Source organism: Acinetobacter sp. YH12068_T (assembly GCF_024606005.1).
GTDB classification, from domain to species: domain Bacteria; phylum Pseudomonadota; class Gammaproteobacteria; order Pseudomonadales; family Moraxellaceae; genus Acinetobacter; species Acinetobacter amyesii.
In genome coordinates, this window is record NZ_CP094555.1 from 1,842,538 (window position 1) to 1,900,208 (window position 57,671).

At 39.7% G+C, this 57,671-nt stretch carries 52 protein-coding genes and 1 tRNA gene (2 of these 53 only partly in view); 33 read left to right on the plus strand and 20 right to left on the minus strand.

Translation table 11 applies throughout. The annotated features are described in order from the left end of the window. A protein-coding gene (gene mnmG / locus MST18_RS08910; RefSeq protein WP_180133062.1) for a tRNA uridine-5-carboxymethylaminomethyl(34) synthesis enzyme MnmG crosses the window boundary here: on the minus strand, positions 1-1,601 show its 5' portion. The gene continues 280 nt to the left of window position 1, outside the view; only the first 1,601 of its 1,881 coding nucleotides appear in the window; its start codon is at positions 1,599-1,601; its stop codon lies off the left edge, out of view. Between the two features lie 253 nt (positions 1,602-1,854). Here mnmG and MST18_RS08915 point away from each other — a divergent pair, with 253 nt between their 5' ends. The 8 genes from MST18_RS08915 to purD all read left to right on the plus strand — a co-directional run bounded on the left by MST18_RS08915 (position 1,855) and on the right by purD (position 9,873). Further along, on the plus strand, positions 1,855-2,205 hold the full coding sequence (locus tag MST18_RS08915) for a hypothetical protein (RefSeq protein ID WP_078188731.1): 351 nt from the start codon (positions 1,855-1,857) through the stop codon (positions 2,203-2,205). 147 nt (positions 2,206-2,352) lie between these two features. Continuing rightward, positions 2,353-3,231 carry a bile acid:sodium symporter family protein gene (locus tag MST18_RS08920; protein ID WP_078188732.1) on the plus strand — a complete coding sequence of 293 codons (879 nt, stop codon included), beginning with the start codon at positions 2,353-2,355 and terminating at the stop codon, positions 3,229-3,231. Positions 3,232-3,305: 74 nt separating this feature from the next. Next, positions 3,306-4,193: a bile acid:sodium symporter family protein gene (locus tag MST18_RS08925; protein WP_180133061.1), complete on the plus strand. Its 888-nt coding sequence runs from the start codon at positions 3,306-3,308 to the stop codon at positions 4,191-4,193. 126 nt (positions 4,194-4,319) lie between these two features. After that, the gene (gene prmA / locus MST18_RS08930) at positions 4,320-5,222 is read left to right on the plus strand and encodes a 50S ribosomal protein L11 methyltransferase (protein ID WP_180133060.1); all 903 of its coding nucleotides are present in this window, start codon (positions 4,320-4,322) and stop codon (positions 5,220-5,222) included. Between the two features lie 18 nt (positions 5,223-5,240). After that, complete coding sequence (locus MST18_RS08935) at positions 5,241-6,125, plus strand: DUF3426 domain-containing protein (protein WP_180054446.1); 885 nt, start codon at positions 5,241-5,243, stop codon at positions 6,123-6,125. A gap of 392 nt (positions 6,126-6,517) precedes the next feature. Next, positions 6,518-6,787 (plus strand): DNA-binding transcriptional regulator Fis, encoded by a 270-nt coding sequence (gene fis, locus MST18_RS08940; RefSeq protein WP_001086304.1) that lies wholly within the window; start codon positions 6,518-6,520, stop codon positions 6,785-6,787. Positions 6,788-6,882: 95 nt separating this feature from the next. Continuing rightward, the gene (gene purH / locus MST18_RS08945; RefSeq protein WP_180133059.1) at positions 6,883-8,457 is read left to right on the plus strand and encodes a bifunctional phosphoribosylaminoimidazolecarboxamide formyltransferase/IMP cyclohydrolase; all 1,575 of its coding nucleotides are present in this window, start codon (positions 6,883-6,885) and stop codon (positions 8,455-8,457) included. Between the two features lie 132 nt (positions 8,458-8,589). Further along, positions 8,590-9,873, plus strand: coding sequence for a phosphoribosylamine--glycine ligase (gene purD / locus MST18_RS08950; protein WP_180133058.1), 1,284 nt, complete (start codon positions 8,590-8,592; stop codon positions 9,871-9,873). A gap of 60 nt (positions 9,874-9,933) precedes the next feature. Here purD and MST18_RS08955 read toward each other — a convergent pair whose 3' ends face one another. Then, entirely contained in the window at positions 9,934-11,160 is a 1,227-nt protein-coding gene (locus MST18_RS08955) for a hypothetical protein (RefSeq protein ID WP_180133057.1), read from the minus strand. A gap of 265 nt (positions 11,161-11,425) precedes the next feature. Between MST18_RS08955 and MST18_RS08960 the strand changes: the two genes are divergently transcribed. Next, the gene (locus MST18_RS08960; protein WP_180133056.1) at positions 11,426-11,983 is read left to right on the plus strand and encodes a GNAT family N-acetyltransferase; all 558 of its coding nucleotides are present in this window, start codon (positions 11,426-11,428) and stop codon (positions 11,981-11,983) included. A 245-nt stretch (positions 11,984-12,228) separates the two neighbouring features. Here the strand turns inward: MST18_RS08960 and MST18_RS16645 are convergent, their stop codons facing one another. Then, the gene (locus MST18_RS16645; protein ID WP_373692664.1) at positions 12,229-12,384 is read right to left on the minus strand and encodes a pyrimidine/purine nucleoside phosphorylase; all 156 of its coding nucleotides are present in this window, start codon (positions 12,382-12,384) and stop codon (positions 12,229-12,231) included. A gap of 823 nt (positions 12,385-13,207) precedes the next feature. Here MST18_RS16645 and MST18_RS08970 point away from each other — a divergent pair. The 15 genes from MST18_RS08970 (at position 13,208) to MST18_RS09040 (ending at position 31,830) form a co-directional block, all read left to right on the plus strand. After that, positions 13,208-14,080, plus strand: coding sequence for a MetQ/NlpA family ABC transporter substrate-binding protein (locus tag MST18_RS08970; protein ID WP_180007758.1), 873 nt, complete (start codon positions 13,208-13,210; stop codon positions 14,078-14,080). 74 nt (positions 14,081-14,154) lie between these two features. After that, positions 14,155-15,180, plus strand: coding sequence for a methionine ABC transporter ATP-binding protein (locus tag MST18_RS08975; protein WP_180133055.1), 1,026 nt, complete (start codon positions 14,155-14,157; stop codon positions 15,178-15,180). Further along, a complete protein-coding gene (locus tag MST18_RS08980; RefSeq protein ID WP_078188742.1) occupies positions 15,177-15,872 on the plus strand; it encodes a methionine ABC transporter permease in 696 nt (231 codons plus the stop codon). Before MST18_RS08975 ends, MST18_RS08980 begins: the two co-directional genes overlap by 4 nt. A 371-nt stretch (positions 15,873-16,243) precedes the next feature. Beyond that, positions 16,244-16,702, plus strand: coding sequence for a hypothetical protein (locus MST18_RS08985; RefSeq protein WP_218952700.1), 459 nt, complete (start codon positions 16,244-16,246; stop codon positions 16,700-16,702). A gap of 177 nt (positions 16,703-16,879) precedes the next feature. Continuing rightward, positions 16,880-20,452 carry a DNA polymerase III subunit alpha gene (dnaE, locus tag MST18_RS08990; RefSeq protein WP_180133054.1) on the plus strand — a complete coding sequence of 1,191 codons (3,573 nt, stop codon included), beginning with the start codon at positions 16,880-16,882 and terminating at the stop codon, positions 20,450-20,452. A 51-nt stretch (positions 20,453-20,503) separates the two neighbouring features. Then, the gene (locus MST18_RS08995; protein ID WP_180133053.1) at positions 20,504-21,346 is read left to right on the plus strand and encodes an RNA methyltransferase; all 843 of its coding nucleotides are present in this window, start codon (positions 20,504-20,506) and stop codon (positions 21,344-21,346) included. Then, complete coding sequence (gene cysE / locus MST18_RS09000) at positions 21,339-22,148, plus strand: serine O-acetyltransferase (protein ID WP_180007755.1); 810 nt, start codon at positions 21,339-21,341, stop codon at positions 22,146-22,148. The genes MST18_RS08995 and cysE overlap by 8 nt, the downstream gene beginning before the upstream one ends. 105 nt (positions 22,149-22,253) lie before the next feature. Continuing rightward, positions 22,254-23,168 carry an ABUW_2363 family tetratricopeptide repeat lipoprotein gene (locus MST18_RS09005; protein ID WP_078193555.1) on the plus strand — a complete coding sequence of 305 codons (915 nt, stop codon included), beginning with the start codon at positions 22,254-22,256 and terminating at the stop codon, positions 23,166-23,168. A gap of 128 nt (positions 23,169-23,296) precedes the next feature. Continuing rightward, entirely contained in the window at positions 23,297-25,303 is a 2,007-nt protein-coding gene (locus MST18_RS09010) for a triacylglycerol lipase (protein ID WP_078193556.1), read from the plus strand. A gap of 714 nt (positions 25,304-26,017) precedes the next feature. After that, positions 26,018-26,158, plus strand: a complete 141-nt coding sequence (locus MST18_RS09015) for a GGDEF domain-containing protein (protein WP_257227509.1) — start codon at positions 26,018-26,020, stop codon at positions 26,156-26,158. Positions 26,159-26,378: 220 nt separating this feature from the next. After that, a complete protein-coding gene (locus MST18_RS09020; RefSeq protein WP_257250005.1) occupies positions 26,379-26,546 on the plus strand; it encodes a hypothetical protein in 168 nt (55 codons plus the stop codon). A 286-nt stretch (positions 26,547-26,832) separates the two neighbouring features. Then, a complete protein-coding gene (mutS, locus tag MST18_RS09025) occupies positions 26,833-29,463 on the plus strand; it encodes a DNA mismatch repair protein MutS (protein ID WP_180133052.1) in 2,631 nt (876 codons plus the stop codon). A 385-nt stretch (positions 29,464-29,848) separates the two neighbouring features. After that, positions 29,849-30,172 carry a ferredoxin FdxA gene (gene fdxA / locus MST18_RS09030; protein WP_004651686.1) on the plus strand — a complete coding sequence of 108 codons (324 nt, stop codon included), beginning with the start codon at positions 29,849-29,851 and terminating at the stop codon, positions 30,170-30,172. Between the two features lie 138 nt (positions 30,173-30,310). Further along, positions 30,311-31,033, plus strand: coding sequence for a D-Ala-D-Ala carboxypeptidase family metallohydrolase (locus MST18_RS09035; protein ID WP_078188751.1), 723 nt, complete (start codon positions 30,311-30,313; stop codon positions 31,031-31,033). Positions 31,034-31,164: 131 nt separating this feature from the next. Beyond that, positions 31,165-31,830 (plus strand): O-methyltransferase, encoded by a 666-nt coding sequence (locus tag MST18_RS09040; RefSeq protein WP_078193558.1) that lies wholly within the window; start codon positions 31,165-31,167, stop codon positions 31,828-31,830. 211 nt (positions 31,831-32,041) lie between these two features. Here MST18_RS09040 and MST18_RS09045 read toward each other — a convergent pair whose 3' ends face one another. The 11 genes from MST18_RS09045 to MST18_RS09095 form a co-directional block, all read right to left on the minus strand. Then, positions 32,042-32,884 (minus strand): universal stress protein, encoded by an 843-nt coding sequence (locus MST18_RS09045; RefSeq protein WP_180133051.1) that lies wholly within the window; start codon positions 32,882-32,884, stop codon positions 32,042-32,044. Between the two features lie 130 nt (positions 32,885-33,014). Next, positions 33,015-33,632, minus strand: coding sequence for a DapH/DapD/GlmU-related protein (locus tag MST18_RS09050; RefSeq protein ID WP_111883779.1), 618 nt, complete (start codon positions 33,630-33,632; stop codon positions 33,015-33,017). Beyond that, a complete protein-coding gene (locus MST18_RS09055) occupies positions 33,625-34,224 on the minus strand; it encodes a YigZ family protein (RefSeq protein ID WP_180133050.1) in 600 nt (199 codons plus the stop codon). The genes MST18_RS09050 and MST18_RS09055 overlap by 8 nt, the downstream gene beginning before the upstream one ends. Before the next feature lie 102 nt (positions 34,225-34,326). Next, a complete protein-coding gene (locus tag MST18_RS09060) occupies positions 34,327-35,517 on the minus strand; it encodes an HlyD family type I secretion periplasmic adaptor subunit (protein ID WP_078193562.1) in 1,191 nt (396 codons plus the stop codon). Between the two features lie 3 nt (positions 35,518-35,520). Next, entirely contained in the window at positions 35,521-37,647 is a 2,127-nt protein-coding gene (locus MST18_RS09065; RefSeq protein ID WP_180133049.1) for a type I secretion system permease/ATPase, read from the minus strand. Then, positions 37,644-39,167 (minus strand): TolC family protein, encoded by a 1,524-nt coding sequence (locus tag MST18_RS09070; protein WP_180133088.1) that lies wholly within the window; start codon positions 39,165-39,167, stop codon positions 37,644-37,646. The genes MST18_RS09065 and MST18_RS09070 overlap by 4 nt, the downstream gene beginning before the upstream one ends. A 166-nt stretch (positions 39,168-39,333) precedes the next feature. Next, the gene (gene lptB / locus MST18_RS09075) at positions 39,334-40,077 is read right to left on the minus strand and encodes an LPS export ABC transporter ATP-binding protein (RefSeq protein WP_078188759.1); all 744 of its coding nucleotides are present in this window, start codon (positions 40,075-40,077) and stop codon (positions 39,334-39,336) included. Beyond that, positions 40,077-40,643, minus strand: a complete 567-nt coding sequence (gene lptA / locus MST18_RS09080; protein WP_111883783.1) for a lipopolysaccharide transport periplasmic protein LptA — start codon at positions 40,641-40,643, stop codon at positions 40,077-40,079. Before lptA ends, lptB begins: the two co-directional genes overlap by 1 nt. Next, positions 40,633-41,175, minus strand: a complete 543-nt coding sequence (gene lptC / locus MST18_RS09085; RefSeq protein WP_180133048.1) for an LPS export ABC transporter periplasmic protein LptC — start codon at positions 41,173-41,175, stop codon at positions 40,633-40,635. The genes lptA and lptC overlap by 11 nt, the downstream gene beginning before the upstream one ends. 35 nt (positions 41,176-41,210) lie before the next feature. Then, positions 41,211-41,750, minus strand: a complete 540-nt coding sequence (locus tag MST18_RS09090) for an HAD family hydrolase (protein ID WP_078188762.1) — start codon at positions 41,748-41,750, stop codon at positions 41,211-41,213. Between the two features lie 4 nt (positions 41,751-41,754). Further along, complete coding sequence (locus MST18_RS09095) at positions 41,755-42,732, minus strand: SIS domain-containing protein (protein ID WP_180078473.1); 978 nt, start codon at positions 42,730-42,732, stop codon at positions 41,755-41,757. Positions 42,733-43,088: 356 nt separating this feature from the next. Here MST18_RS09095 and cysS point away from each other — a divergent pair, with 356 nt between their 5' ends. The 3 genes from cysS to MST18_RS09110 all read left to right on the plus strand — a co-directional run bounded on the left by cysS (position 43,089) and on the right by MST18_RS09110 (position 47,376). Further along, positions 43,089-44,510: a cysteine--tRNA ligase gene (gene cysS / locus MST18_RS09100; protein ID WP_180133047.1), complete on the plus strand. Its 1,422-nt coding sequence runs from the start codon at positions 43,089-43,091 to the stop codon at positions 44,508-44,510. A 62-nt stretch (positions 44,511-44,572) separates the two neighbouring features. Then, positions 44,573-44,648 (plus strand) — tRNA-Gly (locus MST18_RS09105). Positions 44,649-45,276: 628 nt separating this feature from the next. Beyond that, the gene (locus MST18_RS09110) at positions 45,277-47,376 is read left to right on the plus strand and encodes a TonB-dependent siderophore receptor (protein ID WP_180133046.1); all 2,100 of its coding nucleotides are present in this window, start codon (positions 45,277-45,279) and stop codon (positions 47,374-47,376) included. Positions 47,377-47,462: 86 nt separating this feature from the next. Here the strand turns inward: MST18_RS09110 and MST18_RS09115 are convergent, their stop codons facing one another. Beyond that, the gene (locus tag MST18_RS09115; RefSeq protein WP_168377639.1) at positions 47,463-47,738 is read right to left on the minus strand and encodes a hypothetical protein; all 276 of its coding nucleotides are present in this window, start codon (positions 47,736-47,738) and stop codon (positions 47,463-47,465) included. 417 nt (positions 47,739-48,155) lie between these two features. On the opposite strand from MST18_RS09115, the gene MST18_RS09120 reads away from it, so the two are divergent. Then, a complete protein-coding gene (locus tag MST18_RS09120; protein WP_180133045.1) occupies positions 48,156-48,863 on the plus strand; it encodes a glutamine amidotransferase in 708 nt (235 codons plus the stop codon). Between the two features lie 66 nt (positions 48,864-48,929). After that, positions 48,930-49,559: a LysE family transporter gene (locus MST18_RS09125; protein WP_180133044.1), complete on the plus strand. Its 630-nt coding sequence runs from the start codon at positions 48,930-48,932 to the stop codon at positions 49,557-49,559. 81 nt (positions 49,560-49,640) lie between these two features. Here MST18_RS09125 and MST18_RS09130 read toward each other — a convergent pair whose 3' ends face one another. Beyond that, on the minus strand, positions 49,641-50,237 hold the full coding sequence (locus MST18_RS09130; protein ID WP_078188771.1) for a YceI family protein: 597 nt from the start codon (positions 50,235-50,237) through the stop codon (positions 49,641-49,643). Between the two features lie 286 nt (positions 50,238-50,523). Between MST18_RS09130 and MST18_RS09135 the strand changes: the two genes are divergently transcribed. Continuing rightward, positions 50,524-51,039, plus strand: a complete 516-nt coding sequence (locus tag MST18_RS09135; protein WP_257227507.1) for a nuclear transport factor 2 family protein — start codon at positions 50,524-50,526, stop codon at positions 51,037-51,039. A 52-nt stretch (positions 51,040-51,091) separates the two neighbouring features. On the opposite strand, the gene MST18_RS09140 is transcribed toward MST18_RS09135, so the two are convergent. The 4 genes from MST18_RS09140 to MST18_RS09155 form a co-directional block, all read right to left on the minus strand. Then, positions 51,092-51,535 (minus strand): GNAT family N-acetyltransferase, encoded by a 444-nt coding sequence (locus tag MST18_RS09140; RefSeq protein WP_373684453.1) that lies wholly within the window; start codon positions 51,533-51,535, stop codon positions 51,092-51,094. A 187-nt stretch (positions 51,536-51,722) separates the two neighbouring features. After that, on the minus strand, positions 51,723-51,938 hold the full coding sequence (locus MST18_RS09145; protein ID WP_078188774.1) for a hypothetical protein: 216 nt from the start codon (positions 51,936-51,938) through the stop codon (positions 51,723-51,725). Between the two features lie 182 nt (positions 51,939-52,120). Further along, a complete protein-coding gene (gene tkt, locus MST18_RS09150; protein ID WP_180133042.1) occupies positions 52,121-54,109 on the minus strand; it encodes a transketolase in 1,989 nt (662 codons plus the stop codon). 461 nt (positions 54,110-54,570) lie between these two features. Next, positions 54,571-54,996, minus strand: coding sequence for a pilin (locus MST18_RS09155; RefSeq protein WP_180133041.1), 426 nt, complete (start codon positions 54,994-54,996; stop codon positions 54,571-54,573). Positions 54,997-55,441: 445 nt separating this feature from the next. Between MST18_RS09155 and metK the strand changes: the two genes are divergently transcribed. The 3 genes from metK to MST18_RS09170 form a co-directional block, all read left to right on the plus strand. Next, entirely contained in the window at positions 55,442-56,608 is a 1,167-nt protein-coding gene (metK, locus tag MST18_RS09160; protein WP_078188779.1) for a methionine adenosyltransferase, read from the plus strand. A gap of 169 nt (positions 56,609-56,777) precedes the next feature. After that, positions 56,778-57,218, plus strand: a complete 441-nt coding sequence (locus MST18_RS09165) for an SMI1/KNR4 family protein (RefSeq protein WP_180133040.1) — start codon at positions 56,778-56,780, stop codon at positions 57,216-57,218. Positions 57,219-57,369: 151 nt separating this feature from the next. Next, positions 57,370-57,671, plus strand: partial view of a hypothetical protein gene (locus tag MST18_RS09170; RefSeq protein WP_078193577.1) — the 5' portion only. 43 nt of this gene lie beyond the right edge of the window; only the first 302 of its 345 coding nucleotides appear in the window; the start codon lies at positions 57,370-57,372; the stop codon falls past the right edge of the window.

A 57,671-nucleotide genomic window follows, 5' to 3' on the forward strand; every position in this document is an offset into this window, starting at 1 on the left:
AATGCTGAAACTTCAGAACCCGTCAATTCAGCAATTTGCGCAAAGTTGATATTTGGACGTTTTAACAAATCAATTGCATTGGTTTCTTTAGACAGGTCATCACCAGTCATTTCAACGAATTTTTTGCCTAGTGGATTGTTTGGCGCTGCCCAAAGGTGTTGTAAACGTCCTTTTTCAGTTTCAACTGCTTCCATTTTTTGGCAGTACGAATCCCAACGCGCATCATCCACCAGACCCATTTCACGGCCAATCGCAGTTAAACGCTGATCCGCATTGTCTTCACGCAACATCAAACGGTATTCCGCACGCGAAGTAAACATACGGTACGGTTCTTTAGTACCCAAAGTAATCAAGTCATCAACCAATACACCCATGTACGCTTCATCACGTTTTGGTGTCCATTGCTCTTGATCCCATGCACGACGTGCTGCGTTTAAGCCTGCAAGCAAACCTTGCGCACCCGCTTCTTCATAACCCGTTGTACCGTTAATTTGACCTGCAAAATACAGGTTATTAATCGATTTGGTTTCTAAAGAGAATTTCAATGATTGTGGGTTGAAATAATCATACTCAATCGCATAACCCGGACGCAAAATGTGCGCATTTTCCATACCACGAATCGAGCGAACCAATTCAAACTGAACATCGAATGGTAAAGAAGTTGAAATACCATTTGGATAAAGCTCATGTGTATCCAAACCTTCAGGTTCCAAGAACACTTGATGCGAATCTTTATCGGCAAATTTATGAATTTTATCTTCAATCGATGGGCAGTAACGTGGACCCACACCTTCAATCACACCAGTATACATTGGTGAACGGTCTAAGCCGCCACGAATGATATCGTGAGTTTTCTCGTTGGTATGTGTGATATAGCAATTGATTTGCTCAGGATGCATCGACGCATCACCCATGAATGACATAGTCGGAGATGGGAAATCACCCGGCTGTGGCGTCATCACAGAGAAATCAACTGATCGTGCATCGATACGTGGTGGTGTACCAGTTTTTAAACGACCTACAGGTAAGTTCAATTCACGAAGGCGCGCAGCCAATGAAATTGAAGGAGGATCGCCCGCACGACCACCTGAAGCATTATTTAGACCTACGTGGATCACACCACCCAAGAATGTACCTGTAGTCAATACAACAGTTTTCGCATCAAAGCGAATACCCATTTGGGTGACTACACCTTTAACGGTATCGCCTTCAACAATAAGGTCATCAGCTGCTTGTTGGAAAATATCCAAGTTCGCTTGATTTTCTAAGGTTTCACGAATCGCAGCTTTATAACGAATACGGTCAGCCTGTGCGCGAGTCGCACGAACAGCCGCACCTTTACGTGAGTTTAAAATACGGAATTGAATACCACCTTTGTCAGCAGCCAATGCCATTGCACCGCCAAGCGCATCAATTTCGCGTACTAAATGTGATTTACCAATACCACCGATGGCTGGATTACAGCTCATCTGCCCTAAAGTCTCAATATTATGAGTTAAGAGTAAAGTCTGTCGACCCATACGTGCCGCAGCAAGAGCTGCCTCAGTACCCGCGTGACCGCCGCCGATAACAATGACATCGTAAACTTTAGGATAATGCATAGTGGTAAAGGAGATTAAAAAAGGATGACGGAAGATTATAGCAAAAATTCACCGATAAGTTGACTGATTAACTCGATTTTATTGTTATTGACTACTGTTTTATGCCTATATATTTCTTTATGAACATACATACTTTGCATATTCCATATAAAAATATACATTTCTCAAGCAAATGTTACTCGAAGATTGTTGTTTTATTCTGATGATTTTTTATTCTGTTATAGATCCCATGAGAATCATAAGGACTATAAGCATGAATAAGAATATTTTGCTATCCACGGTTTTATGCGGTTTATGTTTATCACCACTTGCTGCCTCAGCCAATGATAAAGTTGAGAAAGTGTATGATGCACAGCGATATCAACAAGTCTGTAAAGGTAAAAGCCAAGGCGCTCAAGTATCATTTGCCTATCGCGGTATTATCTGGAATGGTACCTGCGAACCACAATTTTTTAGCTCTTCCAAAAATGCAAATCTTCATGGTGAAGAAGCCGAATTATTAAGCACATGTAGTGCAGATGCAAAAGCCACTACTGCAACGATTAATGGACAAGAAATAAAAGGAAAATGTGCTTTAGGGTTCACTCCTCCTCGTCCTAAATAAACAGTTGTCGATGAAAATATCGACCAATTAACAGATCAAAAATAAAGCGGGTAAAACATCAGTTTTTACTCGCTTTTATTTATTGCTTATTTATCAAACTGAGATAAACTCAAAAACACTATAAGGATAAAAATATCAGGAAATTCCATGGATTCGGGATTATTTGCATTTTTTCTACCCATTGCTTTAGCCATTATGATGATGGGTTTGGGACTTGAACTTTCAGTCAAAGACTTTTTACGCGTTGGACGCTATCCAAAAGTTATTTTCATCGCTTTATTTACTCAGCTTATTCTACTGACCAGCATTGCGTTTTTCCTGTGTAAGTTGCTTGAGTTACCCCCTTTACTCGCGGTCGGGCTCATGTTGCTTGCGGCTTCACCTGGCGGCCCCACTGCTAACCTTTTTAGCTACCTATATAAAGGTGATGTTGCATTAAATATTAGCTTAACGGCCATTAACTCAGTTGTTTCGTGCTTTACACTGCCTTTTATTGTCAACCTTTCTATTTTGCATTTTGTTGGTGAAAGTACCAGTATTGGCATGCCTATCGATAAGATCACCCATGTATTTTTGATTATTTTGATACCGGTATGTTTCGGTATGTTTATTCGCAACTCCTTTCCGACCATTGCGTATCACATCAACAAACCGATGCGAATGTTGTCTATTTTCTTATTAATTCTTATCTTTACACTCGCAGTTTTGCGTGAACAGTCCAACATCATTACGTATTTTGCCAGCGTCGGCATTGCGACCTGTTTACTCTGTTTCAGTGGCTTATTTTTGGGTTACTTAATTCCATTCCTCGCGGGTGTGCCGGAAAAGCAGGCACGTGCGTGTACCTTTGAGATTGGCATTCATAACACCAGTATCGCCCTAACCATCGCACTGAGTGTGCTTGAAAACACCACAGTGGCGATACCTGCCGGTGTTTATTCTATTTTTATGTATTTATTGGCGACCTTATTTGGTTTTATTTTGACGCGCCGTGGCAGCCACCTAATTCAACAAGTGAAAACCTAAACTATTTTTCAAACGCAATCACCATAAGGACTTTGGTAAAAAACCATTAAATATGCTCAAGGAGAATAAATACGATGGATTCTGGAATTATTACGGTTCTTTTGCCATTAGCACTGGCCTTTATTATGATCGGGCTTGGGCTAGAACTTACCCCCAAAGATTTCGCACGTGTCACCAAGCACCCTAAAGCCGTGTTGATCGCATTATTTTGCCAACTCGTGTTGCTTGTCGGTATCGCCTTTCTACTATGTAAACTGTTAGCATTACCACCACTGCTTGCTGTCGGCTTGATGCTACTCGCAGCCTCACCTGGTGGTAGCACAGCTAACTTATTTAGCTATCTATTTAAAGGTGACTTGGCTTTAAATATTACCCTGACCGCCATCAACTCAGTCATTGCAGCATTAACCCTTCCATTGATCGTGAATTTTTCGATCATGCACTTCATGCAAGAAGGGCAACAAATCAGTCTGCAGTTTGGAAAAATCCTCCAAGTTTTCGGCATTATTATTATCCCTGTATGTATAGGCATGCTGCTTCGTCACTATGCACCTAAACTGACTGAGAAACTGCATAAACCACTCCGTGTCTTTGCTGTGGTCTTTCTCATCTTAATTATTATCGGTGCTATTTACTCTGAACGACAAAATATTGCGGCTTATCTAACCCAAGTTGGCTTAGCTACGGTTCTATTCTGTATTTTCAGCTTATGCATTGGTTATTTTGTTCCGAGACTATTCGGCATCAATAGTGCTCAGGCACGTGCATGTGCATTTGAAATCGGGATTCATAACAGCACATTGGCCATGACCATCGCCTTAACAGTGATGGCCAGCTCTGCAGTTGCAATGCCTGCGGCAGTATATTCAATCTTTATGTATATCTTTGCCGCTGTATTTGGCTTCCTGATTACACGTTTTGCACCGCTCTCGACAACTACAACAGAAACAATTAAAAGTTAAGGCGCTGAAAACTTAAAAGGATGCCACGTGCATCCTTTTATTTTTTGTCAATTTTGATAATGGCTAGCTGCAAGTTGCCGAGTTCCGTTACAATAGCTTTTTATAAAACTCATTTAGGTTATGTCCGTGAAGTGGTTACAAATTCATATTACTGTTGAAAAAGCTCAAGTTGATTACACTGAAACACTGCTCAGCTCTTTAGGTGCAGTCAGTGTCACGCTAGATGATGCAGAAAATCAGGATTTACTTGAACCACTTCCAGGTGAAACACCTCTTTGGAATAAAGTGATCGTTACTGGTATCTATGCACAAGAAGATGATGAAGAAATTGATGTTGCTGCATTAGAAACATTTATTAAAGCTCAACTTCCTGAAGCACCAATGCGTAGCGAATTCATTGAAGACCAAGAATGGGAACGCACATGGATGGATGCCTATGAGCCTATTCAAATTGGTGAGAAATATTGGATCGTCCCAGAATGGATGGAAGCGCCAGAAGCAGACGCCGTAAACATCAAACTAGACCCAGGTCTGGCATTTGGTACTGGCAACCATGCATCAACATTCTTATGCCTACAATGGTTAGGTAAAGTTGATCTTAAGGATAAAATCGTCATCGACTACGGTTGTGGTTCTGGTATTTTAAGTGTTGCCGCTTTACTTTTGGGTGCAAAAAAAGTTTATGCCACTGATATTGACCCACAAGCCGTTTTAGCAACACAACAAAATGCCGAATTAAATGGTGTACTGGAAAATTTGTATGTAGGCCTACCTGAAGAGTTCAACCAAGAACTCGCTGGACAAAAAGCCGATGTGTTTGTTGCTAATATTCTTGCAGGCCCTCTAATGGCCTTGGCTGCAGAATTCTCAACTTTAATTAAATCTGAGGGCGAGTTCGCACTTGCAGGTGTAATTGAAGAGCAAGTTTCTGATGTTTCTAGTGTTTATTCTGAATTTTTTGATATATTAGACGTAGAAAAACGTGACGAAACATGGTGCCGAATTTCGGGTAAACGCCAACAGTATTAAAATTTAAAATGTGTACTTATGAGCGACAAATTAACTAACTGCCCAACTTGTTTTACAACATATAAAGTAACTGTTCCGCAGCTTACTGTCGCTCAGGGCATGGTTTGTTGCCCAAAGTGCTCTACATCTTTTAATGCACTGTCTCATTTGGTGGTAGATAAAGCGTTGTCTTTTTCTACCCCTGAGCAAGAAAATGCACCGCAAAAAAACTCCAATACTATTATTAATGTCAGCGAATTTAATAATACGCTTACACCAGTGACTGTTGAAGAAACACCAACCCACCATTTATTAAAACTATTTGATCAAAAAGTCGAAAACTCTAATATCGATCTAAAAACTTATTTAAATAACTTAAATTATTTCAGCACCGAACCGATCGGCAACCTGCCTGCTGTAAATTGGGCAGAACAGGCTGAAAAAGATAAAAAACGTACACCACTGAATTATTTTATGTGGTTCTGTATTAATGCTTTCTTATTTGGTGCACTTATATTCCAGTTTTTCTGGTTCAATCCTCAATATTTAAAAAATAGTCCAGTGATGGGTGCTGCATTTACTGCGGTCTGTGATGTATTCAATTGTTCACGTCTAGAGGAACATTACAGTTTAATTAGTACCAAAAAAGTCAAAATTCGTAGCATTGGAAATAATGAAACACGTTTTACAGGTGAAATGATCAATTTTCATGACCGTAGCCTTGCCTTACCCAATATGAAAATTTCACTAAAAGAAAATGGTGCTGAAATAGCAAACTATACGCTTTTACCTGAAGAGTATTTGGACAAAAGTCTGCATGGCATCCAACGGATCCCAAAAAGTAGTCCTTTTAAATTCCAATTTAGCCTACCAATTGCACGCAAAAGCTTCGATAATTATTCAATTGAGTTGATTCGCCCCTAATATTGGAAAAAACTATTAAAAAAGTAAAAAAAACATAAAAAAAATGCAGTTTTCTTGCTCACTTTTTCCTAGACAATGGTATGATACGCGCCACGAAAGCTTTGTGCTGCAAACTCCTCGCTAATTTTTCACAACAAATACAATCCCAACCGTGCGCTTTAATATTTATTGCGTATTGAGTAGATTTTTTGTTTGTTTTTTAGGCTGTAACAATTATTAATCTATTGTTACGCTTATTTTTCGAACAATTTTGCGAGTTGTGTCAAGCTACAAGTAATGTACAAGTTTTAGAACTCCGCATTAGGAACTAAAACGGAGTTCATTCAAGTTTATAGACCACTTTTAACAAATCACTTTACCCAAGTGATATTTGATTTTTCGGATTAATTCGCATGAATAGCAAATCTCCTATTTTTACTGCACAATCTGATGTCGCTCTTCGTATTCACGTAGATCGCGCAGTTCGCCATTACTTTGCACAATTGCAAGGCGAGCAACCATCTCAGGTATACGATATGGTGCTGGCGGAAATGGAGAAGCCTCTTCTATCTGTAGTTCTTGAATATACACGTGGTAATCAAACCCGCGCTGCTGAGATTCTCGGCTTAAACCGTGGTACTTTACGTAAAAAGTTGAAAGCTCACGGTTTAATGAGTGAATAAATGATAAAATGCTTGCGGCTTCCGCAGGCATTTTTTTTGACCTGCATTTTGCTAATTTTGTTTTAATCTGTTCCTTGAAAACTGTGACGAAGATCATGACTATTAAACGCGCTTTAATCTCTGTGTCTGACAAGACTGGAATTGTTGAATTTGCACAAGAACTTGCTGCTCTAGGGGTAGAAATTTTATCTACTGGCGGAACATACAAATTGTTGAAAGACAATAATGTTGCCGTAGTTGAAGTTTCAGAGCACACAGGTTTCCCAGAGATGATGGACGGCCGTGTAAAAACGCTACATCCGAAAATTCATGGTGGTATCTTAGCTCGTCGCGGTCTAGACGAAGCTGTGATGGCTGAACACAACATCGATGCAATCGATCTTGTAGTTGTTAACCTTTATCCGTTTGCTGCAACTGTTGCAAAACCAAACTGCTCACTTGCTGATGCGATTGAAAACATCGACATCGGTGGTCCGACTATGGTTCGTGCTGCTGCGAAAAACCATGCATCGGTTGGTATCGTGGTAAATGCTGCTGATTATGCAACTGTCGTTGCTGAGCTTAAAGCTGAAGGCGTATTATCACATGCAACTCGTTTTGACCTTGCGGTTAAAGCATTTGAACATACTGCACAGTATGACGGCATGATTGCATCTTACTTAGGCGCTCGCGTAGGTAAGGAAGAAGGTCAAGCAGATAAATTTGCGCGTACTTTCAATACTCAATTGAACAAAGTTCAAGACTTACGTTACGGTGAAAACCCGCATCAATCTGCTGCTTTCTATGTAGAAGACACAGCAACTGAAGCATCTGTTTCTACTGCGAAACAACTTCAAGGTAAAGAATTATCTTATAACAACATCGCAGACACTGACGCAGCACTTGAATGTGTAAAATCATTTGCTAAGCCTGCATGTGTCATCGTAAAACACGCAAACCCATGTGGCGTAGCAGTATCTTTAGACGGCATCCAAGCGGCTTATGACCTTGCTTATGCAACTGACCCTGAATCTGCATTCGGCGGCATCATTGCATTTAACCGCGAATTAGATGTTGCAACTGCTCAAGCAATTGTTGACCGTCAATTCGTTGAAGTGATCATTGCTCCTAGCGTTGCTGAAGGCGTGCTTGAAGTGACTGGCGCGAAGAAAAACGTACGTGTACTTGTATGCGGCGAGCTTCCTGCGATCACTGAGCGTAAAGCACAGCTTGACTACAAACGTGTAAATGGCGGTCTATTGGTCCAAGACCAAGACTTAGGCATGATCACAAAAGATGACCTTAAAGTTGTGACTAAACGCGCTCCAACTGAAGCAGAAATTGATGACTTAATCTTTGCTTGGAAAGTTGCGAAATACATTAAATCAAATGCAATTGTATACGCTAAAGGCCGTCAAACTATTGGTGTTGGCGCAGGTCAAATGAGCCGTGTGAACTCTGCACGTATTGCAGCAATTAAAGCTGAACATGCTGGTTTAGTAGTTGAAGGCGCTGTAATGGCATCTGACGCATTCTTCCCATTCCGTGATGGTATTGATAACGCTGCGAAAGCGGGTATCAAATGCATTATCCAACCAGGTGGTTCTATGCGTGATGAAGAGACAATTGCTGCTGCTGATGAAGCTGGTATTGCAATGGTCTTCACTGGCATGCGTCATTTCCGTCACTAAGTTGGCAACTTGATCATGACAATTAAGCACAGTCTTTTGCTTAATACACTAGATTTCTAATCTTGCATAAAGTCCTCTCCTGCTTTCAGGTTGAGGACTTTATGTCATTTTCGATTCATGGAGTATGAACCGATGAATATTTTAGTTTTGGGTAATGGCGGTCGTGAACATGCATTGGCATGGAAAATCGCACAAGATGACAAAGTTGCAAAAGTATTTGTAGCACCGGGCAATGCGGGTTCTGCAACTGAAAATAAATGCGAAAATGTTGCCTTAAATATTTTAGACAACGCTGCGATCATCGACTTTGCTAAAAACAATGCGGTGGATTTAATCGTGGTTGGCCCTGAAGCACCGCTTGTAAATGGTGTTGTGGATGCTTGCCGTGAAGCGGGTGTAAAAATTTGGGGCCCAACTCAATTTGCTGCACAGCTTGAAGGCTCTAAAGCATTTGCGAAGCACTTCTTAAAACGCCATAACATCCCAACTGCTTTCTATGATGTATTTACAGAAGTAGATGCTGCAAAAGCATTTGTTGAAAAAAATGGTGCGCCGATTGTAATCAAGGCTGACGGTCTTGCTGCGGGTAAAGGCGTAATTGTTGCCATGACCAATCAAGAAGCATTTGATGCGATTGATGACATGCTGGCTGGCAACAAATTTGGCGATGCCGGCTCACGTGTGGTGATCGAAGAATTCCTTGCGGGTGAAGAAGCGTCTTTCATTTGTATGATTGATGGCGACAACATTTTGCCAATGGCAACGTCTCAAGATCACAAGCGTATCTTTGAAGGCGACCAAGGTCCAAACACGGGTGGTATGGGTGCTTACTCTCCTGCGCCTGTTGTGACTGCTGACGTATTTGAAAAAACCATGAATGAAGTGATGCGTCCTACCGTTGAAGGTATGAAAAAAGACGGTCATGTTTATACAGGTTTCTTATACGCAGGCTTAATGATTGACGAACAAGGTCAACCTAAAGTGATCGAGTTCAACTGTCGTTTTGGTGACCCTGAAACTCAGCCAATCATGATGCGTTTAAAATCATCTTTGGTTGATTTAGTTGAAGCTGGTATTGCAGGTAAACTTCCTGCAGAAGCTGAATGGGATGAGCGCAAGACTGTAGGTATCGTACTTGCATCTAAAGGCTACCCAGAAACTTCTAGCAATGGTGATGTGATTTCTGGTTTAGACACAGAAATGGCTGATGCAAAAGTATTCCATGCAGGTACAAAAGCGCTTGAGAATGGTGACATTGTGACTGCTGGTGGTCGTGTACTTTGTGTGACTGCGCTAGGCAACACCATTGGCGAAGCGCAAGCGAAAGCTTTAGAGCTGTGCCAAAAAGTAACGTTTGACGGCGTTCAATACCGTAAAGATATTGGCTACCGCGCAATTGCACGTGAAAATGCTTAATCATTCATTTGATTAAGTAAAAACCCCGCTAAGTGCGGGGTTTTTAACACTTAAACTAAATTAAATTTTTTCAAATAACTCTGTAGCAATTTTTCGCGCTAAATTATCCTTATCATCCGATATTTCAGCTAAGTTTATAACATACTGAATTGCTTCACGGCCTGCTATTTCCAATGGCCCATAATCATCGTATTCTTCTCCTGTATATGCATTATAAGCTTTCAAATCATCTTGGGTAAAATCAGTTCCACACATTTGAGCCAAGTAAATATAGAGCCATGCTTCCCCACTATTTTTAAATAATTTTTGGTAAAGAAAATACTCAATAGCTTCTAAATTACCTTGATTACACAAATAGAGAACTTGGTTATAAACTGTCTCAGAATCTGCATCAAAGTTGATTTCATTAAGACTTAATGGACTGTCTTTGATATATGATTCAAACTGTTCAGCTTGTTTTATATATTCCTCATACTTTTCTTTATTTTTTTTAGTTTGATCAGAACTAATATATTTTTGTTTATCATTATCCCAATAGCTACCAAAATTTGAACCACTCCTACCATAAGGGGCTATTTGATTTGCTAAATAACGATAATAACCACCTAAAACAGCGTAAGCATCAGGATTTTTACGGTCTTTAGCATAAGATAATATTTTTTCTAAATTATCTCCTATTGATTCAAAATCTAACTCATCTGAATCAAAGTAATTATCATCAATTTCGCTGAGAACTTCAAATGTTTGAACTAGACCATTATTAAAATCAACATAACTCAAAGAGTTTCGTATGTCCCTAAAGTTTATCACTTCGATATTGAACCGTAAAAGTTCTCGATAAATAGTTTTAGCAATCGATAAATATAAAGCCTCTTCAGCATCTAATTTCAGTAAAGCCTGAAGTTTTACAATAATTTTTTTAATATTTTCTAAAAATTCACGACCTTCATAATCATCCCAATGAAGATCATCTTCATTAAAATTTGAATAATCTATTTTAGGCGGATTTTTAAGTATTTCTAGTGTTAAAGCACTCATCAATTCATGCTGATAATATTCTTCGGAATCATCATATTCAGCATCAAGTAAAAGATTCTGAGCAACTAAGGAATTATAAGTTTTATAACCTAGATCCAAAGCAATTAGTTCATAAATATGTGAACGACTAATTTTTACAGAATGTTGATCTTGAATTTTTTTAGATAATTGAAATGCGAATTCTTGAATAGACATAATTTTCCGTACTGCCAACTCTAAACTCTTTATACAAAGAATCTTTGGTGTCATAAGACTTTTAGCAACGCATGTTTAAATGCTAAGAACCAAACGAGTTGATACTTAAGAAAATTAAATTTCGGTATGACTTAAAACTAAGACATTAAATTTTTGAATCCCTTTTCTACTCATGCGTAAGTACGGTAGGCGACCTTAAACCAATACTATCCAATCTCATATTTCTTTGCAATCATATTTCTAAGGAATCAAAAATTTTAATATCACCTAAAAATAAAACCTGCTAAATTTTTCTATAATTAAAATTCAATCCTAATTTATGACAAATTTGATCCAAACCCCTCGCCTCATCCTCCGCCAATGGCAAGACTCCGATACTGATCCATTCATCCAAATGTGTGCAGACGACGACGTCATGCGCTATTTCCCTAACAAACTTGATGCGTCCGAAGCCACTGCATTTATGCAACGCCTACGCGATGCAATAGAAACACGTGGTTGGGGTTTATATGCCGTCGAGCTTAAAGCCACAGGCGAATTTATTGGCTTTATCGGCTTACACGTACACCCACCTGAGTTTGAAATAGCCGATGCACCTGAAATCGGCTGGCGACTACTACCGCAATATTGGCATCAAGGTTATGCCACCGATGGAGCAAAAGCTGTACTCAAACATGCTTTTAGAAACTTAAGACTAGATAAAGTTATTTCCTTCACTGCAAGTTTGAACACACCATCAGAACGTGTCATGCAACGCATTGGTATGCAAAAAGTCCGTGAATTTAATCATCCGCATGTACCAGCGGATCATCCATTAAACCGTCATGTACTCTATGAAATTCAGCGCAGTGATTATTTGCACATCCCCTTTTGCTAATTCAATAATTATTCACGGCAAAACCAAAGCACATTAACTCTGCCAAACAGTGACTATAGGTGATGTTAAAAACTTTAAATATAGTTACCGTAGGATTCCGTATAAGAAAGCTAAATCATTCATTGAATCATATAAAATACCCCGCTAAGTGCGGGGTTAAGCTCTAAACATATCAATTACTATGGCCTTGGAAGTAAAAATCATAAGTCACAATGCTAAAACAACTCCAACCTGTTTAAGCATGCTTAATCAAAATGGCATACATAATCAACGACATCAGTACATTTCACTTTAAAAATAGAATCTTGTGGAACAATAAAGCTTTCGCCAGAAGTATATTGAACAAACTCGACCTGCTCCCCCAATTTGCACAACACACTACCCCGATGTGATTTCAACACGTTCTTTCACATGCACCTCAAACGTCATAGGTTGTTCTGATATCAAAAATACAGCGATAGTTTTTTGGCTATCATCTTCCATTTTTTAAACATGGCTCACCGATCTACCGCCATAATGTACCGTAGGCTTTTTTTGCAATTGAGACGAAATCAAACTGATTTAACATAGCGTGCCGCACATAGCAATTTATTATGATCAATTATTAAGCAGTTTATCTTAAACGCTGTAGCGGATTCAATCTTCCTCAGATTTAGATCTAAGATTTTGAAAAACCATGAATCAGAGTTGAACTGTAAATGTATCAATAAAGATTTCAATGCAAATTAGATTGAAGCACTTCGTTATTTTCACATATGAATGTTACAAATTTTGTGTATGACAGGACTTATTTCATTTTTATCATTTTTTCAGCAATACATTTTAAAATTTGTTATATAGACCTAAACTTATACAAATGACGTACTTAAATAGTTTAATTATAAATAATATATTGTTTTTACTTATTAAATTATTTAATTAAACACATTCCATATACATTTTTGGTGCTAAGCATAACTTTTTAAATCACTATATTGAATAATAAAAAATTGATATGATGCCTAGCGAAATATAGAGATTTGCTTTATTAAATCTTTTGTTTACAGCAGCTTGCAATGGCTATCTTTTCCCATTTGGAAATAGACTCAGATCTAATTGTATAAGTCTGTGTAGCATTTTAAATTATTAAGCATCTATCAGCCTGTCTGATAAAAGACTTAAGTAAATCTCTCCATAATATGATTTGTGAATTTATTAATTTTATAAATTTACTCGGGTGAATATATGAAAAAGCTCCTAGGATTAGTTCTCGGTTTATCTGTGGGCCTTTCAGGCTGTGGTAAACAAGAAGCTCCTGCAACTGACGCCGCACAACAAAAAGACACTGCAGAAGTGCAAACTGTTACCATGGCTTCGACTGGTTCAGATGCTGATATTTGGCGCTATATTGCTACGCTTCCTGAAACCAAAGAAGCTGGCATTAAACTTGAAGTGAAAAACTTTACTGACTATGTGTCTATGAACACTGCTGTAGCGAACAAAGAAATTGATGTTAATGCATTCCAGTCATATGCCTATATGGTTGCGTTTAATGACAATAATAAAGATAAAATCGCACCGCTTTCGACTACTTATTTAGAGCCAATGGGTATCTATTCAAGCAAAGTCAAAAAACTTGAAGAGTTCAAAACTGGTGCAACAATTGCGATTCCAAATGATGGCGCAAACGAATCACGTGCATTGTTGCTACTTCAATCTGCTGGCTTAATCAAACTTAAAGCTGATTTTGACGATGTAAAAGGCACACCTGCTGACGTAACTGAAAATGCGAAGAAAATCGTAATCAAACCAATACAAATGGCGACTGCTGTTCGTGTTAAAGACGAAGTTGATGCGATTGTTTTGGGTAATACCCTTGCGATGGAAGGTGGTTTAAACGTACTGAAAGATGCGGTTTACTATGAGCCAATCGACCAAAGTACAAAAATGAACGTGAACATTCTTGCTGTTGCTGCTGACCGTCAAAATGACCCAGTTCTACAAAAAGTAGGCGCGCTTTATCACACTCCAGCAGTTAAAGCTTACATCGATGAACATTTTGGTGGTACTAAAATTGATGTAAACAAACCAACTAGCTACCTCACTGAAGCAAAATAGTAATATAATTTCTTCAAATAAACAGGCAAAGTTTACTTTGCCTGTTTTTTCATTTCTGAACCTTTTTTGACGCTATGATCCAATTTAAAAATATCTCCAAGCATTTTGAGCTTAAAGGCCAAACCGTTACAGCACTGGATCAGATTAATCTGGACATTCCAGATGGCTGTATTTTCGGTCTAATTGGCTACAGTGGTGCAGGCAAAAGTACCTTAATCCGTTTAATTAATTTGCTAGAACGTCCTAGTGAAGGGCAAATTATTATTCATGATAAAGACTTTACTGCTTTAAATTCGGCAGAGCTACGTCAAGAAAGAACCAATATTGGCATGATCTTCCAGCACTTCAATTTACTGCAAACCAAAACAGTTGCAGAAAATATTGAAATGCCGCTTAAACTTTTAGGTGTGTCTAAAGCTGAACGCCAAAAACGTTTAAAAGAGTTGCTCGAATTTATTGACCTAAAACATAAGAAAAATGCCTATCCAGATGAGCTCTCTGGTGGCCAAAAACAACGTGTCGGGATTGCCCGTGCGCTTGCCAATCATCCTAAAATTTTACTGTGTGATGAAGCAACATCTGCTCTCGATCCGCAAACCACCAAGTCGGTATTGGCGTTATTAAAGAAAATCAATCAAGAACAAGGCATTACTATTGTCATGGTCACCCATGAAATGGATGTGATTGAATCTGTTTGTGATTATGTTGCGGTAATGGAACAAGGGAAAGTCATCGAACATGGCTCAACCTTAGAGATTTTTAGTCAGCCAAAACACAATACAACCAAAAATTTTATTCAAACTGTATTGCAGCAACAGCTCCCTGTTAATATTTTAAATAATTTAGAAAATCAAAATCATAACAGTATTTATTGTTTAAAATTCCTCGGCAGTTCGGCACAAGAAACCGTCATTCAAGCGGTAATTAAACAGTTTGATATTAGCCTGAATATTTTGTTTGCCAATATGACTGAAATTAATGGTGCGGTGATTGGACAAATGTTCGTTCAGCTATTAGGTGATGCAGCATTGATTCAACAAGCGGTGGCGTTCTTAGAACAACATGGCGTTGAAGTCACTCAAGCAGGAGTTCAGCAATGAGAGATTTAATTGTTCAATGGCTGACTCAAATTACAGCACCCTTTTGGAAAAGTTCTTTGTCCATGGATCAGTTTGTCACTGCCCTACAAGAAACTTTTCACATGGTGTTCTTTGCCATGCTCTTTGGCTGTATTTGGGGTTTTATCCAGGCCGTGATTTTATATGTCTCACGTCCACAAGGCATTTTGCCTAACCGTGTCATCTACCATGGTTTGAACCCGATTGTGAATGCGCTGCGTTCATTGCCATTTATTATCCTCCTGATTGCGGTCATCCCTTTGACCAAAGTCATTGTGGGTACTTCAATTGGTACTTGGGCTGCAATTGTTCCTCTCACAATCTATGTTGGTCCTTACATTGGTCGTCTGATTGAAACTTCGTTGCTTGAAGTGAATGACGGCATCATTGAGTCTGCTCAAGCGATGGGTGCATCTCCGCTGCAAATCATTACTAAATTTGTCCTACCAGAGTCTCGTAGCTCTTTAATTTTAAACTTAACGACTGCAACCATTAGCTTAATTGGTGCAACAGCCATGGCGGGTGCAGTAGGTGCAGGCGGTATCGGTGATCTTGCCATTTCTTATGGTTATCAACGTTTTGATAGTAGCGTGGTCATCATGACCGTCATTGTATTGTTGATTTTGGTACAAATTGTTCAAAGTCTGGGGGACTGGTTATCGAAACTGCGCTAAGCCTGCATAATTCATATATTTAAGCTCTCCTCGGAGGGCTTTTTAGTTTCTTAGATTCTAAAATTTAGTTTTTAATGCCGCAATTAAACCAAAATTTTTTTTAGTTTTAAATTATTTTGACGGCAAATTAGCAACACCATAAAATTTAAAATATAACCTTCAATATTACGTTTACAAAAACTTGAATGAGTACAAAATATCAAAAGAACAGGATTTTATATTCCCCATGGAAACTACACTGACAGCAAAAATTTTCCGCTTAAATTTTTTTCATAACGGGGATATTCATCACTTCAGCAGCATCTGCATCCATTGCTGATTATGACTATGTAACTAGTATTAAGGCAAATGATGTTGACTTAGCCTTACCCTTGCCTGCATCAAAAGCAAATGCATTAATCAGCAAAAATCCAGTAAAGCTTAAATATGAATATTCAGAATGTGCCGGCAATACTGAGTTTCATGTCACATCAAAAGGTAAATTTCTAAAATTTGAAATTTATGCTGAGGACAATCCTCAAGTTAAAAATGATTCATTCTATAAAAATAAAAGCTGCTTCGCCCAACTTGGACAAACCAAAGGGGATGTTTGGATGGAATGGGATAAATCCACTCAAATACGCGATAAAATTCAAATTGGGTCAAAACATCTGATAAGCCAATATGACTATCAACAATTTGTAAAAGACTTTACCAAAAGTGCAAAATTAGCCAATCCAAATGAAGTTGCATATGTGATTTTACTCTCACCGACTCATGCAAAATGCGTGCTGAAAGAGCCTCATAACTATGATTTACCCTATATTGGCAATCTAGCCTTCAACTTTTAAAATAGCAAATTAATAGCTTTTTCAGTTAATCAAGGTATTGCTTGCTAAATGGTGCTTGTGATACAGCGTTTATTGATTAAACAGTGAATTTATAAATCTGCATAAAGCCATGCAATAAACGCAAGTTTGAACTCAGAGCATGCTAAAATCAGCAGCTGTTTTCGCAGGGACTCATCTATGCACTTTGTACATCTTGGTATTTTTACAGAATTTTCCATTACTGAATCTATTGTACGTATACCTGATCTTGTAAAAGCTGCAGCTGCAGATGAAATGCCCGCTCTGGCCATTACTGACCTTTCAAATCTACATGCTGCTGTAAAATTCTATAAAAAGTGCTTAGATAAAGGCATTAAACCCATATTTGGTTCAACCATTCGTTTGAATGATGCTGAACACAAAGCTACTCTTCTAGCGATGACCAATAAAGGTTGGCGCAGTCTAACAGAGTTGGTTTCTGAAGGTTATATTTCAGGTCAACAGCTTGATATTCCTTGCGTAAAAAAAGATTGGATTTTAAATCAACACCAAGACTTGATAGTTTTACTGGGTATGCAAAGTGATGTCGGCAAAATGCTTTGCTCTTCCAACCCGCAAAAAGCTGAACCACTGTTAGCTGAATGGGTCGAAAAATTTGGCAATCGTGTTTATCTAGCGATTACACGAACTGAGCGCTCGGGTGAAGAAGACTTTATTCACGAAGCAGTAAAACTTGCGAAGAAATTTAACATTGGTGTGGTTGCTCATAACGATGTGCATTTTATACGTAAAGAAGATTTCGAGGCACATGAAGCACGCGTTTGTATTGCCGATGGCTATGTCCTCGGTGACAATCGTCGCCCTAAAAATTACAGTCCTGAACAGTATTTTAAAACTGCCGAGGAAATGACGGAGCTGTTTGCAGACATTCCTACGGCTATAGAAAATACCTATCACATTGCGCGACGCTGTAATGTGTCATTACGTTTAGGCTTCCATGACCTTCCCGATTATCCAATTCCTGAAGGTCATACAATTGACACCTATTTTGAACATTTATCAAAAGAAGGTTTAGAAGAACGTTTAGCGCATTTATACCCTATCGAACAACGTGGTGACGACTGGGCAGAAATTCGTAAGCCTTATGATGAGCGTTTGGCTTATGAAGTCGGGATCATCCTGACCATGCAATTCCCAGGTTACTTCCTGATTGTCATGGACTTTATTCAATGGTCTAAAGGTAATGGCGTGCCTGTTGGTCCCGGCCGTGGTTCGGGTGCAGGTTCCTTGGTTGCCTATAGTTTAAAAATTACCGACCTTGATCCACTGCGTTATGACCTACTGTTCGAGCGTTTCTTAAACCCAGAACGTGTATCGATGCCCGACTTTGACGTCGATTTCTGTATTGCAGGTCGTGACCGTGTTATTGACTATGTTGCACGCACTTATGGTCGAGATGCGGTCTCTCAGATTGCAACTTTCGGTACCATGGCGGCAAAAGGTGCAATTCGTGACGTAGCCCGTGTCTTAGGTAAATCTTATGGTTTGGCTGACCGTATTTCTAAAATGATTCCGACCAAGCCTTTAGGTTTAAGTTTGGAAGAATCCATTGAGGCCGAACCACAACTCAAAGACATTGTCACCAACCCATCAAATCCTGATAACGACGATGCAGCCGAAATTTGGGAAATGGCACTCAAACTTGAAGGCATTACCCGTAATACAGGTAAACACGCCGGTGGTGTGGTAATTGCACCAACCAAGTTAACCGACTATTCCGCTGTACTGTGTGATGCAGATGGAACTAACCGTGTAGCCCAATTCGATAAAGACGATGTGGAAGCTGCAGGCCTAGTAAAATTCGACTTCTTGGGCTTACGTAACTTAACGGTAATTGAAGATGCCATTAAGCACATTAATGCCCGTCCAGATATCACTACACCTGTCGACATTTCCTTGATTCCTTTGGATGACAAACCTGCCTATGCTGTGTTCGCAGATGCAAATACCACAGCAGTCTTCCAGTTTGAATCCGTCGGCATGAAAAAAATGCTGAAAGAGGCACGTCCAAGTAAGTTCGAAGAAATTATTGCTTTCGTGTCTTTATACCGTCCAGGCCCCATGGATCTGATTCCTGACTTTATTTACCGTATGCATGGTGGCGAGTTTGAATACTTACATCCATTACTAGAAAGTGTCCTTGAACCGACATACGGCATTATGGTGTATCAGGAACAGGTAATGCAGGCAGCGCAGTTCTGTGCTGGCTATAGCTTGGGTGGCGCGGATTTACTTCGTCGTGCCATGGGTAAAAAGAAAGTCGAAGAAATGATTAAGCACCGTCAGATCTTTACTGAAGGTGCTGCAACCAAAGGTATTGATGCAGATACGGCCAACCATATCTTCGATTATATGGAAAAATTCGCAGGCTATGGTTTTAACAAATCCCATGCCGCAGCCTACGCCCTTGTTGCATATCAAACCGCTTGGTTAAAAGCACATTTCCCTGCTGAATTTATGTCAGCAGTGATGACCTCGGAAATGCAGAACACGGACAACGTGGTGTTCTTAATCGATGACTGTCGTATTAATGGTCTTGAAGTCTTACCACCTTCGGTCAATATGTCTTTATATAATTTCCATGCCAGCGATCCAAAAACCATCGTCTATGGTTTAGGTGCGATCAAGGGTGTCGGTGAAGCTGCCATGCAGTCTGTGATTGACTCACGTATCCAAGATGGCCCATATAAAGATCTGTTTGACTTCTGTCATCGTATTGACCTAAAAAAAATCAATAAGCGCACGCTTGAAGCATTGATTCGTGGTGGCGCATTGGATTGTTTAGGATTAGAACGCGCTGACTTGATGGCGCAATTGCCAGAAGCTGTACAAGCGGCTGACCAAGCCCGTACAAACCGCGAAACAGGGATGATGGATTTATTTGGTGAAGTTGAAGAAGTTCAGCGTAAACCTTCTAAACCTGTTAAACCGTGGTCAGATGAAGTTCGTCTTAAAGGTGAAAAAGATACTCTTGGGCTTTATCTAACAGGTCATCCGATCGATGTGTATCGATCAGAGCTAAAAGCCTTTATTTCACAGCGCATTAATGAGCTTACGCCTACACGACGTGGTGTCACTACAGTATTTGCAGGCCTAGTCGTCGATATTGCCAACTTCCCGAACCGCATGATGGTGACGCTCGATGATGGTACTGCACGTATAGAAGTGTCTGCGAATCACGAACGTTTTAACCGCTTCAAAGATGTGATTCAAAACGAAAAAGTGGTGGTCATTGAAGGTGAAATTTACGAACGTGAAGGTTTTGATCGGCCAATGGGTCGCTTAACTAAAGCCTTCAGTTTGAATGAAATCCGTCAAAAACGTGCCAATGCGATTCAAATTAAATTAACACCTGAACATTTTAGTAAAACGCTCTCACGCGATATCCAAAATATTTTACTGCCTTTTTGCAATGTCGATATGTGTACGCATATCCCTGTGCAGTTATATATTGACTATCCATATGCGACGGCTGACATTCATTTGGGCTTAAACTGGAAAGTTGCCCCACTAGATGAATTACTGTCTAAGCTGCGTGACTACTTCGGTAAAGAATCTTTGCATGTCGAATATCATGTCAAATCCAAAGCAGCCAAAGCGGTAAGTTATGAACAAGCCTCTATTCCTGCGCAGGTTCCGCCACCACCCGATGGGATGAGCATGGATGATGCCATGGATTTATACCAAGCAGAAGCCAATCAATTTTCTTAAAGTTTAAACGCTGTTTGAACTGCTTTTTTAAATAAACATATTGGAAATATCATGAATCAAACTGACAATGCTGCGGTTTCAGCACATCTCTCCCATGTGCGTATTGTCATGGTGAACACAACATTACCCGCAAATATTGGTAGTGCATTACGTGCCATGAAAACCATGGGACTTTCAAAGTTGGTCTTAGTTGCACCGAAGACTTACCCGCATCCGGACATTAATGCCTTAGCTGCCGGTGCTGTCGATTTAATTGATCAAATTGAAATCGTTGAATCACTAGAAGATGCCATTAAAGATTGTCATATTGTCCTTGGTACTAGTGCGCGTAGTCGTACCATCCCATGGCCATTACTTGATGCTCGCCCTGCTGCCGAAATGTCTCTCAAAGCGGTCTGTGAACAACAGCAAGAAATTGCCGTGGTGTTTGGCCGTGAAGACCGTGGTTTGACCAATGAAGAATTGGCAATGGCTAACTACCACGTCACTATTCCAGTAAATACTGAATATGGCGTCTTAAACGTTGCTCAAGCGATTCAAGTCATTTGCTATGAAATGCGCATGGCCGCCCTTGCACATACCGAGTTAACGGCAAATCCTGATGCCAATATGCATGTTACCAATAACATCGATATGGAATGGGACGAACCTTTGGTGACCCATGAAATGATGGAACAGTTCTACCCGCATATTGAAAAAATGCTGGCAGAGATTGAATTTATGGATCCAAAAAATCCAAGATTATTACCTTTACGCTTGCGTCGCCTATTTGGACGTATACAATTAGATCGTATGGAATACCACTTATTACGTGGCATCTTTAGCCGAGTACAGGCTTTAAATAACGGAACATGGAAAAAATCTACAGACAATGAGGATCAATCTAATGCTTAAGCAGCTCAAAGAAGATATACAGGCTGTATTCGCGCGCGATCCTGCTGCACGAAATACGCTCGAAGTCTTAACGACTTATCCAGGAATTCATGCCTTAATCATGCATCGTATGGCACATGAACTTTGGAAAAAAGAGTGTAAAGGCTCAGCTCGTCTATTGTCTTCTTTTAGCCGCTTTGCCACAGGCATTGAGATTCATCCGGGTGCGAAAATCGGTCGTCGTTTCTTTATTGACCACGGTATGGGTGTGGTGATTGGTGAAACAGCTGAAATTGGTGATGATGTCACCCTCTACCATGGTGTGACCTTAGGTGGCACGACTTGGAACAAAGGCAAACGTCACCCAACTTTGGAAGATGGTGTAGTGGTTGGCGCTGGTGCAAAGATCTTGGGCCCATTTACGGTGGGTAAAAATGCCAAAGTCGGTTCAAATGCCGTCGTGACTAAAGAAGTTCCTGCGGATACTACCGCTGTAGGTAATCCAGCACGCTTTATCACCAAAGATAAACCAAAAGATGAAGCGGAAACCCGTCGTCGCGATTATGCAGAAAGTATTGGTTTCCAACCGTATGCTGCAACACAAGACCAAACTGACCCAATGTTAGAAGGTATGCGTGTATTGTTAGATCGTATTCAGCACAATGAAAAACGTATGAATAATTTGTGTCAGCGTTTGTCTCTCCTTGACCCAACGTTCAAAAAGCAACAGCTTAATGAACAACCTTTTAGTCAGGAAGAACTTAAAATCATTGAAGATGTGCGCCGCGAATGCGAAGCTCAAAGTAGTCAATCTAAAGCTTAACCAAAAGCAATCAGAATAAATTGCCTTTAACTTGCATGTTGTTCAGAGTTTTTTTAGACTGACCAACATGCTTTTTTTATAAAATAAATTTAATGGATGAATCATATGACGCTTAAGCCCTTGGCAGTTGCTTGTATTGCTTTAACCCTTGCCGCTTGTGGAAGCGCCCCAACTAAAAATAATGCTCCTAAAGATGCCATGATTTTTGTAGAGCCTGAACTGACTCCACCTTTCTACGCACTCAACCCATTTAACTACGATGCACCACCTCCTTTTGAATTAAATTTACAAAAAGCTGCAGCACAGCCTGTGACTAAGATGGTGGTAACTAGCCCAACCGACCCATCTAAGCAATTAACCCTTGAAGAAAACCGCCTGATTATCCCCACTGTTGACAGCAAAGAACGTTCGATGAAATTTGCTGCTTTAGCAGGTGACAATGAAATCGACATTACTGAAATTGATGATTTCTTACAGCTTGTTGAAGGTAAAGCACGTCACTATCCACCACGTTTTGTTCAACGCCAAGAACGCAAAGGGTTTGAGCTTAAACTCAAGGAAGTTACGCAAAAATTAGATACGCTTGCGTCTAAAGACAATGCTTCTTTTGATATTTTAGTTCGTGCATTTAAAGCCAGTGTGATGGCACGTAACCTTGATTTGGGTTCTGTGTATACAACTAAATCATTAACTTACGCACAACGTATTTTAAAAATCAACCAAGATGATGCAGAAGCAAACTTCTGGTTCGGTTTTGGTTTATCTGAAGGTGGTGGTCAACGTGAAGCGATTCCATACTTAGACAAAGCAATGAAAGCCGGTGTTCAAGAAGCGTATCTTTCTGCAGCAAATAACTATATTGCCATGGAACAAAAAAAGAATGCCATTCAGGTTTTAAAGAACTATAAAGTTAAATATCCACAAGAAGCAGAAGTTGCTGATCGTTTAATTCAAGAAATTGAAAAGCAAGGTCGCTGGAATGTTTGGCAAGTTTTAAATCCACCTAAAGCTGCGTCTTAAATCTGACGATTTAAAAAATTCTTTTGAAAAAAGACCGTTCTAACGGTCTTTTTTCATTTAAGGTGAATTGAAAATCCTGACAATTATCGTATGATTTGAAAATACTTAACCTTATGCGCGGCCTCTTTATGCAGCAAAATATTAAAAAAATACTGCTCCTTGGAATCATAAGTACAAGCGTACTGAGTGGATGTCAGGTCGTCAGTGTCAAAAATCAAAAACTCAATGTTTCGATTGCCAATGAACGTGAAAGTATTATTTCTCGAAACAAACTTAGCGAAGCCAGTTTAAATGTCTTGTCGATGACAGGTCGGGAAGCCAAAGCCTGCACAGAAGACCCGAAAGCCTGTGTTGATGAGTTACAACAAATTCCTCAGATTCAAGATGAACAATTACTTTCTACAGCAAGTGAATTATATTTAGCTAAAGCTATAGAATATGAATCTTCTTCAGCCTGCAAGTTAGGTGTGCTCAGTAGTCACAAATCTGAAGAAAAACAAAAAATTGAACAAGACACTTATAATAAGTGCTTAGATCAACAATTGATACTTCTCGATAAAAGTATTCGCTATAGCTATGCGTACATGTTTAAAACCAAACGTGCGCCTGCTGATCGTATTTTTGATAACCGTCAAGTTCAAATCCGTGATTTCTATAATCAAGGGATTGCCAAATTGGTTAGCAGCTATGCACTACGTTATAAGCCGCAAGAAGTCACCCAACAGATTAAAGTCGGACAAACCACCTATCACATAGACTTCAGCCACTACCCAGAACTCAAAAATCGTAAAATTGAACAATTGATGTCAACCTATAATCTTAACTTCTCAGGTTTACGTTCAATTACCCGTCGAGATGGTTTTGGCTCCGAATTTCTTGTAGTTTTACCCGAAGAACATACGATTGAAACAGGCAAAGCCAAATATATTATCAACCCGATTGATTTTAAATATCCGTCTGGTTCAAATCCTAATATCCATCAAGCGCGCTATTTAGCTGCAACCTTAACGGCTGAACCACTAAGCGCTGCAACTACAGTTGATCAAATTTTGAATCAACATGAGTTTCAAATTAAAGCTTACGACCCGTATAAGTATGAACAGGTCAATATTGCCAATAAAAACTATGCGCTTGCTGCCAATTTTTCTGCTCCATATGGTCTTTGGTTAGCACAAAATAACTTGGGTAAGGCAGCTTATTTATCACTGATTGACCGAGATGAAAAACTGACGATGCCTCATCTCTACATGCTTGAACCATATAATCCTGACAAGAAAGTTATCGTCTTGGTACATGGTCTTGCTAGCAGCCCTGAAGCATGGATTCGTCTGACTAACGATATTATGGGCGATTCAGTGCTACGTGAACATTATCAAGTATGGCAAGTCTTCTATTCAACTAATATGCCGATTATTGAAAGCCGCTTCCAAATTTATTCCATTTTGACTCAGACCTTTAGCAAAGTAGACGCCAATGCCGCAGCTAAAAAAGATGCTGTTCTAGTCGGTCATAGTATGGGCGGCATTATTGCACGACTACTGGTCAGCCAAGCCGATACCACGCAAGCAGCTTTGAAAATGATGAATTCACGTCAATTAAATCAGTACCGAAATATTCCAGTAGTGAAGCAACGTATGGTGATTGATGATATTCCTAATTTCAGCCGTGCAATTTTTTTGGCTGCACCTCATCGTGGTACAGAATATGCAGATCGCTGGTTTACCAAAGCCGCTCGAAAAATTATTAAACTCCCAGGAGCTTTTTTATCGGCTATGGGTGATGTGTTAACTCAAGAAGAAGACCTGAAAGATTTATTTCGTGAAATTGACCATGGCTTGATCCAAAATGGACCAAGTGACTTAAGTCATCAATCAAAATTTATCGCGCTCACTGAAGATATTCAGCCGCGTAAGGGTTTGAAGTTTCATTCAATTATGGGAAATAACACCAACAGTCAAGATAAAAATATTATGACGGATGATATTGTACCATACACTAGTGCTCATCTAGAGGGTGCTGTTTCAGAAAAAATCATTAAAGGGGGTCATTCGATTCAAGAAACCCCTGAAGCTGTACTCGAACTACGCCGTATATTACGTTTGCATTTGATTGAACTTGGCCTCTATAAACCATAAAGCAATACAGCATTTAAATCGATCTACATATTTTAAAAACCGATCTCAGGATCGGTTTTTTTTATTTCTGCATTTACTTGAATATGCCATTATTCACGTAATTACTATATAAGCTTTTTTTTAATCATTTTAAAACTCATAGGCACTCGTTAAACTTTATATAAACCTTATATTGGAGATAAATTATTGTAAAATAAAGACAAAATATTGTGCGCTTTTCCTAATTATTTTATGAGCATATCGAATTATGAAATTATAAGGCTTAAAGTCACTTCATCTGGATGAAATTGGGGGTTAAATCATAACTATATTGAATAAAGTATATTTTACGTCAAGTTTATAATCCATTTATCAACCGCTCTACCGTAATGAAGCGGCGAAAGAATTTCGTTTTCGCGGAATCATTATTTTTCTCCTGTATGCCCTGTCATGTACGGGGATTTATCAAGTGATTCCATAACGCAGTTTTGTAGATTCCTCTGTATATTTGGGTAGTGTTTATCATTCTGATTGCATGGGATTTATCTTTTTTTCCGCATTAAACCCTTATTTTAATGTTTATACTTGTCTAGGCTCGATGTGCGCTGTTGCGATCATATTTACTATGATTTGTAATGATCACAATGATGCGCTATTACATGCAGCTATGAAGTATGCCTTGGTCATCATCTATGCCTTTGTTGGTATGCGTTTTTATCTTGCCATGGTTGCGGGTTGGTAGAACATGACCCACTGACTGGGCTAACAAACCGTCGTCAGTTATACGAAGCTTTAGAACAGCTATGGCATTATGCCCTACGCCATCAACAGCCTTTAAGCATCATGGTGATCGATATCGATTTTTTTGAAAATTAAAATGATCATTTAGGTCATCAGGCGAGTGACATCTGCCTCACACAAATTACTGAGGTTTTGTCTCAAATCACCAATCGAAATGGTGAGTTAGCTGCACACAATGGCAGCGAATAGTTTTTACTCCTCTTTAGGGTGTTAACTGAAGCTGAAAATTGAACCTTTGGCAGCCGATTTATTATGCAGAATTTAATCACTCGCACTTCCACATCCAGCCAGCCATATGTCTAAATTTGTGAAGATTGGCATCGGTACGGAAACGATCATTCCATCTAAATCTGATAAAATTCAAAAATTTATATTGGCTGCCGATCAAGCGCTTTACCTTGCAAAAGGCAGCGGTCGCAACCAATATCGATTAGCTCAGGCTGAAGCGCAGCTTGATGTTTGAGTCAGTCTATCGCTTTGTAAATGTATCCATTGTTGAATTTACACACAGACTTTTTAGCGTTTATAAATAATATTTTGACTGCTTTTTTTACATGCAGACAAATCTTTTCTGGCATTTTCCTGTCACTTTTTTTGCTAGAATCAGCAACACGATTTGTTAACGTACACCTGTGGTTTTGAACGAAGAGACAATATAAATATAAGGACTTTTTCTAAATCCAATTTTCATCAAAACAGTGTTTTTCGTTTAGCAGCGCACAAATTTTTATTTTAAGGTATTTCGTTTCATGCAAGCTGATAATTCCAAAGTTGACCTTTCAACCCTGACCCCGATGATGCAACAGTACATGTCAGTCAAAATGCAAAATCCGCATTCACTGATGTTTTATCGGATGGGTGATTTTTACGAGCTCTTTTTTGAAGATGCGCATAAGGCAGCAAAACTTTTAGGAATTACACTAACACATCGTGGTAAAGCCAATGGTGAACCTATTCCTATGGCTGGTGTCCCATACCATGCTGCTGAAGGCTATTTAGCCCGCCTTGTAAAAAAAGGTGAAACGGTGGTGATCTGCGAGCAAATTGGTGAAGTGACAGGCAAAGGGCCGGTTGAGCGCGGAATTGTCCGTATCATTACCCCGGGGACATTAACGGACGATGCACTGATTGCCTCTCATCAAAGTTCAAATTTAGTCGCAATCTGCTTACAACAAAATCAAATCGGGATTGCTTTACTAGACCTCAGTGCAGGTATTTTCAAAGTTCAGCAAATGGACTATCAACTGGAACAATTGACAATCGAACTTTCTCGTTTAATGCCGAGCGAAATTTTGATTGATGAAGATCTTATTGATCCGAATATTGTCGAGCAAATTAAACGTCAATTAGACTGCCCTGTCACTAAACGTCCAAACGTCGACTTCAATTTAAATAACGCACAAAAAACGCTGTGTGACCAATTTGCAGTTGCCACACTTTCAGGTTTTGGTATTGACCATTTACCTTTGGCGAAAGCTGCCGCAGCGGCTTTGATTCACTATGCAAAAGTGACTCAAAAAACTGCTTTACCACATATCCGCAGCATTCAACTCGAACAAAGTAGTGATTTTGTCGCGCTCGACCCCGTCACTCGTCGTAACTTAGAACTGATTGATCCCCTATTTGAACATGGTACTTCCCTGTTCCAACTAATCAATGATTGCCAAACTGCGATGGGTGGCCGTCTATTAAGTCGTACCTTGATGCAGCCTTTACGAGATACCGCTTTATTGGATGCACGTTTAGATGCATCACAAGCGATGCTGCAAGGCTATCATGAGTCTCCGATCCGCTTAGTTCTCAAAGAAATTGGTGATATTGAACGAGTGCTATCTCGTGTAGCTCTCGGCAGTGCTCGTCCACGAGACCTAGTTCAGTTACGTCAAACTTGTGCACAAATTCCCTATCTTCGACATGCACTTGAACCGATCATTCAGTCACACCAATCTAAGCTGATCGCTCAGTTAAATGATGAAATGGGTGATTTTCACGGCTTACATGAGCGTCTCATGTCTGCCATCGTAGAAAACCCGCCAGTGCTTTTACGTGATGGAAATGTGATTGCCGAGGGTTTCGACACTGAACTTGATGAACTACGTAAAATTCGTGACCATGCGGGACAATTCCTCATTGATCTTGAAATTAAAGAGCGTGAACAAACCGGAATTTCAACCTTAAAAATTGGTTATAACCGAGTTAGTGGTTACTATATTGAACTCACTCGCGCACAAGCTGAACAAGCACCTGATCATTATATTCGCCGCCAAACCCTTAAAAATGCTGAACGCTACATTACCCCTGAGCTGAAATCATTTGAAGATAAGGTGCTTTCAAGTGAGTCACGTGCATTAGCGCGCGAAAAAATGCTTTTTGAACTATTACTCGATGAATTACGTGCAGATATTGGCAACTTACAAATGATGAGCGCCGCTATAGCGCAAATTGATTTACTGGCTAATTTTGCCCATCAAGCTCGATTACGCAATTGGTCACGTCCTGAATATAGCCCTGAAGTTGGGATCAAAATCAAAGCCGGACGTCACCCTGTTGTGGAATCTCTGAGCAAATCGGCATTTACCCCAAATGATACCAGTTTGGACTTTAATCACCGTATGGCGATTATCACAGGGCCAAATATGGGCGGTAAATCGACCTTTATGCGCCAAACTGCCTTAATCAGCTTATTAGCCTACTGTGGTAGCTTTGTCCCTGCCCAATCTGCCATTTTAGGGCCTATCGACCGGATATTTACCCGTATTGGATCTGCCGACGACTTATCTACAGGCAAATCAACCTTCATGGTGGAAATGACTGAAACCTCTCAGATTCTTCATCATGCAACCAATCAATCACTGGTACTGATGGATGAAGTCGGACGTGGTACGAGTACCTATGACGGCTTATCTTTGGCATGGGCATGTGTACTCGATCTCACGCGTCGCATTAAATGTTTATGCTTATTTGCAACGCATTATTTTGAGCTCACTGAATTAGGCAAAGACGCTAATATCGATAACTATCATGTAACTGCTCGTGAGCTAAATGGCAACCTGATCTTACTGCATAAAGTTCAACAAGGCCCGGCGAGTCAAAGTCATGGTCTACAGGTGGCAAAGCTTGCAGGTATTCCTGCGGCAGTGATCAAAGAAGCACAAAATCGCCTTCGTATTTTAGAAACTCAGCAAAAACAGCAACTCAATACGGCTGTACAAACCGATCTATTCTCGGCACTCGCAGAGCCCGAAGTCATTGAACGTGTGGTGGAAGTTGAAAAAACGTCGCCCGTACTTGATGCCTTAGCAGATTTAGATGTCGATAACTTAAGTCCACGTGAAGCACTACAACAACTTTACGCCTTGAAAGATTTACTTAAGATCTAATTAAGCAGAAACGATAGATAAGAAACGCAAAGAGCACCTATAAAGGTGTTCTTTGCATTGACACCATTCAAACGCGTAAATTAGTGAATGTTTGCTATTTACTACTGCGGCTATTCAACAATAAATTGATAAAAAATTAATGTTGTTAAATGTTTCATGCTTAAAATACACATTAAAAATATTGTTCGATAAACAGATGTAATTTAATCAGTTTTTGAGTATGATTCTCATTCATTGTGAAATTTACATAAATTGTTCAGTTTTTAGTGATTTTAACAGCACTGCATATAATAATTATCAATAAAAGGAATTGTTAGTTACCCTATTTTTTGCCTAAAATACACCATTAGTTTATTAGAACCATATTTTTTAGGTAGCTGTCGCCATGACCTTTGTTGTCACTGAAAACTGTATTAAATGTAAATATCAAGACTGCGTAGAAGTTTGCCCTGTTGACTGTTTCTATGAAGGTCCAAACTTCCTTGTTATTAATCCAGATGAATGTATCGACTGTGCGCTATGTGAACCTGAGTGTCCAGCTAACGCGATTTTCTCTGAAGATGAGTTACCTGAAGGTCAAGAAGTATTTATCGAACTTAATACTGAACTTTCTCAAAAATGGCCGAACATCACTCAAATTGGTGATCAACCTGCCGACCGTGAAGAGTGGAACGGTAAAGCTGATAAATTACAATATCTTGAAAAGTAATTTTACGCTTTCATGAAAAGATCAGCACATGCTGATCTTTTTTTATACTTAAAGCACACATTTCATTGCAAATTATTCAAATTTTCTCAATCAAATTGGATTAAAATAGAACGAGTTTATAAATAATTGATTTCTATAATGAAGCATTTACTCAAGGGATTATTGTCCGTTGCAATATTTCCTCTTGTTTTCATTGGTTGTACAACTACACCACAAAAACAAGGTCACACTATTACAACTCCCGACGGTAAACGTATTTACATACCTCAAGAAAAAGTGACGACCATCAGACAAGCCCCGCCTAAAGTGGTGCCTTATGCGTACAACTCATGGGTAGCGTCTGTTGATAATTTACGTCGCGTTCGAGACTATGAAGTCTTTTTAGAGAAAAATGGTGTAGGCAATATCATCCCTTCATTTGAGCTGATGCGTACTGCACGTGATTGGCAAAAATGTGGTCGCTCAGAATATATGGTGCCTAACCGTGAATTATGGCAAAACCAAATTGCGACCTTACGTGTCTTTAAATATTTAGTTGCTGCAAATATCTTAACGGACTTTGAAGTGACTTCGGTTTATCGTGATTTGCCTTTGAACCAATGTGCCGGTGGTGCAAGTTCATCTCGTCACCTATATAACTCGGCGATTGATTTCCGTATTGGACCTGCGTACCCGCAGCCCGAAGATTACAGTTATATTGAAAATACCAAGTTCCGTTTATGCCAATTTTGGTCACAACACGGGCAGAGTCTCAATATGGGATTAGGTTTATATGCCAGCGGACAAATTCATATTGATACTCAAGGCTACCGTACTTGGGGGCCTGATCACTCAAGTCGCTCATCAATGTGTAATTACTAAAACATTACATCGTCATATCAAGACCTCTTCGGAGGTCTTTTTTGTACATAAAATATTCAAATATAGAACAATAAATTGCGATGTTGGTGGAAAGGTTTAAAATGCTTGCATCAATCACGAGGTGCGACAACATGCAACAAATGTGGACAGACATTGATGCTTACATCGATTCACATTTAATTCCTGAAGATCCAATATTGACCCAAACACTTCAACATACGGATGAACGTGGCTTTCCTGATCATCTTGCTGTAGCGGCTAATCAAGGCATGCTGCTTCAAATGTTAATCCAAATGAACAAGTGTAAACGCGTTTTAGAACTTGGAACTTTTGCAGCCTATAGCACCATGTGGTTAGCACGTGCATTACCTGAAGATGGTTACATTCTGACCATTGAAGGTCGTGATACACATGCTGCCCTCGGTCAAGAAAATATTGATAATGCAAAGCTTGCACAAACGATAGAACTGAAATGTGGTCGTGCGGCAGATATTTTACGTGCCCTTCCTGAAGATACCGAACCTTTTGACTTTATTTTTGTCGATGCAGACAAACAGAGCTACCCTGAATATTTAGAATTAAGTTTAAATTTATCTCATTCAGGTACAGTGATTGTTTTAGACAATGTAATTCGTGCAGGTGAGATTCTAAATGCTGAAAACCACAAACCAAGCATTGAAGGTATCCGTGATATGTTCAAAGCCATGCAAAATCATCCGAAAATTTTATCTTGCACAGCACTTCAAACTGTTGGTTGCAAAGGTCATGACGGTTTTGCAATTGCAATCGTTAAATAATCTCAATCGAGGTGTTTTTTAAACACCTCGAATAAAGGTATAAAAAACAATCAATATAATATTTTATTTTAAAAACAATTACTTACAAACACTACACACAGAGTTATCCACAATTTTTGAGGATAACTCTGATTATTTTTAAATCAACAACTTATTATTTATTTACTCGTAATTGTCCGTCTATTAAATCAACTCTGTTCGTTTGCTCAACTTATTTTACAACCAACAATGGAACACTGGAATTTCTGAAAATACTGGTAGTGATACTGCCCAAGAAGAACTGATGGATTTTACTGTGGCTAAAAGCGCCAAGTATGATTAACTGAATACCATGCTCTTGTTGATAGTCCAGAATATTTTCCGAAACATCGCCATAACGGTATTCTGTCACCACATCGAGACCGGCATTGGTTAAATAATTTTTTGGATCATCCAAGATTTGTGGGTGATCTCCAACATAGACCAAATGACATTGTAAGAGTTTGAGTAGATCACTTTGTGCCACACGCTTCATTAACTCAACGCATTTAGGCGAATATTCATAGGCAAAAATAAAGCGAGTCGGTGGTTTAAACGCTGGTCCTACGGTCATAACTGTACAACTTGCACCACGAATAAAGTTTTCAACATTACTACCCAGCGGCTTATTACGCTCTGCTGAACGTTCACCAACGCGACCAATTAAAACAATATCGTCATCTTGCAAAATATTAAAACTTTGCTCTAAGAAGTCACCCTTTTCCTGAATATGGGTGGTTTGAATACCATGCTTATCTTGGATCATTTCAGAAATGTGTTTGAGCAAGTTATTACTATAATCTAGCGCTAAATCACTTTGTTTTTGTTCTAACTCCGCGAGTTCTTTTAAGAGCATGGCATTACTTTCAAACCCAATCACGCCGCTAATTTCACCTAAGTGATAACTTGCCGGATAGTAATCAAGTATTTGCAGTAAAACCAACTCACGGTGAGTTTGTTTAGCAACCCAAGCAGCAGCATCAGCTAGTGCATTAATGCATGGAGAAGAGTCGATACAGGCGATAACTCGTTTCATGATTAGCCCTCGTTTTATTATTGCTTGGCTATAAAATGTTGTTTGTTATTTTTAACTTATCACAACTCTGTTTCACTGTGCATGCATTTGTGTAAGCATAAAAAATATTTATGACCTATTTGGCGATTATTTATTCACGATATCGAATGAATTTTGCAGGATTTCCCGCAATGATTGCACGCGCTTCAACATTTTTCGTCACCATACTGTTCATGCCGACTACAGCCTGCTCAGCAATGTGAATACCATCCTTGATTCCAACATGCGCACCTAACCAAACATCATGCTCTATCTCAATCCCTTGTGAACGTACAGCTTGTTGATAGATCGGTTGATTGACATCCATTCCATGATCAAAAGCGTATAAATGGCAATATGCCGCCATACGAACTTGATCATGAATTTTGATGCCCACTCGCCCACCATCTAAAATACAGTGATGATTGATCGCCACTTCATTGCCTATTTCTATTGGGCCATGCAAAGTGCAATCCGCCGCAATAAAGCTGTTATCTCCAATAACAATCTTACGTCCCGGTTCGGCAAAAATATGAGCCAATGGCGATATAAAACAGTTTTCACCAATTTCAACGGTTTCCATCGATTTGAGATAGTCTTGATATTCCTGTTGCCAAGCTTCAGCCCAACCACGATTTTTTGGTTTGAGTGACCAATATAACCAAGGCATATAATTCAGACGATGCTTATGTTGCTCTCGATATTTCAATAATGGATCTTGTTCATTCATCTTCAGCAGCCTCAACGATATGCAATTGTTCACGTCCGCGAGTTACATCTTGAATCTTTAACTGTAGCGGTTGGATTTGATGAATTTGCAATGATGCAAGTACATTTACGCCCTGCGCTGTATATTCTTCCTGAAATTCAATTTGCTGCTGACTGAGTTCGTATTGGAAAATTGCCCATTCATTAAACTGACAACTAAACTGCACTTTTTTCTTCTCAATAAGTTCAATTTTTTCAGCTTGTAAAAGGCATTGACCTGCACAGCCACCATAGGCACGTACCAATCCCCCTGTCCCGAGCTTAATTCCGCCATACCAACGATTAACCAAGACCAACACGTTGGTCAGATCATTCCCTTCTATGGTTGCTAGAATGGGCCGACCTGCTGTGCCTGAAGGCTCACCATCATCATTAAAACGTACGGTATGTCCAATTTTCCATGCCCAACACTGATGTGTTGTTGAGATATCTTTATTGGCTTCGAGAAATTCTTTAACGGCTTGTTCATTTTCCACAGGAACTGCGATGGCTTGAAAACGACTTTTTTTAATGTCTTCTTCATATTCAAACTGTGCGGCGAGTGTAAATGGCATAACGTCTTTAGATCCTGTATCAAAGGATATTATAGCGTTTTTTGAAAGACTTACATCCACAAAAAAGCCCCCAATGCTGGAGGCTTGATTGGCACTGCGCTATTAACGTTCGCGAAGTGCTTCTTTTGCTTTATTGAATGGCTTGATTAAGTACTCCAGTACAGTTTTCGAGCCGGTACGGATATCAACTGTCGCCACCATACCCGGAGTGATACTAAAACTTTTACCTTCTTTATTGCTTAATTTATCACTATCTGTACGGATATAAACACGATAATAGAACTGATCTTGTTTCACTTCATCACGTAAAGTATCTGGTGAAATGACGGTCACTTTACCTTTTAGACCACCATAGATCGAATAGTCATATGCCGTAATTTTCACTAAGGCTTCTTGACCCGGACGAATAAAAGCAATATCTCGCGGTGAAATACGTGCTTCTACCAAAAGCTGTTCATCCAAAGGTACAATAGTCATCAATTTACCATTTTGCGGAATCACACCACCCAATGTCATCACATCAATCTCTTTGACCACACCACGAACTGGAGATTTAAAAACGGTACGGCTGAGTGTATCTGATTTGCCTTTCACCACTTGTTGCTGTGATTCAATATCAGTATTGGCTTTCGACAATTCTTCCCGTGATTTTACCAAATATTGGTTACGGACATCATTTAACTGATTTTGTAAGTCATTCGCTGAACGCTTTAAACGAAGTACTTCAACTTCACTTGCTGCCCCTTTAGCAACAAGCGGCTCAGTCATGGCCAATTCTTGTTGAACTAACACCAATGCCTGTTTTAAGCCGGCAACAGATTCTTCCAAGTTTGCACGACGTGAATGATATAAAGCTGTTTCTTCCTTCACTAAAGCTGGAATCTTTTGAACATCTTCAGGAAAGGTTAATGGTGTACCATTCACTTCTGCACGTAAACGTGCTGCTGTCGCACGTGATGCCACAAGTAAAGACTCGGTTTCACCAACATTTGATGCGAAGCGTGTTGGATCGAGTTGCGCAAGGACTTGACCTTGTTCAACAATTTGACCTTCCTTCACATTCAACTTGGTTAAAATACCTCCCTCAAGCGACTGAACAATTTGTTCTTTCGAAGATGGAATCACTTTACCTGTCCCTGTAGAGACTTCTTCTAATTTAAACAACCAAGCCCAAACTAAAAGGATTGCCAGACCAATCGTAATAATCCAAATGATTAAACTCGATTTCGGTAATGGTGGCTCTTTAAAGCTGACTTTGGTCGAGCGTTGTATTTCTTGTTTATTTTCACTCATGATTTAAGCCCCAGCTACTTTTTTCTGAGCATTCTGATTCAGAATTTGATCACGAGGCCCATCCATGACAATTTTACCTTCATTCACCACAATAATGCGGTCAACCAACTCAAGTACCGCACGGCGATGTGTTGCTACCACCATAGTTCGGTTTTGTAAATAACCTTTTAAATGATCGATCAATTGTTTCTCAGATACGTCATCAATCGCTGCTGTAGGTTCATCAAGCAATAGAATATTGGGTTGACGAATCAATAAGCGTGCAAGCAACAAAGCTTGGCGTTGACCGCCAGAGAAGCCTACACCACCTTCTAAAATGATATGGTCTAGCCCTTTTTTTTTCTCTTGAACAAAGTGAATTGCACCCGTAATTTTCAGTACTTCAATCAATTGTTCATCAGTCGCCAGCGGAGCACCCAAGGTCAAGTTTTCACGAATCGTACCATAAAATAACTGTGAATTTTGGTTCAATAGCCCCATATCACGGCGTACATCTGCGGGGTCAATTAAAGACAGCTCAATCCCATCTAATTTAACTTTGCCTTGTACTGGCGTTTGCATACCCGATAACAATTGGAGTAGCGTCGACTTACCAGCACCGTTACGGCCCAAAATTGCGATTTTTTCTCCAGCCTTAATTTCCAGTTTTGGAATTAAAAGACTTGGACGTGGGTCATCTTCACCATACTTAAATGACACACCATTGAGTTCATAATGACCATTAATTGATGGTCGATGAATAAGATGAGAATAATCCGGTTGATCGACGGGTTTCTTCATGAGCTCATCCAGACCGGCTTTTGCCACTTTAGCCTGTTGTAAACGACCTAATACCCCTGCCAGCGCAGAAATCGGTGCCAACATTCGTGAAGACAAAATCGAACAAGCCACCAAAGCACCTGTGGTCATTTCACCTTTCATCACAGCAAAACAGCCGACAAGTACAACAATTGCAAACGTTAGACCCTGAATTTTTTGCGTCCATGCCGACATTAAGCCTACAATTTTACGTTGACGCATGCTGACATCAGCAGACACTTCATTCATGTGGTTCCATTGGTTTTGGAAACGTGATTCAGCACGAAGTAATTTGATATCCTCCATACCTTGCACAGATTCAACCAATAAGGCATTACGAATCGAAGACTCGCGCATACCCATTTGTGCAAGTTTAGCCAATGGTTTTTGCGCCAAAATCCCTGGAATAATCATCAAAGGAACCACCAACAGCATAACCCAAAATAGATTGCCGCCAATTAACCAGAAGATGAACAGGAACAAGAAGAAAAACGGTAAGTCGGCAATCGCAGTAACAGTCGTCGAGGTGACCATCTCACGCACGCCTTCTAATTCACGAATCTGTGAAATAAAAGTACCCGTTGATTTTGAGCGTTCGCTATTTTTAATTCTTAATGCATGACCAAACACACGATCGGAAATTTTCAAATCGGCACGTTTACCAATAATATCCGACAAATAAATTCGTGAAACACGTAATGCAAACTCAAATATCGCTGCAATTAACACCCCACCCGCAAGTACCCATAAAGTCGGCACAGATTGAGATGGAATTACACGGTCGTACACATTCATTGAGAACAAAATAGTGGCTAGGGCCAAAATATTCGCCATTAATGAAGCAAACATAATGTCGATGTAGCGTTTCCAGTCTTTTAAAACAATCGACCAGAACCAATTTTTTTCAAACGGCTTGATGTATTCATCAACACGTGCATCGGGTACAGATGACTCTGGACGCAGAATATAAATATTGCGAACGCCATGGCTCAATCGTTCAATAGAGAAGACTTGAGATAGGCCTTCATCTCCGCTCAATTGGACACTGGCATTACCGTCTACGTCGATGCGTTCTACCACACCCACTTCACCACTAATAAACTCAACCAATACCGGTAAGCGCCATGGATTGAGCAGATTTATGTCATATTTATTTTTTCGAACACTTAATCCAATTTGGCGTGCCATGACTGCAACCAGTTCATCGGCATTTTTGTGTTGATCCCAATCCAACTGCAACCGTATACGTTCTTCAGAGGGTTCAATTCGATAATGCTTTGCAATATTCAGAACCGCTTGTAGCCACGGTTGATAATTTATTGTATTACTCATGGCTGAACTTCAAACCCCTGAATAGATATATTATTAAGTTCATAGATATTTCGTGAACGCCCTGTCACTTGGATGTACTGTGCAAGTGCTGAGTAGATATCATATTGCGATGTCACAATTTCTTGTGCGGCACTATGTATGGCTTGCTCTGCATTCAGTAGATCGACAACCGTTCGAGTTCCTAATTTATATTGTTCTTGATACAGCTCTTTGGTTCTTACCGTTGTTTCACGGCGCTGCACCAATATCGACATTTGACGCTTTTTATTTTCGATTTGTTCACGAATCATTCGGACTTGATCAATCACATCCAAATACACTGTATTTACTTGTGCTTTTGCTGCTTCTTCTGCATAGCTTGCGGCACGTGTTTGCGCTGCAATTGCACCACCTTGGTAAAAATTACTGGTGGCTTCCAACATGATTGAATTATATAAACCATCATCTTCATCATTATTTGGATTACGGCCATTCACCGCCTGACTCAGACTGCCTTTGACATTGAGGGTTGGATAAGCACTTAATTTTGACTGTTGCTTTTGCAATTTGGCAATTTCAACCCCAGCCTGTGCTTTCATCATGCTCGGAATCATCTTGAAGTCCGGATCCTCATATAAAGCCGCTGCAGTTAAGATCCGATCGGGTATCACCCAATTGATCTGACTTACATCAAAACCTAACAAGGTACGAAGTCGCTGTTGGTACTGTCGAAGTTGAGTTTCTTGCACAATTAAATTTGATTCCGCAGCTTCTAAATTTGACTTGGCTTGAATAGGGTCTGCTTGACTACTGATCCCTGCGGTTGCACGTAAATTAGCAATCTCAGCAATCCGACTCACACCGGCAATTTGCTGCTGCGCAATTTTAGCCACTTCTTGATATCGTTTAATGTTGATAATTGCATTTGCAACATCAAAAGAAACTTCATCTAAATTTACAAGTACATTAGCCTGCTCTTGTAACATTTTTGCTTCTTCGATACCGACAGCACTTTTGGTTTTACCAAAGTCATATAACATCTGCGTCGCATTTAAAGATACCAACTGACGTCCACGCTCGCCTTTTGTCAGATCTGCGGTACTTAATCCACCTGAAATTTGGGGATAATATGCAGCATTCGCAAGGTCAATATTGGCGTTTTGCGATGCGACTGTAGCAATACTTTGTGTGATTTCTGGACGTCTTTGGACGGCGATATGTATCGCATCAATAAAACTTAGATTCTTCGCTACTGTGTTTGGATTATAGCTGCCTTGTTGCGTTCGACCATAAGCAACGGCTGGCATTTCTTGGACACGTGAGGTATCTAAATTATATTTACTGAGTTCTGTGATGTTAATTTTTTCAGCAGAAGGTTTCGGCTTATTAGGTAAAAAAATCTTATCTAATGTCTTTTGAATGGTACTTTGTGCAGTGCCGGTATCTGCTGCATACACTGAACCAATGAAAAAGGGTAATAATAATATACAAAAGAAATTGCACTTATTTTTACGCGGACGCCCAACTTCTGGACCATTCATCTTTCGTAATCGCATGATTTTTGCAGGTCGTATTTTTAGTTAAAAGTATACTGAATTCTTGTTAATTTTTTAGATTAATCGCTCAGTTTTTGTCATTTCAGACAATAACATAAACCCGCTGAATGAAACTAGCACCATTCAACGGGAAATTTCTTATTTTATTCAATTAAACGGTAAAATCATCACCAAGATAAACTTTACGTACCGTTTCATCTGCAAGCACTTCTTCTGGAGTACCTTCTGCAATCACTGAACCTTCGCTCACGATATAAGCATGCTCACAAATCGCAAGGGTTTCACGCACATTATGATCTGTAATTAATACACCAATACCACGATCTTTCAATGTTCGGATAATGTCTTTGATATCACCCACTGAAATAGGATCAACCCCTGCAAAAGGTTCATCGAGCAACATAAATTTAGGGTCTGCCGCTAACGCACGCGCGATTTCCGCACGACGACGCTCACCACCCGACACACTCATACCAAGAGAATCTTTGATGTGTGTGATTTTAAAGTCGGCAAGCAATTCCGTTAAACGTTGCTGACGTTGTTGCTTATTTAGATCTTTACGGGTTTCTAAAATCGACATGATATTTTCAGAAATGGTTAATTTTCTAAAAATAGATGCTTCTTGGGGTAGATAACCAATACCTTTACGTGCGCGCTCATGCATTGCCAAGTCAGACAAATCAAGATCATCTAAATGAATCTCACCTTTATCCATACGCACTAGGCCAACAACCATATAGAAACTTGTGGTTTTACCTGCACCATTTGGACCAAGTAAACCCACAATTTGACCACTTTGCATACTAAAGGATACATCCTTTACCACCCAACGCTTACTGTAGTTTTTGGCTAAATGTTTAATACATAAAGTTTGAACTTGCGAGGTTTGCTCCATTAATCACGTGCTCCTGGGAAGGACTTAGTGCTTGACGGTGGAATTACGATCTGTACACGACCCGAAGAAGATCCAGATTTATTTGGTGTACCCTCAGCAACGATGTCACCTTTATTCATACTGTATTTCAGGCTATTACCACGAATACTTGCACCATCTTGTTGTAACAAAGCACCACCCGTCATGGTGATAATTCCTGTTTCAGCATTGTAGACGATTTTCTGTGCTTGGCCTTTTGCGTAGCCTTTGGCAGGGTCAGTTTTTTGTTGGAAATGTGCTGGCCCACCCGTTGCTGTAATCGTACTGATCTCTTTTTTGCTGTTTAAGTTCGCAACGATTGAGTTTGCCTGAAGCTTCATCGAACCCTGTTCAATGATGACATTACCGGTATACGTCGTAATCCCGGTTTTTTCATTAAACGTTGCACGATCGGCAACCAATGAAATCGGTTGATTACGATCTGAAGGCAAAGCAAAAGCTGCAACTGAACATAACGCCAGTGAACCGAGTAGCGCTGTACGTTTTAGGAAAGTTTTTGCTGTTTTTCGATTAAAATTATGGTTCATACTTTCCTCGAATATTAAAAAATTCGTATTGACCGTCGTTTAAATTTGCTTTTAAACCTTGGCTGACAAATTCGGCTTGTGGTGAAATCACCGTTACAGTCTTGTCCGTTTCTATTTCACGCTTTTTTGGAAAAGCAGTTAGTTCCTCAGTACGAAACTCCATTTGCCCTTCACGCATCAATTTTGTTGCAACCACATTGTCACTCAGTACGACTTTTTGGTTATCATCCATGCCATTGGCATGTTTGGCAAAGAACGTGGCATCGACAACACCATCCTGATAGGTCGATGCTTTCAGATTCACCAAATGAGAAGTTTGCTTTTGCAAATCCTGCTCAAGTCGATCGACTTGCGCACGAACATGCAATTTTCCCTGCTCATCAGTCTGCGTCAGGTTAATGTTTTCAGCTGAGTAAGTCATACTTTTCGAAGAGTCCGCCTGAAGCTTATTACCCTTTCCACCGAAATAGTAAAAACCACCGCTTACTGCAGCAATGACCACAGCTGTCACGTATAAAACTTTAGTATCCATAAGCGGAGATTCAATCCAGTGACTGCATCAATTTATTAATAAGGTGCACTTGCATATTTTTCAAGTAGTTCCTGGTATACACCTTTAGAAACTAAAAGCATATCGCAGATTTCACGAACAGCACCACGTCCACCCATCGCCTGCGTAACAAGATCTGCACGGCGACGTACTTCTAAATGTCCATTTGGTACGGTCACTTTCATCCCCGCAATAGCGAAGGCTGAAAGATCGGGCCAATCATCGCCCATATATAGGCAATCTGAAGGATCAATACCAAACTGTGCGCAGGCTTCAGTCAAGGCAACGCCTTTATCTTCACGTCCTTGAAAAACCAAGTCCACACCTAAGTCAGACATGCGTTTTTCAACAATATTACTTTTACGGCCAGTAATAATGATGACTTTGATACCCGCTTTTTGCACCAACTTCATGCCTAAGCCATCTCGAATATCAAAGGATTTGATTTCATCGCCGCTATTGGTTAACGTTACAAATCCATCACTTAAAATTCCATCTACATCCAGTACTAGTGCTTCTATGTGACGCGCTTGTTCTAGCAATACATACGATGCCATTTTCTTAATTTACCCCAGCCTGAATCAGATCATGCATGCTGATAATCCCAATCACTTTATTGGCATCATCAACAACCACAAATTGTGTAATTTTCTTGTCGTTCATACGTTCTAAAGCATGTACCGCGCGTTCTTCTTGTGAAATCGTCAAAGGATTTTTAATCATCACTTCTGAGACTTTCATATTCACATCAAAGCCTTGCTGTTTATCAATCAAACGACGTAGGTCACCGTCGGTAAAGATACCCAATAAGGTATCGTTTTCATCGACAATCGTGGTAAGACCCAAACGCTTATTTGAAATTTCGTACAGAACTTTATTCATTGGTGTCTCTGGCGACACTTTGGGTAAGTCTTCACCTGTATGCATCAAATGTTTTACATGCAATAACAAACGCTTACCCAACGCTCCAGCAGGATGAGAACGTGCAAAATCATCTGAGGTAAAGCCACGTGCATCCAATAATGCAACTGCAAGGGCATCACCTAAGGCTAATGTTGCAGTGGTACTTGAGGTCGGCGCTAGACCCAAAGGGCATGCTTCTTGAATATTACCCAAGGTCAATGCGACATCGGCATTTTGTGGCATTGGGCCTTTATTGTCGCCACTCATGGTAATTAGAGGAATGCCCAAATGTTTGATCAATGGCATGAGCATCATAATTTCATCACTTTTACCTGAGTTTGAAATTGCAATGAGCACATCACCTTTAACCAACATGCCCAAATCACCATGTCCAGCTTCACCCGGATGCATGAAGAAAGATGGCGTACCGGTCGAGGCAAACGTAGCGGCCATTTTACGACCGATATGACCCGATTTACCCATACCAGTAATCACTAAACGCCCTTTGCACTGTAAAATGATTTCGCAGGCTTGGCTAAAACGATCATCTATTTGCGTCGCTAATACTTGTAAAGCATGCTCTTCAATACGCAAAGTTTCTAATGCGACTTTCTGAAAATCGACTTGATTCGGCATATTTGGTGGATTCAAAGTTGTTATACCTTAAGCCGTGAGAGGTGCGCTCTCACTTTCAAAATAAAAAATTTTCACAATTTTATCATATCTATGCAAATAGCACGTTTCCAAATGTATAAGAATTCATGAATTATGCAGAAAAGATGCATTTCTTCATTTTTATCTTCCGGACAGATAAATTGAATTCAGCACTCGAATGAGATTCAGCCCGAATCAAATGAGCCTTCAACTTCTTTTTCCAGCTGTACAATTACATCAAGCATTAAAAAATATCTGCTTTTTCGGGTTTTAACTTTATGAAAAAAAATGCTTAGGTTAAGATGAGCCATCTTTTGGTAGAAACAATTTGAAGACCTATGCAACCTTTTGTTCTATATAACTCAGAGCAACGTAAAAAAGTAGAATTCGTACCTCGCAAAGAAGGACATATCGACATGTATGTCTGTGGAATGACTGTGTATGACTACTGTCATATTGGTCATGCTCGAGTTATGGTTGCATTCGACTATATTATCCGTTTCCTGCGCAGTCAGGGCTGGAACGTTAAATACGTTCGCAACATTACCGATATTGACGACAAAATCATTGCCCGTGCCAATGAAAATGGCGAAAGCATTACTGCTTTAACCGATCGCTTTATCAAGGCCATGAACGAAGATGCTGCCAATTTAGGTTGTGCAGCACCTGATGAAGCACCACGTGCAACAGACTATATCGATCAAATGCAGAATATGATTGGTAACTTGGTTAACAAAGGTACAGCATATCCATCTGCAAATGGCGATGTTTATTTTGAAGTTGAAAAGTTTGCCAAATATGGTCGTCTTTCGGGTCGTAAACTTGACGATATGCAGGCTGGTGCTTCTGAACGCGTTGATGTAGAAGTAGAAAAGAAACATCCTTTTGACTTCGTGCTTTGGAAACATGCCAAAGAAAATGAACCTTCTTGGGCTTCACCTTGGGGTAATGGCCGTCCGGGCTGGCATATTGAATGTTCAGCGATGTCGACCTGCTGCTTAGGTAACCATTTTGATATTCATGGTGGCGGTTCAGACTTAACTTTCCCGCATCATGAAAATGAAATTGCGCAATCTGAGGCCTCTACTGGCGAACAGTATGTCAATTACTGGATGCACGTCGGCTTTATTAATGTCGATGGCGAAAAAATGTCGAAGTCTTTAGGTAACTTCTTCACTATTCGTGATGTGATGGATAAATTCCACCCTGAAGTGATTCGCTTCTTTATTGTGTCATCACATTACCGTAGCCCAGTAAACTTCTCTGACACTGCTTTAAAAGAAGCAAAAAATACCCTTTCCCGTTTCTATCATTCATTTAAAGCTTATCAGCAAGTCTATGGTGAAAAAACCGTAGAAACTTTGGATGATGCTTTAGTTGAGCGCTTTAATGCCGCTATGCGTGATGATTTCAACACCGCAGAAGCAATTGCGGTATTGTTTGAAGTCAACAAAGAATTGAACCGTGCCGTAAAAGATGAAAATGCTGAACAAGCGGCTGTATATTATTCGACATTGCGTCACTTGACCAATATTTTAGGTTTGGTGCAACACAATGTAGATGATTTCCTGAAATCTGATATCGGTCAGGAAGCATTAGGCTTATCAGAAGAACAGATTGAAGATTTAATTCAACAACGTAAAGATGCGAAAAAGGCTAAAGAATTTGCCAAAGCAGATGACATTCGTCAATCTTTACTGGATCAGGGCGTAGTTCTGGAAGATACACGTCAAGGTACTATTTGGCGTCGCGCTGATTAATTAAGCAAACAGAAGCATAGAGAGTTGACAGTTGCGTGAAATTCTCTATAATTCACCTCATTGCGGGAATAGCTCAGTTGGTAGAGCATAACCTTGCCAAGGTTGGGGTCGGGAGTTCGAGTCTCCTTTCCCGCTCCAGAATACGAAAAGCCCTCATCGAAAGATGAGGGTTTTTTTATGTCTAAATTTTTCTTCAACGGCTTATTTTTAGATGTATTTACTCATGTTATGCACATGAAAGCCATTTCGCATTTTTAAAATAATTTTAAATCTATTCGACAAAGTCTTACATTTAAGAATTAAATAAAGGGATTAGCTTTCGGTTGGAAGTACTCTTACGAAACATTGTCTCTCATTCGGCAAAATGAGATGCGAAGCTTCGCAAGGAAACCATCTTGCGGCGCAATGCACTTCACAGACAAAACTCGTTCACTACCGTCAAATTATTCAACGTATAGCAAAAACACTTTTGATTAGAAGTCGTCCTGTCTCAAACAATTGCGGATGACATTAACGCGTATCTTTATTATTTGAAGCAAAGTACGCTTCTGATGTTACTGCGTAACATCTGTTATTTATTATATTGTAGCGACGTTAATAGGCCTTAATTTTCCCCCAACGAATAAGGCTTTCCTTATTGCAATATGACCTTTCGCCTACCTGTTAAAAAATAATCAGATGAAATGCTCATCTTGGTTATTTTCCTCAATTTTTCTCCATAATTTTCCGTTATTCTTTGCCAAAATTACATTTGGACAACCAAATAATGCACGGCGCGCACACCACACTCAAATTGACCAGCTTAAGTTACGCATTACTTACGATCTCAACATCAATTTGGGCCGCAGATACTGTTCAAAATCCCCAAGAATCTGCAGCAGTTCAGCAAATGGAAGCTTTAACATTTGAAGTTCCAACAGCAAGCACTAAGCCCAAAGACCCAGATATCAGTGCTGTCGCAAAAACCATCATAAGCCGTGATGAAATGTTGAAATTTGGCGATCAGTCCATCAATGATGCACTGCGTCGTGCTGCGGGGTTTCAACTCCCCGGTGCTGGCGGTGGTCCACGTGGTGGTGCAGGTGCTGGCGGTATGCGTTTTCGTGGTGGTGGCGCACCCGTGTTTTTAATAAATGGTGAACCTGTACAAGGTGGTCCTCGTGGGGGCATGTCAGTTGTTGATAGCATTACACCGGAAATGATCGAACGCCTTGAAATCACCAAACAACCAAGTGTAGCTCAAGGCTCGGTTGCTTCATCTGCTGTCATTAATATTATTTTAAAAGAACCATTGAATGGCACGCGTTTGAGTGGTTCTGTACGTGCTGGTTATGGTCTAACAAAGTCAAATACACGTGAAGAAGAACGCACTAATTTAAACTTTCAAATGGATGGTCGTTCAGCCCCTTGGATCTATAGTTTATCTGGGAGCCAAATGTGGAATGATTCAGATACGCTCATCCGTACACAAGATGCAACAGTAACGAAAACTCAAAAACGCATCACCAATCGTACGTCGCAAATGCTGACCCCACGTGTTGAATATCAACTTGATGATCAACAAAAATTGGTCGCTGAAATGTTTTATCGCAACAATGAAAGCAAAGGCACAAGTGGCCCCCAAGTCCAAAAAGATAAAAATGACAGCATTCGACTCAACACACGATATGAGCGTAAAGACCAAGGTAATTCCGACAAAATTCGCTTATCAATCGAGCAGCAAAATGAAACGGAATTAACAGAGTATAGAAATTCTCAATCATATATTGATGAACAAATTAATGAATATGGTTTAGGCTACGACGGTGTCCGCAAGTTCGATTCAAAACGCCAAATAAAATTTGGTACCGATCTACGTAGTAATGAACTTGAAAGCAATATTGCAGAGACCTTAGATGAACAATTGTATGCTGCTTATATTGAAGGAAGTTGGAAATATACGCCGCGCCAAACCTTAACTTTAGGTGTACGCCAAGAGTGGATTTATCGTTCAGGTTTAGTTGATTATCAAGATCAGCATTTAAGTCCTGTATTAGCACACCGTTTTGACTTTAATGACCAATGGTCACTCCAAACCAATTTGAGTCAGGCTTTTAAAAACCCACGTAGTAATCAATTGATGCCGACTGTTTCAGTTTCTACAGATAGTGATGCAGGGACACTAAACAACCCTGATCGTGGTGGTAATCCAGACCTAAGACCTGAAACTATTAATGCTTACGAAACAACCTTAGGCTATAACACCCCTGCTGGCGGTGTAAATATCACTGCATATTATCGAGAAATTAATGACTATATCGAAAAATCGATCCTGTCAGAAAATGCTACAGGTGGTCGTTGTGAAGCAGGAAATACCGATTGCCGTTTTGTCGAACGTCCATATAACCAAGACAGTGCAACTACTTATGGTGTGGAAATTGCTGGACGTTATGCACTGAAGCAAACGGAGAATGGTCATTCATTTATGTTGAATGCTCAGCTTTCAACTATACGTGCAAAAATTGAAGAAACTGACGCCTCTGATCGTTTGGCAAGCGATGTTGCACCTTATACCGCAAGTGCTGGCTTATCTTATAACTATCAACCGTGGCGTATTGCAACAAGTGTGAACCTCAATTACACCCCTGAATATACACGTGCACTGAGCAACGAACCGTACAATCGCACCAGCAATGAACGTGTTAACATGGATGTGAGTTTTACTAAACGCTTTGATCAAAATTGGTCTGCATCGGTCAATGCACGTAATATTCTCAGCTCAGATTATAAAGAAGTGTTAAAAGAACAAAGTTCTGGCGCGCTATACCAATCTCGTATCAATGAAGCAATTCCAAGCTTTATGTTTACCTTAGAAAAGAAATTCTAAACCGTTTCTAAGAGACTTCTAAGAGATTAAAATAAAAAACCGATACGGACAACGAATCGGTTTTTTTATGCGTACACGACCGCAAACTAGCGCTCAATTGCCTTCAACATTTTCGCAATTTTTAGGGTATGTTCCTTCCGCCCTTTTTTCTCTAAGACCTTTTGCTCAACCCACCATAAATATTCAAAAATTTCTGATTCACTTGAATCCTCTTGAATTAATTTAAAAATATTGGGCAAATAATCATCATATTCATCACGTAAAGCAGGAATACGGCGAATCCCTAACGGGTCCCATTCCTTCAATAAAATTTTATGTATCGCATGCAAGAGACTGGCATCTCGATTATGTTTTGACTGCATACAAGTTCCCTGGCTTATATTTTTTTACTTTTAAAATCAGTTATCTAATTATGTGATGATATTAAAAGAAAAATGAACTGTTGTTTGTCGAAGATTTCATCATACGCATCTCTAAACGCTTTTCCATTGGTTTTTCATCTTTTTTTTATAGCAAACCAAAGCTTTATCAAAATTTCATGCACTTTTTCTCATAAATTTTACCAATAAAGCCTTTCGGGAATCCCCTAATTCACAATACAAAGGTTTTAAATGCTAAGTTCAACGATCAAACCTAATCATTCAAAGAAAAAAAATATGCTTCAGCCAACTTCTATATTTATCTCTTTTCGCAATTGTGAAAAATTTACAGTTTTCCTTTTTAATCTCCGACAATTCAAGCTACATTCTATTTTGAAATTTTAATCCTGAAAAATCCCTATGAGTACTGCATTAAACGAAACCATTTACGTCATTCAACACCTTGCATTTGAAGATTTGGGTTCATTGGAAGATGTATTTTATCAACTGGGTTATCGGGTGAGATACTTCGAAGCTGGTATCGATGACCTCAGTAAAGCTATGCAACATACAGGGCTTACCATCATTTTGGGCGGCCCGATCGGAGTTTATGAAACTAATGACTACCCTTTCCTACAAAAAGAAATAGACTTACTTAAAGTACGTTTAGAGAGTAATTTACCGACTTTAGGCATTTGCTTAGGTGCTCAGCTAATTGCGCATGCATTGGGAGCGAAAGTTTATGCAGGTCATAGCAAAGAAATCGGTTGGAGTAACTTAGAACTTGATGCTTTTGCTGACAATATATTAGCGCCATTAGATCAAGTGCCTGTACTGCATTGGCATGGTGATACCTTTGATTTACCTGTAAATGCACAGTTACTCGCCAGCTCAGCAATTTATCCAAATCAAGCGTTTAGCTATGGGCCCAATATTCTAGCTCTACAGTTTCATATTGAAGCAGAAACACAGGCCATGGAAAAATGGCTAATTGGGCATACATGTGAACTGCATAAAGCACAAATTAACATCCCAAATTTACGCATGGAAAGCCAACAACATGCACCTCATTTAGAACGTGTTGCTCCCCTTATTTTGCAACAATTCTTACAACAGCTTGAGCTTTAAAACAGCTATTAATTTAAAGCTAAATGGCTTATAACGGTTGCACTTCAAAACGTATAAGCCATTAGAATGACTTCCTTACTCAGCATTGCGCTCATCCACTTTTTTGCTCTCATCAGCCCAGGCCCAGACTTCTTTTTTGTCACTCAAAGTGCTATTCGACAATCCAGATCACATGCATTATTTGCCGCATTAGGTATATCACTTAGTATTTTAGTTTGGTCAATTTGTGCAATAAGTGGCTTACATTTTCTATTTCAAAAAATGGCTTGGTTACAACAATGCCTCATGATTTTGGGTGGCTTATATCTTTTATATTTAGGCTCTCAGTTATTAAAATCTGCATGGAGTAAAGACCTCGGCACAATAACGAAACCAACCGAGCAAGCTGTACAGAAAAAATCGCCTTTGACGCTGTTATTCCAAGGTTTCTTGACCAATATGGCCAATCCAAAAGCATTGGTTTATTTCACTAGTGTATTTTCTATTGGAATCAGTGCAAAGGTCAGTATTTTTGATCAAAGCTCTTTATTGGCTTTAGTCTTTATTGAAAGTTTGATTTGGTTTGCATTGGTTGCGGTCTTATTCTCAGCACCTAAAATGACCCATTACTATCAAAAATTTAGTAAAAAAATTGACGCCATTACCGGTGGAATTTTCATCAGTTTTGGCTGCCTATTGCTGCTCAATCGCGATTGACCACTCATCAAATACTCATCTACGAGACATAAAAAAGCACCCAAATGGGTGCTTTCCTAACTTAGCTGAGGGAGCTAAATCTTATTTAGCTGCTGCCTTTGCTGTAGACACAGCGGCTTCAGTCGTAATATTTACCGTAATTTTGTCGCCTACATTTGGTACATATGCACCTACACCAAATGCTGAACGATCAAAAGAAGTCGTTGCATTGAAACCAATCGTTTCAGCCTTAGTCATTGGATGAACGGCTTGCTTGTTCAATACAGCGTCCAATACCACTGGTTTAGTCACATTTTTAACTGTTAAATCACCCGTGATTTTGTATTTAGTTTTGCTGATCGCTTGAACTTTTGTACTTTTAAACGTGATATTTGGATATTTTTCAGCATCAAAGAAATCAGCTGTTTTTAAATGATCATCTAATGCTTTGACATTGGTATTTAAGCTCGATAATGGAATCGTCACATTCACAGACGAATTTGCAGGTTTTGCATTATCGACATTAATTGTCCCTTGAATGTCACTAAAGTTTGCAGAAGGCGTTGAGAAACCAAAATGATTCCACGTAAATACTGTTGCTGTATGAGTAGGATCAATTTGATAGGCAACAGGTTTTGCCATAGAAATTGTTGTAACTGATGCTACCGCCAAACCGATTGTTAATGCTTTAAAGTTCATGTTTTTATCTCACTTTCGAATACCATTAAGTCTATAGATTTTTAGCCGTATTACAGCTTTAAAGATAAAACGTTTTGTTGCATGTTTAGAACGATAGTTTTGTAAAATCTGTAGCAGCATCTACAACCACTCTCAATTATTAAATTTCCCATATATTTCAAATAATTAATTTGGGCTATGCGCTATTTATCCTAAATTTAGGAAACATCAACCCATCTGAGTCGTAGGTTTTCAATACAAATCCACTTAAGATTTTTAGACATCATAAAAATCTGAGTACCCAAAAATGACAGAACAATCGCTGGCTATTGAAAAAGCCTTAAAGACTAAAACTCCCAAAGATGTCGTGTTGGCATTTCTTATGAATACTTCAAAAGAACTCGTCGAAAATGCAACTCAACTGCTGGTTGCAGAAGACGCAGCGTATGTTTCCCTAAACTTCAGCAACCCAGAACTGAAACAAATTGAGCCGTGGGCTGGGTCTGGCACAGGCAGAGACATTTATATTTATACCTTTGCCAACGTCGGGACCTACTGGAATATCGACGACTTTCAAATCACCGATATGATCGCTGAAGATGAAACCGTAGCTGTATTTGGTCAATTCACCTACACCTCAGTCTATGCAAAAAATACTTTCACCTCGCCTTTTTCAATTAAAGCCAAAGTTCAAAATGGTTTAATCAGCTTTTTCCAATTTATGGAAGATACCTATGCCTCAGCATCATCATTCCGCGTAGGTGGAGAATGGATCATTCAGCAAGATGCAGACCCGACTAAAAACTTTAAAGTTTCAGCTTAATACTGAGATGCGCAAAAGCTGCTGTTGATTTGGAATGGCCTTTTACATTGAGTTAATGACAGCGGTATTGGATAAATCCGGTTTTTCTCGCGATTTGATCATACAGCTTTTGCGCAGTTTCATTTTCCTGATGCGTAAGCCAATACACACGGTCACACTGCCGCTGATCACAATATTCTTTCACTTTCGCGATCAGCGCTTTGCCAATGCCTTGCCCGCGACAATCCTCAATGGTATATAAGTCCTGCAAATAGGCATAAGGCTGCAATGTCCAGCAGCTCTCATGTTCAATGACATGCACGATCCCAACCACTTCATGTTCAATTACGGCTGCAAAGCCATACATATGTTCGCACTCAGCAGCATGTAACCTTTGCCATGTTCGCTCGGTCACTGCATCCGCCACCTGACTTTTATAAAATTCTAAATACAGCTCCCAGAGCGGCTGCCATTGGCTTTTTGAAATTTCAGTTAAATTTTTAATTTGTATTTGCACGTTCAATGGCTTTTTTAAATGATCACTGGATTTTTATAACTGAAATAAAGCTTTTTGTGTTGAAAACACTGTATTTTATGCGCTCTTTTTAAACATGATGAGTCTTGAAAGGACGTTTTCTTATCTGTTTTATAAATACAATAGACAAATAAAAAGCCCGAAGATTCGGACTTTTTAACCATTCAGCTTATAGCTTTTCAACCAAGATCCGATCTACCTGCTTTAAACCTGTATGCTTTTCATGGTTCTTACGGCGAATCTTAATCACTTTGTCTTCTTGCAAATCTTGCAACATCAACTCTACTGCAACCATGGCTTCAAGCTCTAAGTCTGTGCCAATCCATTTCTGTTCACCAGCATCCATCAGTACAATTTCATCATTTATCTGATCATAAAGGCTCATCGTTTCCTCACTTGGGGCAACATTGCACCCGTGGCTGAATACTGCATGAATGAATTAATTTTAAACCAATGCTTTAATTCATTCGTTACAAATCGTTATTTCACAATTTAAAATAAATTTAATCTCTGCAATAAAAAACGCCCCTTTTCTGGGGCGTCTTTATTACGGTTAATCTTTACAGATTAAGCGGTAATTTCTTTCACAGCAGCAACAACAGCATCAGCAGTAATACCAAAGTGTTGGTACAAGTCTTTTGCTGGAGCAGATTCACCGTAAGTCGTCATACCGATTACACGACCATCAAGACCTACAAATTTCCACCAGTAGTCCACATGCGCAGCTTCAACAGCAACACGCGCACGGATCGCAGCAGGAAGAACCGCTTCACGGTAAGCAGCGTCTTGTTTTACGAATTCTTCAGCACATGGCATAGAAACAACACGTACACCCTCAAGCTGTGCATAAGCATCCATTGCCAATGAAACTTCTGAACCAGTCGCAATGATGATTGCTTTCAATTCGCCTTTTTCTTTTGCAAGTACATAACCGCCTTTCGCAACGTCAGCAATTTGATCTGCTGTACGAGTTTGGAATGGCAAGTTTTGACGAGAGAAGATTAACGCTGTAGGGCCTTCTGAACGAAGCAGCGCAGATTTCCAAGAAATAGACGCTTCTACAGTGTCACATGGACGCCAAGTGTTTAGGTTTGGTGTACCACGTAAAGATGCAATTTGCTCTACAGGTTGGTGTGTAGGACCATCTTCACCTAGACCAATTGAGTCATGGGTATACACATGAATTACACGCTGTTTCATCAATGCAGACATACGTACTGCATTACGCGCATATTCCATGAACATTAAGAATGTTGCTACATAAGGAACGAATCCGCCATGCAGCGCTACACCGTTAGCAATCGCAGTCATACCGAATTCACGTACGCCGTAATGAACGTAGTTACCCGCTGGGTTAGATTCAACGCCTTCTGCGCCTTTCCATAAAGTCAGGTTAGAGCCTGCAAGGTCAGCAGAACCACCTAGAATTTCTGGAAGCTGTGGTGCAAATGCTTGAATGGCATTTTGGCTCGCTTTACGAGTAGCGATTGTTTCAGCTTTAGCATTTACTTCAGCAATATAAGCATCCGCTTTTGCTGCGAAGTCAGCAGGAAGGTCACCAGAAAGACGACGTTTTAGTTCAGCTGCTTCTGCTGGATATTTAGCAGCATAAGCAGCAAATGTGTCGTTCCAAGCAGATTCAGAAGCAGTACCTTTGGCTTTTGCATCCCAAGCTGCATAAACATCAGCAGGAATTTCAAATGGACCTTCTGTCCAGCCCAAAGCTTCACGAGTTAAAGCGATTTCATCATTACCAAGCGGCGCACCGTGGCAGTCTTCTTTACCTTGTTTGTTTGGTGAACCTAAACCAATAATAGTTTTACAGATAATTAAGGTTGGTTTCGCAGTTTCAGCTTTTGCTTCAACAGTTGCCGCACGGATTGCGTCTGCATCATGGCCGTCCACTTTAAGTACTTGCCAGCCGTATGCCAAGAAACGCTGTTCTGTGTCGTCAGAGAACCAACCTTCTACTTCACCATCAATTGAAATGCCGTTGTCATCGTAGTAAACAACTAATTTACCCAGACCCAAAGTACCAGCCAATGAACATGCTTCGTGAGAAACACCTTCCATTAAACAGCCATCACCTAAGAAACAGTAAGTGTTGTGATCTACAACCGTAATGTCTTCTTTGTTGAATTGAGCCGCTAAAGTTTTTTCAGCAAGTGCAAAACCTACAGCGTTCGCAATACCTTGACCCAATGGACCAGTCGTTGTTTCGATACCCGGTGCATAGCCCAATTCTGGGTGACCTGGCGTTTTAGAATGCAATTGACGGAATGATTTCAAATCTTCAATAGACAGGTCATAACCTGTTAAGTGCAATAGCGCATATTGCAACATAGAGCCATGGCCGTTTGACAATACGAAACGGTCACGGTTTGCCCATTGTGGGTTTGCAGGGTTGTGGTTGAGGAATTCACGCCATACCACATCAGCAATATCTGCCATCCCCATTGGAGCACCTGGATGTCCTGAATTTGCTTTTTGCACAGCATCCATTGCCAATACACGAATTGCGTTTGCAAGACGACGATCGTTAAGCGGGGTTGTCATAGGTCAGAGTCCAAACAAATGGTTTAAAAGAGTAAGATGAATAAGAATTCAAAGATGCGCATATTGTCTTAAAAAAAGCGGAATGGGTAAAGCCTCAGGGGCAAATTTTCGCTAATTATTCCTGCACCACCTGTATTTTGGGCGCTTATTGCACAATTTCAAGCCTATGCATGTCGTTTATTTTGTATACAGTGACGCTTTTATATGGCGAATCAATGACAGCGCAATGCATATTTAGAGTTTAGTGGCGAAAGCAAACGCTTCGTAATTGATAAAAGTCCAATACATCGAATGGAAATTGTGAATATAAATAGCAGCCAAAGACGATCCAGATAAATGACCATTAGAAATATGAAATATATTCAATAAAGAACCTATGAATGTTTGTGAAACTCTAAGAGCATACTCATCCCTGTGAAATCAGCACTGATCCAATATACTCACGGTTTCACATTCAATATTTATATACCACGACATGTAGCAGGTAAGTTTCGCTGCGAAATATCATCCGATTGACAATTCCAAGCACCATTTAAACCATCTGGAATATTAAAATAAATCTGCTTTGAGCGAAGAGCAAAATTGACATCTGTTGATTTAAACGTAAAAACCACTGAACACGTTCCTGCCACATCAGTAATTTCACTACTTGCAATAAACTTGGTACTGATACTTTCATTCAGCGCTGTATTCAAATCTACACAGCTTTGTTCCTCTGAATAATTTTCAATCAGTTTCAATTTATAGGGTGAAATCATTGTTAATACTTCAGCTACTTGCGCCCGAGCGACATAGCCATTGTAAGATACAGTAGCAATTGCAGCCAAAATGCCGATAATTGCCACTACCATCATGATTTCAATGAGTGTAAAACCAGACTGTTTCATTACGTTTCCCCATTCAACGTAATGACAAATAGGCAATTTGCGTACCAAGTCTCAAAAGCGCGTACTTTTTGTGTTTTATTTTTCAAATTAAACGAATAATTGTCGTTTACAGTCATATTCTGGCAGTTCATGACATTCATTATTGATAAATCTCAGGATATTGATTTGATTTTTTCTTATAATTGATTCACTTAAAATGCCACTTTAGGCATTTTAACGCCTAATCACATTGTTGCTTGTGCCAAAACAAAAATATCTTAATTTTATCTCATCATAAAAAATTAAATTGATAAATCCATAGCTCATATCAATTTTTTAGATGCCTATATCAATTAAAAAGTCATTGAAATGAATTAATTTCATCCAATTTGGTCATGTTAAGCTAGTCCTAAACGCTTTCTCGATGTAACATATTGCGTCTTTAAATTTAACTGTGATAGGACTTATGCGCGAGTACGCTGTATTTACCTCGGAATCTGTAAGCGAAGGCCATCCGGATAAAATGGCTGACCAAATCAGTGATGCTATTTTGGATGCAATCTTAAAAGAAGACCCATATGCACGGGTTGCTTGTGAAACGCTTGTAAAAACGGGTGCGGTTGTACTTGCCGGTGAAATCACAACAACTGCAAATGTTGACTTTGAAGCGATTGTTCGTAATACCGTAAATGGTATCGGATACCATCATTCAGATCTTGGCTTTGATGGTTCAACTTGTGCTGTGATCAACATGATCGGTAAACAATCACCTGAAATTGCTCAAGGTGTAGACCGTCAAAAACCTGAAGATCAAGGTGCAGGCGACCAAGGTTTAATGTTTGGATATGCAAGCCGTGAAACTGATGTGCTTATGCCAGCACCTATTTCATATGCGCATCGCTTAATGGAAAAACAAGCTGAACTACGTAAACAAGGCAAACTTGCTTGGTTACGTCCTGATGCAAAAAGCCAAGTAACATTTGCTTATGAAAACGGCATGCCAGTTCGTTTAGACGCAGTTGTACTTTCGACTCAGCACGATCCAAAAATTACTCAAGCTCAATTGAAAGAAGCGGTAATTGAAGAAATCGTGAAAAAAGTGATTCCTGCTGAAATGTTCCATGCAGACACTAAATTCCACATCAACCCAACAGGTATGTTCGTGATTGGCGGCCCTGTAGGTGACTGTGGTTTAACAGGCCGTAAAATCATTGTAGATACTTACGGTGGTATGGCTCGTCACGGTGGTGGTGCGTTCTCTGGTAAAGATCCATCAAAAGTGGACCGTTCTGCTGCTTATGCAGGCCGTTATGTTGCTAAAAACATTGTGGCTGCTGGTCTAGCTGACAAATGTGAAATTCAAGTGTCATATGCGATTGGTGTTGCAGAACCAACATCTATCTCGATCAACACATTCAATACTGCAAAAGTATCTGAAGATTTGATTATTGCACTTGTACGTGAACACTTTGACTTACGTCCATACGGTATTACTCGTATGTTGAACTTGATCCAACCGATGTACCAACAAACTGCTGCGTATGGTCACTTCGGTCGTGAAGGTTCTGATACCGCATTTACATGGGAAAAAACTGACAAAGTGGAAGCGCTTAAAGCATCTGCTGGTCTTTAATCTTAATAGATTAATTTCCCAAAAAAGCCTGCATTGATTGCAGGCTTTTTTATGGCCCGTATGTCCATAACTAAAACATCTAGGATAAAAATAACGAGTGTAAAAAATATTGACTAAAATTTACGCCTAGCTTATTCATAAAACACCAAAATAATTTAAGAACAACATCATGCCCTTTCCATTAGACTTAAAATTTATTACTGCAACTGAAGAACAATTAGGATTTAAGTTTCCAGAAAAATATAAAGCCAAAATGCAAATTGAAAATGGTGGCGAATTCGGCATTAGCTTTTCTAGTGCGGATGAATTTAAAGATGGTGATGACATCGAAGCTTGGTGGCTTTTTCCTTTCCATGACACCAGCGATGTGAAAAGAATAAAACGTACAACGAATCATCTAGCCGCAGAACATCAATCCATAAGTGAAATTGAAGACTTCCCTGAAAACAGCATTGCTATTGCACATAACGGCGATGGCGATTATTTATTGCTGCGTACGGTAGACGACACACAATTGGGGGAAGAAATATATTTATGGCGCCATGAAGACAGTGAATTTCTCTATCTACTTGTTAACTCAATTGAAGAATTATTTACTCAAAACCCTTAACGCCATAAGCAGATATAAAGCCTTTCAAACTACAAAATAAGCTAGATAAAATTACACTAAATCAACAATTTTTGATCGATTTTTGAATATTTTTTCAGCTAATATAAATTCAGCCCATGCTACGGGCATAACAAAAAAAGGAAAGATCAAAATGAATAAATTACTTGTTGCTTTAGGTTTGGCTGCAACTGTTGCACTTGTTGGCTGTAATAAAGACAAAGCGCCAGAAACAGGTGCAACAACTGGTGAACACTTAGAAAACGCTGCTGACCAAGCAGGCCATGACATCGCTGATGCAACTTCAGATGCGGCAACTGCTACAGCGACTGCTGTTGATAATGCTGCAACTGCAACTGCGACAGCAGCCGAAAATGCTGCAGAAAATGCTGAAGCTGCTGCACACAATGCCAAAGAAGCAGCTAAAGACGCAACTGCTGCAACAGCAGGTGCTGT

Coding starts and splice junctions, on each gene's coding strand:
- MST18_RS08915 (WP_078188731.1), top strand. CDS start 1,855: ATGAATAAGAATATTTTGCTATCCACGGTTTTATGCGGTTTATGTTTA.
- MST18_RS08920 (WP_078188732.1), top strand. CDS start 2,353: ATGGATTCGGGATTATTTGCATTTTTTCTACCCATTGCTTTAGCCATT.
- MST18_RS08925 (WP_180133061.1), top strand. CDS start 3,306: ATGGATTCTGGAATTATTACGGTTCTTTTGCCATTAGCACTGGCCTTT.
- MST18_RS08935 (WP_180054446.1), top strand. CDS start 5,241: ATGAGCGACAAATTAACTAACTGCCCAACTTGTTTTACAACATATAAA.
- fis (WP_001086304.1), top strand. CDS start 6,518: ATGAATAGCAAATCTCCTATTTTTACTGCACAATCTGATGTCGCTCTT.
- purH (WP_180133059.1), top strand. CDS start 6,883: ATGACTATTAAACGCGCTTTAATCTCTGTGTCTGACAAGACTGGAATT.
- purD (WP_180133058.1), top strand. CDS start 8,590: ATGAATATTTTAGTTTTGGGTAATGGCGGTCGTGAACATGCATTGGCA.
- MST18_RS08955 (WP_180133057.1), bottom strand. CDS start 11,160: ATGACACCAAAGATTCTTTGTATAAAGAGTTTAGAGTTGGCAGTACGG.
- MST18_RS08960 (WP_180133056.1), top strand. CDS start 11,426: ATGACAAATTTGATCCAAACCCCTCGCCTCATCCTCCGCCAATGGCAA.
- MST18_RS08970 (WP_180007758.1), top strand. CDS start 13,208: ATGAAAAAGCTCCTAGGATTAGTTCTCGGTTTATCTGTGGGCCTTTCA.
- MST18_RS08975 (WP_180133055.1), top strand. CDS start 14,155: ATGATCCAATTTAAAAATATCTCCAAGCATTTTGAGCTTAAAGGCCAA.
- MST18_RS08980 (WP_078188742.1), top strand. CDS start 15,177: ATGAGAGATTTAATTGTTCAATGGCTGACTCAAATTACAGCACCCTTT.
- dnaE (WP_180133054.1), top strand. CDS start 16,880: ATGCACTTTGTACATCTTGGTATTTTTACAGAATTTTCCATTACTGAA.
- MST18_RS08995 (WP_180133053.1), top strand. CDS start 20,504: ATGAATCAAACTGACAATGCTGCGGTTTCAGCACATCTCTCCCATGTG.
- cysE (WP_180007755.1), top strand. CDS start 21,339: ATGCTTAAGCAGCTCAAAGAAGATATACAGGCTGTATTCGCGCGCGAT.
- MST18_RS09005 (WP_078193555.1), top strand. CDS start 22,254: ATGACGCTTAAGCCCTTGGCAGTTGCTTGTATTGCTTTAACCCTTGCC.
- MST18_RS09010 (WP_078193556.1), top strand. CDS start 23,297: ATGCAGCAAAATATTAAAAAAATACTGCTCCTTGGAATCATAAGTACA.
- MST18_RS09020 (WP_257250005.1), top strand. CDS start 26,379: ATGTCTAAATTTGTGAAGATTGGCATCGGTACGGAAACGATCATTCCA.
- mutS (WP_180133052.1), top strand. CDS start 26,833: ATGCAAGCTGATAATTCCAAAGTTGACCTTTCAACCCTGACCCCGATG.
- fdxA (WP_004651686.1), top strand. CDS start 29,849: ATGACCTTTGTTGTCACTGAAAACTGTATTAAATGTAAATATCAAGAC.
- MST18_RS09035 (WP_078188751.1), top strand. CDS start 30,311: ATGAAGCATTTACTCAAGGGATTATTGTCCGTTGCAATATTTCCTCTT.
- MST18_RS09040 (WP_078193558.1), top strand. CDS start 31,165: ATGCAACAAATGTGGACAGACATTGATGCTTACATCGATTCACATTTA.
- MST18_RS09045 (WP_180133051.1), bottom strand. CDS start 32,884: ATGAAACGAGTTATCGCCTGTATCGACTCTTCTCCATGCATTAATGCA.
- MST18_RS09050 (WP_111883779.1), bottom strand. CDS start 33,632: ATGAATGAACAAGATCCATTATTGAAATATCGAGAGCAACATAAGCAT.
- MST18_RS09055 (WP_180133050.1), bottom strand. CDS start 34,224: ATGCCATTTACACTCGCCGCACAGTTTGAATATGAAGAAGACATTAAA.
- MST18_RS09060 (WP_078193562.1), bottom strand. CDS start 35,517: ATGAGTGAAAATAAACAAGAAATACAACGCTCGACCAAAGTCAGCTTT.
- MST18_RS09065 (WP_180133049.1), bottom strand. CDS start 37,647: ATGAGTAATACAATAAATTATCAACCGTGGCTACAAGCGGTTCTGAAT.
- MST18_RS09070 (WP_180133088.1), bottom strand. CDS start 39,167: ATGAATGGTCCAGAAGTTGGGCGTCCGCGTAAAAATAAGTGCAATTTC.
- lptB (WP_078188759.1), bottom strand. CDS start 40,077: ATGGAGCAAACCTCGCAAGTTCAAACTTTATGTATTAAACATTTAGCC.
- lptA (WP_111883783.1), bottom strand. CDS start 40,643: ATGAACCATAATTTTAATCGAAAAACAGCAAAAACTTTCCTAAAACGT.
- lptC (WP_180133048.1), bottom strand. CDS start 41,175: ATGGATACTAAAGTTTTATACGTGACAGCTGTGGTCATTGCTGCAGTA.
- MST18_RS09090 (WP_078188762.1), bottom strand. CDS start 41,750: ATGGCATCGTATGTATTGCTAGAACAAGCGCGTCACATAGAAGCACTA.
- MST18_RS09095 (WP_180078473.1), bottom strand. CDS start 42,732: ATGCCGAATCAAGTCGATTTTCAGAAAGTCGCATTAGAAACTTTGCGT.
- cysS (WP_180133047.1), top strand. CDS start 43,089: ATGCAACCTTTTGTTCTATATAACTCAGAGCAACGTAAAAAAGTAGAA.
- MST18_RS09110 (WP_180133046.1), top strand. CDS start 45,277: ATGCACGGCGCGCACACCACACTCAAATTGACCAGCTTAAGTTACGCA.
- MST18_RS09115 (WP_168377639.1), bottom strand. CDS start 47,738: ATGCAGTCAAAACATAATCGAGATGCCAGTCTCTTGCATGCGATACAT.
- MST18_RS09120 (WP_180133045.1), top strand. CDS start 48,156: ATGAGTACTGCATTAAACGAAACCATTTACGTCATTCAACACCTTGCA.
- MST18_RS09125 (WP_180133044.1), top strand. CDS start 48,930: ATGACTTCCTTACTCAGCATTGCGCTCATCCACTTTTTTGCTCTCATC.
- MST18_RS09130 (WP_078188771.1), bottom strand. CDS start 50,237: ATGAACTTTAAAGCATTAACAATCGGTTTGGCGGTAGCATCAGTTACA.
- MST18_RS09135 (WP_257227507.1), top strand. CDS start 50,524: ATGACAGAACAATCGCTGGCTATTGAAAAAGCCTTAAAGACTAAAACT.
- MST18_RS09145 (WP_078188774.1), bottom strand. CDS start 51,938: ATGAGCCTTTATGATCAGATAAATGATGAAATTGTACTGATGGATGCT.
- tkt (WP_180133042.1), bottom strand. CDS start 54,109: ATGACAACCCCGCTTAACGATCGTCGTCTTGCAAACGCAATTCGTGTA.
- MST18_RS09155 (WP_180133041.1), bottom strand. CDS start 54,996: ATGAAACAGTCTGGTTTTACACTCATTGAAATCATGATGGTAGTGGCA.
- metK (WP_078188779.1), top strand. CDS start 55,442: ATGCGCGAGTACGCTGTATTTACCTCGGAATCTGTAAGCGAAGGCCAT.
- MST18_RS09165 (WP_180133040.1), top strand. CDS start 56,778: ATGCCCTTTCCATTAGACTTAAAATTTATTACTGCAACTGAAGAACAA.